The organism is Arthrobacter sp. MDT1-49-2 (assembly GCF_059090185.1).
Map to the genome: position 1 here is coordinate 57011 of NZ_JBNHFK010000005.1, position 54028 is coordinate 111038.

The 54028-nt window shown below is 66.9% G+C and carries 59 protein-coding genes (2 of these 59 cut by a window edge); 26 read left to right on the forward strand and 33 right to left on the reverse strand.

Going from position 1 to position 54028, the window contains the following annotated elements; all coding sequences use genetic code 11:
* Together AC5RTS_RS08365 and AC5RTS_RS08370 are read right to left on the reverse strand one after the other, a co-directional pair.
* Positions 1-1005, reverse strand: partial view of a CU044_5270 family protein gene (locus tag AC5RTS_RS08365; RefSeq protein ID WP_493991607.1) — the 5' portion only. Its footprint begins 30 nt before the window's first position; the window shows 1005 of its 1035 coding nt (coding positions 1-1005); its start codon is at positions 1003-1005; its stop codon lies beyond the left edge, outside the window.
* The gene (locus tag AC5RTS_RS08370; RefSeq protein ID WP_493991608.1) at positions 993-1574 is read right to left on the reverse strand and encodes an RNA polymerase sigma factor; all 582 of its coding nucleotides are present in this window, start codon (positions 1572-1574) and stop codon (positions 993-995) included. Before AC5RTS_RS08370 ends, AC5RTS_RS08365 begins: the two co-directional genes overlap by 13 nt.
* A 118-nt stretch (positions 1575-1692) precedes the next feature.
* Between AC5RTS_RS08370 and AC5RTS_RS08375 the strand changes: the two genes are divergently transcribed.
* Entirely contained in the window at positions 1693-2271 is a 579-nt protein-coding gene (locus AC5RTS_RS08375) for a chloramphenicol phosphotransferase CPT family protein (RefSeq protein WP_493991609.1), read from the forward strand.
* Positions 2268-2738, forward strand: a complete 471-nt coding sequence (locus AC5RTS_RS08380) for a hypothetical protein (RefSeq protein WP_493991610.1) — start codon at positions 2268-2270, stop codon at positions 2736-2738. Before AC5RTS_RS08375 ends, AC5RTS_RS08380 begins: the two co-directional genes overlap by 4 nt.
* On the opposite strand, the gene AC5RTS_RS08385 is transcribed toward AC5RTS_RS08380, so the two are convergent.
* From AC5RTS_RS08385 to AC5RTS_RS08395, 3 genes are all read right to left on the reverse strand, one after another.
* Positions 2731-3201 carry a hypothetical protein gene (locus AC5RTS_RS08385; RefSeq protein WP_493991611.1) on the reverse strand — a complete coding sequence of 157 codons (471 nt, stop codon included), beginning with the start codon at positions 3199-3201 and terminating at the stop codon, positions 2731-2733. The genes AC5RTS_RS08380 and AC5RTS_RS08385 overlap by 8 nt on opposite strands.
* 150 nt (positions 3202-3351) lie before the next feature.
* Positions 3352-3894, reverse strand: coding sequence for a hypothetical protein (locus tag AC5RTS_RS08390; RefSeq protein WP_493991612.1), 543 nt, complete (start codon positions 3892-3894; stop codon positions 3352-3354).
* A 101-nt stretch (positions 3895-3995) separates the two neighbouring features.
* The gene (locus tag AC5RTS_RS08395; protein ID WP_493991613.1) at positions 3996-4391 is read right to left on the reverse strand and encodes a VOC family protein; all 396 of its coding nucleotides are present in this window, start codon (positions 4389-4391) and stop codon (positions 3996-3998) included.
* Positions 4392-4526: 135 nt separating this feature from the next.
* Between AC5RTS_RS08395 and AC5RTS_RS08400 the strand changes: the two genes are divergently transcribed.
* Entirely contained in the window at positions 4527-5345 is an 819-nt protein-coding gene (locus tag AC5RTS_RS08400) for a MerR family transcriptional regulator (protein ID WP_493991614.1), read from the forward strand.
* Between the two features lie 33 nt (positions 5346-5378).
* Here the strand turns inward: AC5RTS_RS08400 and AC5RTS_RS08405 are convergent, their stop codons facing one another.
* From AC5RTS_RS08405 to AC5RTS_RS08420, 4 genes are all read right to left on the reverse strand, one after another.
* Positions 5379-5966 (reverse strand): DUF3060 domain-containing protein, encoded by a 588-nt coding sequence (locus AC5RTS_RS08405; protein WP_493991615.1) that lies wholly within the window; start codon positions 5964-5966, stop codon positions 5379-5381.
* A gap of 151 nt (positions 5967-6117) precedes the next feature.
* Positions 6118-6810 (reverse strand): hypothetical protein, encoded by a 693-nt coding sequence (locus tag AC5RTS_RS08410; protein WP_493991616.1) that lies wholly within the window; start codon positions 6808-6810, stop codon positions 6118-6120.
* A gap of 137 nt (positions 6811-6947) precedes the next feature.
* The gene (locus tag AC5RTS_RS08415) at positions 6948-7244 is read right to left on the reverse strand and encodes a hypothetical protein (RefSeq protein ID WP_493991617.1); all 297 of its coding nucleotides are present in this window, start codon (positions 7242-7244) and stop codon (positions 6948-6950) included.
* A gap of 380 nt (positions 7245-7624) precedes the next feature.
* Positions 7625-8143, reverse strand: coding sequence for a putative immunity protein (locus tag AC5RTS_RS08420; RefSeq protein ID WP_493991618.1), 519 nt, complete (start codon positions 8141-8143; stop codon positions 7625-7627).
* 95 nt (positions 8144-8238) lie between these two features.
* On the opposite strand from AC5RTS_RS08420, the gene AC5RTS_RS08425 reads away from it, so the two are divergent.
* Positions 8239-9579: an APC family permease gene (locus AC5RTS_RS08425; RefSeq protein ID WP_493991619.1), complete on the forward strand. Its 1341-nt coding sequence runs from the start codon at positions 8239-8241 to the stop codon at positions 9577-9579.
* Here AC5RTS_RS08425 and AC5RTS_RS08430 read toward each other — a convergent pair.
* On the reverse strand, positions 9576-10145 hold the full coding sequence (locus AC5RTS_RS08430) for a TetR/AcrR family transcriptional regulator (RefSeq protein ID WP_493991620.1): 570 nt from the start codon (positions 10143-10145) through the stop codon (positions 9576-9578). The genes AC5RTS_RS08425 and AC5RTS_RS08430 overlap by 4 nt on opposite strands.
* Positions 10146-10227: 82 nt before the next feature.
* Between AC5RTS_RS08430 and AC5RTS_RS08435 the strand changes: the two genes are divergently transcribed.
* From AC5RTS_RS08435 to AC5RTS_RS08450, 4 genes are all read left to right on the forward strand, one after another.
* On the forward strand, positions 10228-10974 hold the full coding sequence (locus AC5RTS_RS08435) for an SDR family NAD(P)-dependent oxidoreductase (RefSeq protein WP_493991621.1): 747 nt from the start codon (positions 10228-10230) through the stop codon (positions 10972-10974).
* Positions 10975-11031: 57 nt separating this feature from the next.
* Entirely contained in the window at positions 11032-11778 is a 747-nt protein-coding gene (locus tag AC5RTS_RS08440; RefSeq protein WP_493991622.1) for a TetR/AcrR family transcriptional regulator C-terminal domain-containing protein, read from the forward strand.
* 120 nt (positions 11779-11898) lie between these two features.
* Complete coding sequence (locus AC5RTS_RS08445) at positions 11899-12669, forward strand: ABC transporter ATP-binding protein (RefSeq protein ID WP_493991623.1); 771 nt, start codon at positions 11899-11901, stop codon at positions 12667-12669.
* A 6-nt stretch (positions 12670-12675) separates the two neighbouring features.
* The gene (locus AC5RTS_RS08450; RefSeq protein WP_493991624.1) at positions 12676-15192 is read left to right on the forward strand and encodes an FtsX-like permease family protein; all 2517 of its coding nucleotides are present in this window, start codon (positions 12676-12678) and stop codon (positions 15190-15192) included.
* Positions 15193-15295: 103 nt separating this feature from the next.
* On the opposite strand, the gene AC5RTS_RS08455 is transcribed toward AC5RTS_RS08450, so the two are convergent.
* Both AC5RTS_RS08455 and AC5RTS_RS08460 read right to left on the reverse strand, forming a co-directional pair.
* Positions 15296-15811, reverse strand: a complete 516-nt coding sequence (locus tag AC5RTS_RS08455) for a universal stress protein (RefSeq protein WP_493991625.1) — start codon at positions 15809-15811, stop codon at positions 15296-15298.
* Positions 15812-15859: 48 nt separating this feature from the next.
* The gene (locus AC5RTS_RS08460) at positions 15860-17758 is read right to left on the reverse strand and encodes an AfsR/SARP family transcriptional regulator (RefSeq protein WP_493991626.1); all 1899 of its coding nucleotides are present in this window, start codon (positions 17756-17758) and stop codon (positions 15860-15862) included.
* 99 nt (positions 17759-17857) lie between these two features.
* On the opposite strand from AC5RTS_RS08460, the gene AC5RTS_RS08465 reads away from it, so the two are divergent.
* On the forward strand, positions 17858-18649 hold the full coding sequence (locus AC5RTS_RS08465; protein WP_493991627.1) for an SDR family NAD(P)-dependent oxidoreductase: 792 nt from the start codon (positions 17858-17860) through the stop codon (positions 18647-18649).
* Between the two features lie 42 nt (positions 18650-18691).
* On the opposite strand, the gene AC5RTS_RS08470 is transcribed toward AC5RTS_RS08465, so the two are convergent.
* A complete protein-coding gene (locus tag AC5RTS_RS08470; RefSeq protein ID WP_493991628.1) occupies positions 18692-19204 on the reverse strand; it encodes a PaaI family thioesterase in 513 nt (170 codons plus the stop codon).
* A 164-nt stretch (positions 19205-19368) separates the two neighbouring features.
* Between AC5RTS_RS08470 and AC5RTS_RS08475 the strand changes: the two genes are divergently transcribed.
* Positions 19369-19515 carry a hypothetical protein gene (locus AC5RTS_RS08475; protein ID WP_493991629.1) on the forward strand — a complete coding sequence of 49 codons (147 nt, stop codon included), beginning with the start codon at positions 19369-19371 and terminating at the stop codon, positions 19513-19515.
* A gap of 7 nt (positions 19516-19522) precedes the next feature.
* Here the strand turns inward: AC5RTS_RS08475 and AC5RTS_RS08480 are convergent, their stop codons facing one another.
* Entirely contained in the window at positions 19523-19999 is a 477-nt protein-coding gene (locus tag AC5RTS_RS08480) for a hypothetical protein (protein ID WP_493991630.1), read from the reverse strand.
* Between the two features lie 179 nt (positions 20000-20178).
* Between AC5RTS_RS08480 and AC5RTS_RS08485 the strand changes: the two genes are divergently transcribed.
* From AC5RTS_RS08485 to AC5RTS_RS08500, 4 genes are all read left to right on the forward strand, one after another.
* Positions 20179-20799: a helix-turn-helix domain-containing protein gene (locus tag AC5RTS_RS08485; protein WP_493991631.1), complete on the forward strand. Its 621-nt coding sequence runs from the start codon at positions 20179-20181 to the stop codon at positions 20797-20799.
* The gene (locus AC5RTS_RS08490) at positions 20796-21008 is read left to right on the forward strand and encodes a hypothetical protein (RefSeq protein ID WP_493991632.1); all 213 of its coding nucleotides are present in this window, start codon (positions 20796-20798) and stop codon (positions 21006-21008) included. The genes AC5RTS_RS08485 and AC5RTS_RS08490 overlap by 4 nt, the downstream gene beginning before the upstream one ends.
* A gap of 86 nt (positions 21009-21094) precedes the next feature.
* The gene (locus tag AC5RTS_RS08495; RefSeq protein WP_493991633.1) at positions 21095-21862 is read left to right on the forward strand and encodes an EAL domain-containing protein; all 768 of its coding nucleotides are present in this window, start codon (positions 21095-21097) and stop codon (positions 21860-21862) included.
* Positions 21863-21920: 58 nt separating this feature from the next.
* Positions 21921-22568: a maleylpyruvate isomerase family mycothiol-dependent enzyme gene (locus AC5RTS_RS08500; protein WP_493991634.1), complete on the forward strand. Its 648-nt coding sequence runs from the start codon at positions 21921-21923 to the stop codon at positions 22566-22568.
* 440 nt (positions 22569-23008) lie between these two features.
* Here the strand turns inward: AC5RTS_RS08500 and AC5RTS_RS08505 are convergent, their stop codons facing one another.
* Positions 23009-23980, reverse strand: coding sequence for a helix-turn-helix transcriptional regulator (locus tag AC5RTS_RS08505; RefSeq protein ID WP_493991635.1), 972 nt, complete (start codon positions 23978-23980; stop codon positions 23009-23011).
* A 106-nt stretch (positions 23981-24086) separates the two neighbouring features.
* On the opposite strand from AC5RTS_RS08505, the gene AC5RTS_RS08510 reads away from it, so the two are divergent.
* The 4 genes from AC5RTS_RS08510 (at position 24087) to AC5RTS_RS08525 (ending at position 26342) form a co-directional block, all read left to right on the forward strand.
* The gene (locus AC5RTS_RS08510; protein ID WP_493991636.1) at positions 24087-24554 is read left to right on the forward strand and encodes a VOC family protein; all 468 of its coding nucleotides are present in this window, start codon (positions 24087-24089) and stop codon (positions 24552-24554) included.
* Between the two features lie 61 nt (positions 24555-24615).
* Complete coding sequence (locus AC5RTS_RS08515; RefSeq protein WP_493991637.1) at positions 24616-25452, forward strand: PhzF family phenazine biosynthesis protein; 837 nt, start codon at positions 24616-24618, stop codon at positions 25450-25452.
* 69 nt (positions 25453-25521) lie between these two features.
* Complete coding sequence (locus tag AC5RTS_RS08520; protein WP_493991638.1) at positions 25522-25863, forward strand: PadR family transcriptional regulator; 342 nt, start codon at positions 25522-25524, stop codon at positions 25861-25863.
* A complete protein-coding gene (locus AC5RTS_RS08525; RefSeq protein ID WP_493991639.1) occupies positions 25860-26342 on the forward strand; it encodes a hypothetical protein in 483 nt (160 codons plus the stop codon). Before AC5RTS_RS08520 ends, AC5RTS_RS08525 begins: the two co-directional genes overlap by 4 nt.
* Here AC5RTS_RS08525 and AC5RTS_RS08530 read toward each other — a convergent pair.
* Positions 26335-27135: a hypothetical protein gene (locus AC5RTS_RS08530; RefSeq protein ID WP_493991640.1), complete on the reverse strand. Its 801-nt coding sequence runs from the start codon at positions 27133-27135 to the stop codon at positions 26335-26337. The genes AC5RTS_RS08525 and AC5RTS_RS08530 overlap by 8 nt on opposite strands.
* A 214-nt stretch (positions 27136-27349) precedes the next feature.
* On the reverse strand, positions 27350-28042 hold the full coding sequence (locus tag AC5RTS_RS08535; RefSeq protein WP_493991641.1) for an SDR family NAD(P)-dependent oxidoreductase: 693 nt from the start codon (positions 28040-28042) through the stop codon (positions 27350-27352).
* 101 nt (positions 28043-28143) lie between these two features.
* Here AC5RTS_RS08535 and AC5RTS_RS08540 point away from each other — a divergent pair, with 101 nt between their 5' ends.
* Positions 28144-29007, forward strand: a complete 864-nt coding sequence (locus AC5RTS_RS08540; RefSeq protein ID WP_493991642.1) for a helix-turn-helix transcriptional regulator — start codon at positions 28144-28146, stop codon at positions 29005-29007.
* Between the two features lie 63 nt (positions 29008-29070).
* On the opposite strand, the gene AC5RTS_RS08545 is transcribed toward AC5RTS_RS08540, so the two are convergent.
* The 3 genes from AC5RTS_RS08545 to AC5RTS_RS08555 all read right to left on the reverse strand — a co-directional run bounded on the left by AC5RTS_RS08545 (position 29071) and on the right by AC5RTS_RS08555 (position 30873).
* Positions 29071-29457, reverse strand: coding sequence for a hypothetical protein (locus tag AC5RTS_RS08545; RefSeq protein WP_493991643.1), 387 nt, complete (start codon positions 29455-29457; stop codon positions 29071-29073).
* 133 nt (positions 29458-29590) lie between these two features.
* Positions 29591-29719, reverse strand: coding sequence for a hypothetical protein (locus AC5RTS_RS08550; protein ID WP_493991644.1), 129 nt, complete (start codon positions 29717-29719; stop codon positions 29591-29593).
* Between the two features lie 131 nt (positions 29720-29850).
* Positions 29851-30873: an NADPH:quinone reductase gene (locus AC5RTS_RS08555; RefSeq protein WP_493991645.1), complete on the reverse strand. Its 1023-nt coding sequence runs from the start codon at positions 30871-30873 to the stop codon at positions 29851-29853.
* Positions 30874-30969: 96 nt separating this feature from the next.
* Here AC5RTS_RS08555 and AC5RTS_RS08560 point away from each other — a divergent pair, with 96 nt between their 5' ends.
* From AC5RTS_RS08560 to AC5RTS_RS08570, 3 genes are all read left to right on the forward strand, one after another.
* Entirely contained in the window at positions 30970-32076 is a 1107-nt protein-coding gene (locus AC5RTS_RS08560; protein ID WP_493991646.1) for a helix-turn-helix domain-containing protein, read from the forward strand.
* 151 nt (positions 32077-32227) lie between these two features.
* Positions 32228-33904 carry a flavin-containing monooxygenase gene (locus AC5RTS_RS08565; protein ID WP_493991647.1) on the forward strand — a complete coding sequence of 559 codons (1677 nt, stop codon included), beginning with the start codon at positions 32228-32230 and terminating at the stop codon, positions 33902-33904.
* A gap of 33 nt (positions 33905-33937) precedes the next feature.
* A complete protein-coding gene (locus tag AC5RTS_RS08570) occupies positions 33938-34921 on the forward strand; it encodes an alpha/beta hydrolase (protein WP_493991648.1) in 984 nt (327 codons plus the stop codon).
* Between the two features lie 129 nt (positions 34922-35050).
* Here the strand turns inward: AC5RTS_RS08570 and murJ are convergent, their stop codons facing one another.
* The 12 genes from murJ to AC5RTS_RS08630 form a co-directional block, all read right to left on the reverse strand.
* Complete coding sequence (murJ, locus tag AC5RTS_RS08575) at positions 35051-36754, reverse strand: murein biosynthesis integral membrane protein MurJ (protein ID WP_493991649.1); 1704 nt, start codon at positions 36752-36754, stop codon at positions 35051-35053.
* Between the two features lie 66 nt (positions 36755-36820).
* Positions 36821-38368 (reverse strand): LTA synthase family protein, encoded by a 1548-nt coding sequence (locus AC5RTS_RS08580; RefSeq protein ID WP_493991650.1) that lies wholly within the window; start codon positions 38366-38368, stop codon positions 36821-36823.
* A gap of 157 nt (positions 38369-38525) precedes the next feature.
* Positions 38526-39599, reverse strand: coding sequence for a DNA polymerase IV (locus tag AC5RTS_RS08585; RefSeq protein WP_493991651.1), 1074 nt, complete (start codon positions 39597-39599; stop codon positions 38526-38528).
* A gap of 61 nt (positions 39600-39660) precedes the next feature.
* Entirely contained in the window at positions 39661-39933 is a 273-nt protein-coding gene (gene tatA, locus AC5RTS_RS08590; protein ID WP_493991652.1) for a Sec-independent protein translocase subunit TatA, read from the reverse strand.
* On the reverse strand, positions 39930-40919 hold the full coding sequence (locus tag AC5RTS_RS08595) for an alpha/beta hydrolase (RefSeq protein WP_493991653.1): 990 nt from the start codon (positions 40917-40919) through the stop codon (positions 39930-39932). The genes tatA and AC5RTS_RS08595 overlap by 4 nt, the downstream gene beginning before the upstream one ends.
* Positions 40916-41593, reverse strand: coding sequence for an N-acetylmannosamine-6-phosphate 2-epimerase (locus AC5RTS_RS08600; protein ID WP_493991654.1), 678 nt, complete (start codon positions 41591-41593; stop codon positions 40916-40918). The genes AC5RTS_RS08595 and AC5RTS_RS08600 overlap by 4 nt, the downstream gene beginning before the upstream one ends.
* A complete protein-coding gene (locus AC5RTS_RS08605) occupies positions 41586-42530 on the reverse strand; it encodes an ROK family protein (protein ID WP_493991655.1) in 945 nt (314 codons plus the stop codon). The genes AC5RTS_RS08600 and AC5RTS_RS08605 overlap by 8 nt, the downstream gene beginning before the upstream one ends.
* Positions 42531-42535: 5 nt before the next feature.
* Positions 42536-43468 carry a dihydrodipicolinate synthase family protein gene (locus AC5RTS_RS08610; protein WP_493991656.1) on the reverse strand — a complete coding sequence of 311 codons (933 nt, stop codon included), beginning with the start codon at positions 43466-43468 and terminating at the stop codon, positions 42536-42538.
* Positions 43469-43518: 50 nt separating this feature from the next.
* Positions 43519-44337 carry an ATP-binding cassette domain-containing protein gene (locus AC5RTS_RS08615; RefSeq protein WP_493991657.1) on the reverse strand — a complete coding sequence of 273 codons (819 nt, stop codon included), beginning with the start codon at positions 44335-44337 and terminating at the stop codon, positions 43519-43521.
* Positions 44334-46514 carry a dipeptide/oligopeptide/nickel ABC transporter permease/ATP-binding protein gene (locus tag AC5RTS_RS08620; protein WP_493991658.1) on the reverse strand — a complete coding sequence of 727 codons (2181 nt, stop codon included), beginning with the start codon at positions 46512-46514 and terminating at the stop codon, positions 44334-44336. The genes AC5RTS_RS08615 and AC5RTS_RS08620 overlap by 4 nt, the downstream gene beginning before the upstream one ends.
* A gap of 3 nt (positions 46515-46517) precedes the next feature.
* Positions 46518-47477, reverse strand: a complete 960-nt coding sequence (locus tag AC5RTS_RS08625) for an ABC transporter permease (RefSeq protein WP_493991659.1) — start codon at positions 47475-47477, stop codon at positions 46518-46520.
* A 70-nt stretch (positions 47478-47547) separates the two neighbouring features.
* The gene (locus tag AC5RTS_RS08630; RefSeq protein WP_493991660.1) at positions 47548-49164 is read right to left on the reverse strand and encodes an ABC transporter substrate-binding protein; all 1617 of its coding nucleotides are present in this window, start codon (positions 49162-49164) and stop codon (positions 47548-47550) included.
* A 198-nt stretch (positions 49165-49362) separates the two neighbouring features.
* Here AC5RTS_RS08630 and AC5RTS_RS08635 point away from each other — a divergent pair, with 198 nt between their 5' ends.
* From AC5RTS_RS08635 to AC5RTS_RS08645, 3 genes are all read left to right on the forward strand, one after another.
* A complete protein-coding gene (locus AC5RTS_RS08635) occupies positions 49363-50100 on the forward strand; it encodes a FadR/GntR family transcriptional regulator (protein WP_493991661.1) in 738 nt (245 codons plus the stop codon).
* Positions 50097-50825: a glucosamine-6-phosphate deaminase gene (locus AC5RTS_RS08640; RefSeq protein ID WP_493991662.1), complete on the forward strand. Its 729-nt coding sequence runs from the start codon at positions 50097-50099 to the stop codon at positions 50823-50825. Before AC5RTS_RS08635 ends, AC5RTS_RS08640 begins: the two co-directional genes overlap by 4 nt.
* Before the next feature lie 89 nt (positions 50826-50914).
* Complete coding sequence (locus AC5RTS_RS08645) at positions 50915-51310, forward strand: hypothetical protein (protein ID WP_493991663.1); 396 nt, start codon at positions 50915-50917, stop codon at positions 51308-51310.
* 8 nt (positions 51311-51318) lie between these two features.
* On the opposite strand, the gene AC5RTS_RS08650 is transcribed toward AC5RTS_RS08645, so the two are convergent.
* Positions 51319-53430 carry an FAD-dependent oxidoreductase gene (locus AC5RTS_RS08650; protein ID WP_493991664.1) on the reverse strand — a complete coding sequence of 704 codons (2112 nt, stop codon included), beginning with the start codon at positions 53428-53430 and terminating at the stop codon, positions 51319-51321.
* A 143-nt stretch (positions 53431-53573) separates the two neighbouring features.
* Between AC5RTS_RS08650 and AC5RTS_RS08655 the strand changes: the two genes are divergently transcribed.
* Positions 53574-54028: the 5' portion of a class I SAM-dependent methyltransferase gene (locus AC5RTS_RS08655; RefSeq protein WP_493991665.1), read on the forward strand. It continues 166 nt past the right edge of the window; 455 of the gene's 621 nt are visible here — the first part of the coding sequence; the start codon lies at positions 53574-53576; the stop codon falls past the right edge of the window.

Sequence of the window (54028 nt, forward strand, 5' to 3'; positions counted from 1 at the left end):
CACTGACCGCCACATCTCCACGGTGCCGGCCTCGGCGCCGTCGTAATCCTGCAGCAGGACCACCTGTTCGCCGATGACCAGGCCCGAGTCCGGATCAATAATCAAATCACTGCGGGATATGCCGCCCGGACCCGGGATACCGATGGCAATCCCTATTCTGCCGTCCACGGTGGTCTCTCCGTCGAGCACGTCGACGCCGGGAATTAGTGCGGCGGCCCGGTACAGTGCGGCCCGCAGATCCGCCGGAACAGCGCCGGTGCGCAACGCCTCAACGATCGCCTCGAAAGCCTTGATATCCGGATCCTTGCGGTCCTTCGTTCGCTCGTAGGCCAGGTCCAGCAGTTTCTGCGGGTCACGGGGCAGGCTGCTCGTATCGGCCAACGGCGCGCCGAGAATCGTGTAACCAGTGTTGTAGAAGTCCCCACCCGGGGCGCGGATCACTCCCACCAACTCGGCGTAGCTCTTGGGATCCACGGTCGGCTGGAGGCGATGGGCCTCCTTTACTACCTCCGGCGCCGACTCACTCGGAATCCGGTCTTCCCGGTTCCACACCCATTCATCCGCAGGGTCCGCCGGAATGTAGAGCTGGCTGCCGGTGATCACCTCCCATTGGAGCTGTGAACCGTCGACAACAGTGCCGGCCAGTCCCTGCTCCTTGATTTCAATCTTCAGGTACTGGCCGGGCAAAAGAACGGGATCAGCGGTCCTGATGGATGCTTCAGCCGCAGCGTTGAGTACCTGTGCGGCTTCTGCACTGAGGCGCGCGCGATCCGGCAGGACGACGTCGGCCGTCACCATTACCCCGGCGAGAAAGGCGGCGGCGGCAGCGATCAGTGCAATGCGGCTGCGCACCTTTCCCTGGCCGCGCCTTGGCCGCACGGTTTCTGTCCCGGAGGGCAGGGCCCCTATACCCGCCATTACCTTACGGCGGTGGCGGTCCAGGGTTGCAGGCAACGGATCGGTGGTGTTGCGGCGCATTTCCCGGAGCAGTGTCATCTCGTCCATGCTTCTTCTCCTATGTCTTCAATCCGGGCAGGAGCCAGCTCGGTCCGCAGGGTGCGGCGGGCTCGGTTCAAACGGGAGCGGACGGTACCGACGGGTACGTCCATGGCCGCGGCGATGCCTTCGTAGGTCAGGTCGCCCCAGGCGTAGAGCAGCAGCGTGTCCCGGTCGATCGCAGGCATCGCCTTCAAGGCCAGGGCAATCTGTCCGGTCGCGGCCAGCGCGTCCGTTTCCGCCGCCACCCGGTCGGATTCATCGGCCACGGAATCTCGCAGGGCGGATTTGGCGGCAGCCTTTAGAATCCGGGCTTCGGTCCGGTGATGCCGACGGAGCAGATTGGTGACGATACCGAAGAGCCATGGCCGCGCATCGTCATAGGCCAGGTCATAGCTTTCCAGCCGCTCCCACGCGATCAGGAAGGTATCGGCGATGACATCATCTGCTGCGAACTCTCCGGCCCGCAGGGCGGCATACCGGTAAAGCACCGCGGCATGCCTGTCATATAGTTCCCCAAACAACGCCGGGTTTTCCCGTGCGCGGCGAATGATGTCGCCGTCCGTTTCTGTGCTCACACTATGTATTGCCCGGAAACGGAATAAGGGTTCACGGGTATTTTCCTCTCGAGGGATGAAAGCAGCGTACACATAACCTCTCGCACGTGGGCCTTTGATTCTTGGTTACGCTCAGGGAATGCAGTCCCCACTGAATCCCCAGGTGATCGTGCTGAACGGAGGCTCGAGTTCCGGGAAGTCCTCCATCAGCCGCGCGCTCCAGCAAATGCTTCCCGGCCTCTGGCTGACCTTTGGCGTTGACACGTTTATTGAGGCACTTCCCGGCCGGGGTGACAGTCCGCGGGCGGGAATCACCTACGAGCAGGGCGGCACCATCACCCTGAGCGCTGAGTACCGGGCCATGGAACACAGCTGGTACGCCGGGCTGCGCAGTATGGCCGCGGCGGGGGCACAGCTGATTCTTGATGAGGTGATGCTCTCCGGCGGCGCCGGACAGGAACGTTTACGGGCATTGTTTGCCGGCATGAGCGTGGTCTGGGTGGGAGTGCACTGTGCTCCCGAGGTGGCCGCATCCCGGGAAGCACAGCGGCCTGACCGGACAGAAGGAATGGCAGAGGCACAGGCCCTGAGCGTCCACGAGGGGGTCATCTACGACTTTGAGGTCGACACCACGAACCGCTCGGCTGACGAGTGTGCAAACGACGTCGCAGGCTGGCTCGCGCCCGCGGGGGTAGGGGACGGGAGACAGATGTTGTGAAACGGTTCTATGTCGCGTCGAGCTTCAGCAACGTGGTCAGCGTGCGGTATGTCGCCCAGGGCCTGGAAGCCAACGGCTACATCAACACATACGACTGGACGCAGAATGCATCAGCGCACGATGCGGGTCCGGTTACTCTCGCTGACCTGCGTGCCATCGGACAGCAGGAAAAAGATGCAGTGCTGAGTGCCGACGTCGTCGTCATCCTCCTGCCAGGCGGGAAGAGCGCGCATGTTGAGCTCGGGATGGCGATCGCTCGGGGGAAGCGGACGATCCTGCATTCGCCGGATGACGAGATCGAGGATCTCGAAACCACCAGCTCGTTCTACCACCTGCCCGAGGTGGAGAGATGCTGCGGATCCCTCGACGCCCTTGTCGAGATGATCGTCCGCATGGAAGTGACCGGTGCCGAAGACCGCCCGCGCCGGGCGAGCACAGGTGTTCTCCCGGGTCCAGGTCCTAGCTGACGGGCCCGTAGGGTTCGCACAGGGTCTGGAGTTCAGTGGCGGCCGCGGTCCAGGACTCAGCGTTCAAGTCCCACGATACGTCTGGATTCTCGGCCTTCCGGAGGACATTCTCCGTGGGGGACGAGAACTCCTTCACCAGCGGAGCGATGTCAGCAGGAGCATCTTCGGCAATAGCGAGGACTTCGTTGTGGAGCGGCCGTGCATCGTCGGCACTCATCTCGACGCCGGTTGTACCGTCGCCGATTCTCACCGCCGAGATTACCTCGCTCAGGGGTCCCTGACCGTCCTTACCGAGGAGCTTGAGGCACGACTGCTCTTCAGTATCCTCACCCGCTGCTGCGACGGAGGGTGCGACGGTCGCCGGAGGAGTGGACGGTTTAGCCTCGGCCCCCGTGGCGGCCGCAGCGCAGCCGGTGGTGAGGAGCAGCAGGGCGAGGGCAGGGCTAATAGCAGATATTTTCACGGTTCCCCCGGGACTCTTAGACGGTGGTGACAATGTAGCCAATGATCTCCCGCGCGTCGAGCAGCCGGATGCTCTCCTTTACTGGAGCCGCGCCGGATCGCTTATCCCGGCCCCTGGGGTTGCTCGAGCATCTGGCTGAAAGGCCTAGGGTTACTGCTTGTCTGGGACTTGAAGGAGACGGTGTTCGTAGACGGCGTTGCGTGTTTTGTGGCCCAGGCCAATCTGCAGTGCGGGAGCCAGCGAAACGTGTGCATACAGTTCAATGACCGTCTCACGCACCAGCCAGGCAGCAGAACGATTCGCTTGCGGGGACAGTTGTTCATCGAACGGCTGCCCGTACATGCTGACGAGATGGTTCCTCACACGGTCAAAACCGGCGTCGACGGCGGTGACCAGATCCACCGCATCCTCGTAGGCGAACAGGTTCAAACTGAAAAGGGACCCATCGAGGGCGACCCAGGAAGAGTTCTTCGTCGTGAAGCGGCGGGTCACGAAGGATCCCCGAGTCACTCCTAACGCGGCGTCGTCGTCGTTATGCGTCGCGCGTCCGAGCTCACATCCAAGGTCCTCAAAGTAGCTGGAGAACTGATCGTCCGCCGAGGGCCAGGGCGATTCAGCCACGCTTTGAATAAAAGCAGCGATTTCACGCGGATCCGGATTGAGTGACTCCGTGCGTTCTGTGGGAGCGTTCATGGGTGCACTCTATACAGGCAGGTGAGTTGTCCGGGTAAGCGGTGGTCAACGTTCTGGCGGAGATGGCAAAGCGAACGATAAGCCGGAGAGCCGGTTGGGCTTCAGCCCCAGGAACGCGTGGACAGGACCACCAGATAGCCGTCGGGATCGGCGATGGTGACCCCATGCTCGTCCCAATACGGGTTACGTGCGCTCACCCGTCGTCCGCCGGCCTTCTGAATACGTTCCAAAAGATGGTCCTCAACCGGACCTTCAAGATACAGAACCAGAAGGTCCTCCTCGCTGGGGGCGGGCACAATCTCCCGGTCCAGCACCAGCTCGAGATGCCAATTCCCGCCCGGCCAGCCGATGAACGCCAGCTCTTCCGTGGTGCCGGTGTTACTGGGCTTCCGCCCTTCCAGTGTCATGCCGAACCCTTCCACCCAGAAACGTATGGCGGCATCCATATCCGTGGTGGGCCGGGCAATTCTGATGTGGGCGGCAGCGGGGGAAGTCATATATGAAGGCTACCCAAGCGGCAGAGCGCAGTTCGGCGGGAGCCGGGTGCCCCCCGCCCGGTAATGTCATGCGAAAGGTTGCACCGTCAGGAAGTCCGGGCGTGACGTCCCGCCCCGTTATGGAAGGCCCCGCACATGCAGTCATCGCTTGTCCCGCTTCCGCCGCGCCAGGTTGGGATCGCTGACGCGGCATCCTTCGCCGGCACCGCACCGGAAACGATCCGTCAGTACCAGCGGATTAGCCTGCTGCCAGAGCCCGCACAAGGCAGCGACGACGGCGGATACGGCTACGGCGACATGATCCGGCTGCTGTGGATCCGCAAAATGGTCGACGCCGGGATGGCTGTGGAGGACATTCGTGAAGTCTTTGCCGACCAGGCTGCCGCCGGTGGCGACGACGGCCGCGATGCCGCCGTCGTCGTAAAGCGCATGCGCACCGTGGAGGGCCGGACGGGCCTGCTCTCCGACGTCGTCGCCGGCCGTCTCAAGGAGCTGCCGGAGGGCTGGCTGCGCCAAGCGGATCTGGACAGCCTGCTGGTCATGGAGCGGATCTTCGGGCCGCTGGGTGCGGCTGTTAACGCCGGCCGTTACACCGTCATGGCCGCCCACCCGGGCCTGCGGGAGGAATCCGACCGCGTGGAGGCCGCCGAGGAAGCACTCGATGACACGGTCCCCGTCGACGACTCCCGCGTGGCGCAGGCCGCTGCCGACCGGCACGCCTTTGAAGGGAAGCTGGACGCCGCCATCCTCAGTTCCGGCCAGGCGCAGAGAGACGACGCGCTGTTCGACTCCTGGGATGCCCTGCACCCCGCCGGCGCTGAAAGTGAGGACGACGCCGGCAGCCGGGAAGCGTGCGTGAGCCTCATCGACGCCGTCGGCATGATGCCCTACGACTACTCCCCGGCCCGCCTGCGCTGCCTGGAACTGGCCGGAGAGCTTGCCGCCGCAGCGTGAACTACGAGGGTGGGACTCTGTCTGCGCCCGTGCTTATCGGGCGGAGACCGAGTTCGTTCCCTCGGTTTCGATCACGGGATCACCGGAGGTGTAGGTGATGCTGTTGTTCTCCCCTTCAACGTCGATGTCACCGGTCTGCTCCACGCTGACAGTGTTCGCGGTGCCGTCGACGTCGATGTCGGGCACATTGCGAAGGTTGGCAGAGTTGTTGTTTCCCTCGACGTCGAGGCTTTCCGCGTCCTCTCCGCTGACGGAGTTGTCATTGCCGTGGAGGTCGATGTCTTCACACGGGCCGGTGGTCCGTACAGTGACGCCGTTGGTCTCGACGTCGATGTCCCCGCCATCGGAGCAGGTAATGCTGACGCTGGCGTTCGCTTCCGTAATTCGGTGTTCCTGCCCGCGGCTGAGGGTGATCGCCGCACCGGAGGACGACTGTGCCGCTGACGCGCTTGGATCCGTGGGGGAGGCCGATGCCGTGTTTTCCGGTGTCCCGGCAGCGGTGGAGGATGCGGTTCCGGTTTCCTCGGGTGCCGGTGCCGGGTCCGCGGTGCACCCGGTGATCAGCGTCAGGCCGACGACGGCGGTAAGCACGGGCGCGGCGATGCGGGACTTACGGTACATGCGGGTTCTCCTCAGCTAGGCGGGCTGGTGTGTAATGGCCTGCCCCGGGGGAGCTGTTCGAACGATTCCTCGTGTGGGGCTTTTCCGCTTGCCTGTTCAGTGTGCGGGAACGTGAGCCGGTCAGTCACGGTTCTCCGGTAAAAGGCGACGCTCAGCCCGGAAAACCGTGCGTCGGCGCCAGGGGCCGTGAGCGTTGGGAGCTCCGGGTCCAGTGCGAAAGCAACAGGCCGACGGCGGCAGCCCCACTGGCATAGGTCCAGGGCGGTGCCCACGAACCTTCAGGGGCCGGAATGGCGAAGGCAACAGCAACGGTGGAAATCCCTAGCAGGGCCTCGACCGACCCCTGCGGCAAGCCGACCCGGTAGGCCGGAAATGCCGGCCGGACGAGCGGAATAAGCGGCAGCAGGAACAGCCCCGGAATGAGAATCGGGTAAATCATGTTGAGGGTGAAGGCTGCCAAACCAAGCCCCAGAAGCCCGAGAAACATCAGAACCCGCCCAACCCTGAAAGCGTTTCCTGGTGTCCACCGGCTCACAAGGATGCCCCATGCCGGAAGGCCGAGCAGCCAGCCGCCGGCCCATAGACCCAGGTCCAGCAGCGCCACGGCCACAAGCAGGACGCCGGGCAGGACAAAAACCGCGGTTTGACGCAGCAGTGGAAGCTTTCCCAAGGGGCCGAAGATGCACAAACCGATCAGCAGGTAGGCGGCCGCATAACCGGGCACCATCTGGAACAGCGGCACCTGTGTCAGTCCGAACAGCAGCAGCGTCAGCGCGGTGACCATGACGCACACCGCGGCAACGGCCCAGGGGTGCTGACGCGCCGCGGCCTCCTCTGACTTCATGGCCCGTACTCTATCGGCTTCGATGCCGGTGCCGGTTACGGGGGCGTCCGGCCTCGAACCACCCATGGCTGAGCAGTCCCCATGCTGGTTCACGCGGGTCCACCGTCATCCGTGCCGTCTCGGGTAACGGAGTATGCCTATCGCTGGATGACCGACTTAGGAAAGAAATTCCCGTCGGGCCTGACCTCGTAGACTTCCACGGCTCCTGATCCGCCCTGGGCCTGCAGAGACAAAGAGCGCACTGAAACGTCGAAGGTCCCGTATTCATTGGGTGAGGCCACGTACGTCAGATCGGGGTTGTAATTATCGGCCCTTTGAATAACTTCAATCGCTTGTTCAGGTGTGGAGATATTCACCTCGGGTGCTTCCGCCATGAACCGCGGAGGTGCCGACGACGGATCCGCCGGAGCGGCTGACGGGGCTTGGGTAGGCATCTGCTCCGGTACTCCGGCACTTGCAGCCGGCGACGGCGTGGGTGTTGGAGTCTTCTGGGCCGGGGTTGGTTCAGTCGTCCGGCTGCCGGTTTCTGCTGCCGACGGGGATCCCTGCGCCGTCGGCTCTTCGCCGCTGCATCCGGTTATCAGTGCAGCTGTGGCCAGAAAGCCCAACGCTATTGTTGAAAGTCTTTTCACAAAGCCAGTGCGTAGTGTCTTCATGCTTTCCCCCCCAATGTAATTGGAAAGTAAGCTTACCGATTTGCCTGTTGCCGTCCAACCGGATGCGAGGGGTCGGTTCGGTCACCGCCAACGGACACATAGCGGCACCCGCGTCTCCTTCGTACCCCGATGATTGAGGAGGCGGCCCGGCGTGTGTGTCAGGATTCGTCGTCGTAGAAAACGGACCAGCAGATACTGTTCCTGCGCCGTTGGTCCTCGAGGACAAGGGCGCGCAGGTGGCCGGGAACCTGGCGGCGTTGCCAGTCCCGTTCAGCCCGTGCGGCGCCCCGATCGCCGGGCGCCGCAGCCGCCGCGGCTTTGATGGCATACGCGGCCGCCCCGAGATCGTGTTCGGGAACATGGGCGACGCAGGCGGCCTGGCCCGCTGCGTAGGCCGCGAACCGGGACGCACCCCGCAAGGGACGGGCCGCCGCCATTGCGTGCCCTCCGAGTGCACGGGTGGCCATCATCCTCGCTTCGCCGCGGGTCCAGGCCCGCACCGCTTCGACCACCGCACGTGGCCGGTCATCCCCGGGGTTAGATGTTTCAAACAGCTCCAGGACATTTTCCGCGCACATGGCCGCCCACAAGGCCAGCAGCCGATGGTCATCCTCAGACAGGAGCCCGCCGCGCCGGACGGACACCAGGCGGGGATCGCGGACCGCAGGAAGGATCATAGGACTGTTTCTACTCTCATCCGGCGCGGGCAGGTAGTTGCCCTGAATGCCACCCAAGTATTGCGCAGGGGCGGCAAACGGCATCCAATAGCCCAATGACGGAAGAATCCGGCACAGCCACATCAAAAACGTCCCCCGGTCTGAAGCGGGCCATCGGCGCGCTCCTGTTGTACGGGTTTATCGTCGGCGACACCCTCGGTGCCGGCATTTACACGCTGGTGGGCACCATGGCCGCCGACGTCGGCGGCGCCATCTGGATTCCCCTGCTGATCGCCTTGGTCGTCGCGCTGCTCACTGCCGCGACCTACGCGGAACTGATCACCAAGTATCCGCACGCCGGGGGGGCCGCCCGCTACGCCGACCGCGCCTTCGGCATCCCCTACGTGTCATTCCTGGTCGGCTTCCTGATGATGTCCTCGGGAATCACCACCGCCGCTGCCCTGGCGAACGCCTTCGCGGGCGATTACCTGACAGCACTCTTCCCTGTGCCGGCCGCCCCGGCAGCGGTCGCCTTCATTATCGTGCTGACCCTGATCAACCTGCGCGGCGTCAAGGAGTCCCTCGCCGCGAACCTGATAGCTTCCATCATCGAGGTGTCCGGCCTCGTCATCGTTATTGTCGTCTGCGCCATCGTTTTTGCCTCCGGCAACGGGGAACCGGCACGGCTCCTGGAATTCGCGCCGGACGTGCCGCCCTTCCAGGGTGCGTTGGCCGCATCGATCGTCGCCTTTTTCTCGTTCCTGGGCTTCGAGGCGGCAGCGAACATGGCCGAGGAAGTGCGCAATCCCTCCAAGGCCTACCCGCGGGCACTCTTCGGAGCTATCTGCACCGCCGGGCTCGTTTACCTTCTCATCGCCCTCGGCGCCGTCATCGTGATGGACCCGACCGAGCTGGCAGAGTCCACCGGGCCCCTGCTGGCCGTGGTCGCCGCCAGTGGCGTTGCAGTCCCGCCAGGGTTGTTCAGCATCATCGCCCTGATCGCCATTGCCAACGGGGCACTGCTGTTTATGGTCATGGCCAGCCGTGTCGGCTACGGATTGGCAGAGGCGGAGCTGCTCCCTCGTGCTTTCAGCCGGGTCCTGCCGGGCCGCCGTACGCCGTGGGTCTCCATTGTTGTAGTTGCCGGACTAACGATCGTCCTGACCCTTACCGGAAATGTCGCCTCTCTGGCCGAAACCACCGTGCTGCTCCTGCTGCTGGTCTTCTTGTCCGCCAATGTCAGCGTCCTCGTCCTCAAAAAGGACAAGGTCGACCATGACCACTTCTCCGCCCCCCGATTCATGCCGGTCCTCGCCATCCTCGCGAGCATTGCACTGCTCTCCCAGCAAAGCGCAGCCATCTGGTTGAGTTCCGCTGTCTATGTAGCCATCGGATCCCTGCTGTTCCTCGCCGCGAAGGCCCAGCGCAAGCGCGAGAACCGGACGAAAGCCAACTAATCCGCGGGATGCTCGGGCCGCAGCATCCGTTCGACGGCGGTGACCACCGCTTGCCGCCGCGCCGCGACTTCATCGCCACGAGCGGGATGCTGCGCGAGCCCGGTCAGCCCCTCCGGTGAAAGCTGCCAGGCCTGCGCGATGGCGTAGATAAAGACCAGAACGTCGACGGCGGACAGCGGGCGTGCGGCCGCGGTGGCGACGGCGAGCGTCTTGTTCCGGTAGGCATCGCTCGGTTCTGCGGTGGCTTCCGGCCGCTCGAGCCGGGCCCACATACTCAGGCGGAGAACCTCCGGGAAGCGCTGATGATGGTCAAACACGTCACCGGCCCAGCCGGCCAGGTCCTCGGGGCGCGGCGGAACGTTTTCGGCCATACGGTGCAGCGCGTCCGCAACGGTGGCATCGAACAGTCCGCTCTTGCTGCCGTAGTACGCGTAGATCATCCGGACATTGCTCTGAGCCTCGGTGGCGATCCGCTCGACCCGTCCGCCGGCGAAACCGTGGGCTGCAAACTCCGCGGTGGCTGCAGCGAGTATCCGCTGTCTTGTGGCTTCTGCGTCGCGTGCCATGCGATTCCCCCGGTAGGTGTTGACGGACATGGGCTCGAACCCTAGCGTAGCGGTAAGTATCCATTTACTTATAGGAGCCGCAATGACCCGCATCGCCCTCGTCACCGGAGCCAACCGCGGACTCGGACGCGCCACCGCACTCGCGTTGGCCCGGAATAAGATCAATGTCGTCGCCGCCGCGCGAGGCGGGGCGGACGACGTCGTCAGCGAAATCATCGACACGGGCGGTGAGGCCATCGCGGTCCGGTTGGACGTTGCAGACCTTTCCTCGATCGAGGCGGCCCGCGTCGCGGTGCTAGACGGCATCGGGGAAAAGTGGGATGCCCGCACTCTCGATGTGCTGGTCAACAACGCCGGGGTGGGATTGTTTGCGCCGCTGGGTGCCATTAGCGCAGAAGACTTCGAGACCACCTTCGCGGTAAACGTCCGGGGACCGCTGTTCCTCACCCAGGCCTTCCTGCCCCACCTGTCGGAAGGAGCGAGCATTGTGAACGTGTCGAGTTCGCTCAGCCGGCACGTCAGCCCGGCGACCTCCGTCTATGCCGCCTCGAAGAAGGCCGTCGAAGCGTTGACCCGCAGCCTCGCCCTGGAGCTGGGGCCGCGCGGCATCCGGATCAATTCGATCGCTCCAGGTCCCACCGCGACCGACTTTAACGGCGGAGCCATGCGTGACAGCGCCGACATGCGCACGGCACTCTCCGGGCAGACGGCGCTCGGGCGGGTGGGTGAACCGGAGGACATCGCCGATGCGATTGCCGCCCTGGTATCCCCCGAGTTCCGCTGGGCAACGGGGGAGCGCATTGAGGTTTCCGGCGGTGTGCTGATGTGAATACTGTGAGGTTTATAAACAGTTCCATGTATGTACAGACCACCCTAGACTGGGGGCATGACCGAGAAGACTGACCGGCAGGGAGCCCTGCCCAGGGGTGTGCTGCAGGCGTGGGGGCAGGAACAGACGCAGACCAGGCCCGGACCGAAAGCCATGCTCAGCATCCCGGGCATCGCGGCGTCGGCGATCGCCCTTGCCGACGCCGAAGGAGCCCAGGCCCTGTCGCTGGGGCGGATCGCCGAACGCCTGGGCGTGACGGCCAATGCGCTGTATCGATACGTGGACTCCCGGGAAGACCTCGACGTGATTGTCCACGACCAGGCACTTGGCGCGCCGGCCGGCATTGAGCCGGGGGAGGACTGGGAGGCCGCTGCCGGACTCTGGTGCCGCGCCCTGCGCCGGCGGTACGAACGGCATCCCTGGCTCAGCGACCTCCAGGTCCGCATACCCTTTGCACCCAATGCGCTCGCCTGGCTGGAGAGTCTGTTGGAGCGTCTGGAGCCCAGTGGCATGAGCCGGCGGCAGGCGCTGCAGGCCGCCAGTCTGCTGGACAGCTATGTTCGCGCCCGCGCCGGAGCGGAGCGCGACATCACCCGGGAAGGGGGCGGCGCAGATCCTGGGGCACTGGTGGAGCGGATCGGCGGCGCACGCTTTGCGGCGCGGCTCCCGCGAGTCGCCGACTTGATCTCGGACGGTCTCTACCGCGGGGCCGCAACCAGGGCGGATGAGGACTTCGAGTTCGGTCTGGAGAGCATCCTCACCGGGCTTCGACGTCGCTCGGAGACATCCCCGGCTGTCGGATGAATTGATCCGGGCGCCCCCCGTTCTGCATCGGCCTTTTCTCCTACCTGCGCCCTCTATGCGAGGCATTGCTATCTGTGTAGAGTGCTAACTGTTCATGGCAGGCACTAAGGAGGCCGAACGATGAGCAAGGTAGCAGCCAGTACCCCGCCGCGGGCGGCAATGCCCCCGGTGGTCCTTGAAAGCGTGACCAAGACCTACAGCTCCGGCACAGGAACCGTGACCGCCCTGGCAGAGACGGACCTGGAGCTGCCGCGCGGCTCCTTCACCGCCGTCATGGGTCCGTCCGGCTCCGGGAAAAGCACCCTCCTGCACTGCGCAGCGGGCCTGGACGCCCCGAGCGCCGGGCGGGCCTTCCTGGAAGGTGCGGACCTCAGCGGCCTCTCCGAGGACGCTCGCACCCGCCTGCGGCGGGACCGGGTTGCCTTCGTCTTCCAGGCGTTTAACCTGATGCCCACCTTGACAGCCGCGCAGAATGTTGAGCTGCCGGCCATCCTCGCAGGACGCCGGCCTGATCCGCGTCAGACGGAGGACGCCTTGGCGCTGGTCGGGCTTGCCGCCCGGGCGGACCACCGGCCGGGCGAGCTCTCCGGTGGGCAGCAGCAGCGGGTCGCGATTGCCCGGGCCCTGGCCGCCAATGCAGAGGTCCTCTTTGCGGACGAACCCACCGGAGCCCTGGATTCCCAGACGGCAGCCGGCGTCTTCGAGCTGCTGCGGAATACAGTCCATCGGCAGGGCCGAACCATCCTGATGACCACCCACGACCCGGTTGCGGCGTCCTACGCGGATTCGGTGATCTTCCTCTTCGACGGCCGGATCGTGGAACGCTGGGCGCGCAGCTCGGCCGAGGACATCGCCGCGGTGCTTGGCCGCCTGTCCGCGTATCGGAGCTGAACGGCCATGCTCACCCTGATCCTCTCCGGGCTGCGGCACCGGACCGCCGCTCTGCTCTCCATTGCGGTCGCCGCCTTTCTCGGTTCCGCGCTTATTGTTATGTGCGGGGCGATGCTGGAGACCGGTATCCGGCTTTCGGCACCGCCGGAGCGCATCGCCGCGGCGGATCTGGCCGTGATCGGCGATCCCAGCTATACGCTGCTGAACCGGGACGGCGAAGACACCACCGACCAGCGCCCGTTCCCCGAACGGCACCGGCTTTCCGCCTCAGCACCCCAGGAGGCGGATCCCATCGACGGCGTACGACAACTCGTCCCCATCAGGTTCCACGAGTCCCTGGCCCAGAGTTCCGCCCGGACACTGCCGCTCACCGGACAGAATTGGGCGTCCATCGGCGTCAGCGGGATCGACCCCGTTCCCGCCGAAGGTCCCGGTGCCGGCGAAGTCGTACTCACCACCGCCGCCGCTCGGGCACTGGCCACCGCCGAAGGCGGCGAGCTGCTCCTGACCGTGGAGGGCCGGACCCTCAGCGTCCGGACTGCCGCCGTCGTCGGCGGACCCGACGCACCGGCGACCGTGTTCCTCAGCGACGAAGACTCCGGCAACGGCGAGCCCCTGGATGCCCTGGGTGTGGTGCTGGCCCCGGACGCCAGCTTTCCCGCCGTCCGCGCCGCACTGCAGGAGGAGTTGGGCGAGGTGCAGGTGTTGGCCGGTGATTCCCGCGGCGCAGCAGAAGACCCGGCGGTACCGGCGGCCCGCGTCCCGGCCATCGTGGTGGGAGCGGTCACCGGAGGGATTGTCCTGACGGTGCTGGCCACCGTCATCTCCGGAATCGTCAGCTTGTCCGTCCGTCAGCGCAGCCGCGAGATCAGCCTGCTGCGAGCCACCGGCGCAACCGGGCGCCAGGTCCGCCGGCTCCTGGTCGGCGAAGTCATGGCCGCGGGTTTTCTGGGCAGCCTGCTCGGACTCATCCCCGGCCTGCCGCTGGCCCAGGCGCTGCACCTGGCAATGCAAAACGGCGGCGCCCTCCCCGGGGGACTGCAGCTGAGTTCCGGCCCCGTTCCCCTGGCCGCCGCCGTCGTCGTCACCTCCCTGGTTCTCTGGCTGGCAGCGGTACTGGCCGTCCGGCCGGCCCGCCGTGCCCGGCCGGTCGACGCGCTGCGTGAAGCGGACCTTTCCCCGGCCCGAATCGGTGTGGTGCGGTGGACAGCGGGGGTTCTCTTCGGGCTTGGCGCCGTTGTGCTGGCCGTCATTACCGCCCTGATGCCGCCCGCCCTGCTTTCCGCCACCGCAGGACCAGCCGTGCTTGCCGGGACCATCTCTGCCGCGCTCCTCGCACCGGCATACCTGCGCCTGGGCACGGCCGCACTCCGACCGCTGGCCGACAGCCACCGGCGGGGACTGCTTCAGCTCGCCCGGACGAGCCTCCGCTCCCGCACGGCGGCGCTCTCCACCGTCACCGGCGCTACCGCACTGGTGTTCGGCCTCGGCGCGGGCAACCTCGTGTCTGCCTCGATGCTGACGGCCGCTGCCGCCGACGCCCAGATCCAGACGATCACGGCCGACGCCGTCGTGACCGGCACTGCCGGGTCGGTCGCCGAACGTGCCGGCGGGATCGCGGCCCTGCCCGAGGTGGACGCGGCTACCCCGTTCATGGAATCCGCCGGCTGGATCGAACGCCCGTACGACGGCTCGCACCGTGACCGCCCCTGGCCGGTGCTTGGACTCGAGGGGTCGCAGGCGCCGGAGGTGCTTGGCAACCGGCTCGTGGCCGGAGACTTCGCCGACCTGACGGAATCCGCCATTGCGCTGCCCGCCGGGACAGCGGCCGACCTGGGCGTGGCGATCGGAGACACCGTCGGCTTCCGGTTCGGCGACGGTGAGGGGGCGGACCTGCGGGTAGCCGCGACTTACGAGGACCGGCCGGGCTACGGAAACCTGCTGCTGCCCGCAGAACTTCTCGCTGCCCACACGAGTGCCCGCGCGCCGGGTGCCCTGCTGATCAGTGCCAGCGACGGGACCGGGCCCGAGTCTCTCCTTCCGGCCGTGCAGGGTGCAGTGTCCGGCCAGCCGGCTTTGGCGGTGGGGGACCGCGGTGCACTGGAGGCTTCCCTGCAGGAAGGGCTCAACATCAATGCCCTCATCAACGCCCTGCTGCTGCTGGTGGTCTTGGCCTATGCGATGGTGGCGGTCACCAACACCGTTGCCGTTTCCACTTTGGGCCGCCGCCGGGAGCTGGCCATGCTGCGGCTGAGCGGTGCCACCCGCGGGCAGGTGCGGGCCCTGCTGCTGACCGAGACGGCCATCTGCGCCGCCGTCGGAATCGGTGTTGCGCTTGTGGTGGCATGCGCCGCGATCCTGCCCACCGCCGTCGTCGTCGGCGCCAGTCCGCTCGCCCCGCTGCCGCTGGCGATCCTCGGCGGCCTCGTTGGTGCGGTGCTGCTGACGACACTGCCCATCACGGAGATCGCGGCGCGGCGGGCCATGGGTGGAGGGCTCGGTGCCACGGGCAGCGCCCCGTGAGCAGCCGGCGCCGCGGATGCGGCAGGGTCCGTTTCGATTCGAGTGTTGCTGCCCGCCACGGCACTGGTGTGGGAAATGGCCCCGGCGCTGGTCACGCTGACCTTTAGCCGCGGCCCGCCTGTTTCCACGGCAGATCGCCGTCGTCCAGGACCGGGTGAAGCGGAATCATGACCACCGGACGGTGTTGATGGTGGGAAAGCTGCACGGCCACCGCGCCGGTAAAAAACTCCTCCACCGAACCGCGGAACCCTGCTTCGCGGGTGCCGACGACAATCAGGGCCGCATCCAGCTCGTCTGCCAGTCTGCCGAGCTCCTTGGCGGGACCACCTGCCACGGCCCGGACGGACCAGCTGACCGGCAATGGATCCAGGACTCCGGCGATCTCTGCCCGCAACGCGGGATTAAACTCCTGGGTCTGTTCCGAAGGGAGATCGGGGTTGACGGGCGTGGAAACCACCGATCCGTCGGGTTGCTGCCCAACCTGGACGCTGGAATCGTCAACATGGGCACAGACCAGGTCCGCGCCCAACTGGGCGGCCAGCCCGGCAGCGGCTTCGACCACCGCCGGGGAGGTACCGGGCACTACGCCCACCAGGACCTGAGGCTTGGGGTTGGCCATGATGCTCACTCCTTCGGATGGGTCGGCCGGAGCTGTATGGCCACCGTGTCACACCCCTCCGGATTTGTGCACAGGCTGCTGGAGAAGCCGCTCCGTCAGGGGACGGATCGGTCCCAGATCAATTGCCCCGCTGCCGGCGGCGCGCTCGTGGGCGGCCGGCAGGACGGCACCATGCGCGCGGCGGAGCGCCTCCGGATGCCCGGTTTCGAGAGCAGCGAGGCCGGTGAGGAACCACAGCACTTCCAACAGCAGGTCATGCGGAGGTTCCGGCACGACGTCGAGGGCCGCGCGTGCCTCGACGCGGCGGCCGCTCCTGGCCAGGAGCAGTGGACGCACCCACGGTTCATACGGCCCGAAGTCCCCCTCGGGGAGCTCGGCGCCGTTCCGGACGGCGGCACTGAGCTGTGCCAGTGCGGGCAGGCCGGTCCGGAAGCCGGGCATCTCGGTTCCCGCCAAGGGCGGCGGACCCTGCCGGAAGGTCCAGCGGAACCAGCCGGTAAACACCGTGGCCAGAGCCCGGTCGTGGCGGGCGGCGAGGGCATCGATGAGATCCGCTTCCCGGGCAGCTGCATCAATATCATTGAGGGCACAGAGCGCCTGCATCCGGACCAGTCGGCCCTGGATCTCGAACGTCGGCAACTCGGCTTCCACCGCCACGGCAATGATTTCGGTGCCGATCGCCGCGCGCAGTCCGGCCAGCCCGGCCGTCCCAAAAGTCTGCTGGTAGCGGGCGCTCAGGGCGAAGCACAGCAGGGCCGGATCGTGCAGGCTTCGGGCAATCCGTTCCGCCTCGACCGCTTCCGCCAGCCGGTCCGCAGAGCCGCGGGACTCCATGGCGATGGTGGCCAGCAGCCGCGCCCGCACCCGCGCCGACCCTCCGGGCGGCAGGGCCGCCAGTGTCCGCACGGCCGCCGCAACCACCGCCGCCGAGGACACTGCATCATCCGCGCGGGTCCAGCTTCCGGGCACCTCAAAGCCGCCGATGACCCGCGCGGCGAGCTCCGGATCGCCGGACTGTTCCGCGGCCGCGATGGCGGCCAGCCGCTGCTCTGCCGCGGACCGGACCGAGCCGGAGACCGCCAGCACCGGAAGCAGCCGGGCGACGCCTTCCAGCTGGGCCCGTTCCCCGGTTTCCGAAGCGGCGGCAACGGTCCGCGCCAGAAGCGAGCCGCCGCCGTCGTCGGGTGCGGCCTCCAGGGCCGGATCGTGGCGCAGGATGCGCTGCTCCAAATCGGCCAGCCCGGCCCCGGGGTCCAGCCCCAGGTCCTGTCGCAGGATGCTGCGGGCACGCGAGATCAGGGCGAGGGCGTCCGCCTGCCGCCCCGTGCGGTAAAGCGCCAGCGCGAGCAGCCGCCAGCCTTCCTCCCGCCAGGGATGCTCGCCGATGTGTGCGTCCAGCAGGGTGAGGACCTCCTGCGGGCGGCCGAGTTCCAGCCGGGTATTCGCCAGCTGTTCCACCGTTGCTGCGCGCAGCTCCGCAATCCGAGCCCGTTCGGCCGCAGCCCAGGGGCGGGCATGGAACTCCTCGAACGGACTGCCGTGCCACTCCGCCAGAGCCGCCGCCAGCACCGGCTCGCGAGCGTCCAGGCCCAGGTCTCCGGCGCTTCGGAGGCGCTGTTCTGCCCGCCAGAGGTCGACGTCGTCCGGTGCGAGGCGCAGCGCGTACCCGCCGCCGGTGGTGACCAGAGCAGCCGGGGGAGTGCGGGGCGGGCGGTCCGGTTCGAGGATCCGGCGCAGTTCGCCGATGAAGGTGCGCACGGCACCCACCGCGCCGGGCGGGGCGTCCTCCCACAGCTCGTCCACCAGCCGGTCGGTGGAAACCGTGCGGCCGCGGGCGGCGGCCAGGAGGCCGAGCAGTTCGCGGTGCCGGGCCTTGGACAGGCGCAGCGGGGTGTCCGCGACCTCGGCGCCGATGGGGCCAAGAACGCGGATCCGCAAGTTACTCACCTGCCGATTCTAGCCGGGGACACCCGCGCTGATCGGGCGCTGATCCGGCGGTGGGACGCTCGTTGTATTCCGCACGTACGCCACGAAGGAGCACCACCCATGGACCTGCAGCTCACCGGAAAAACCGCCTTCATCAGCGGCTCCACCGAAGGCATCGGCTACGCCGTCGCCCGGACGCTGGCCCGCGAGGGCGTGAAGGTGACGCTGAACGGTCGGAACGCAGGGCGGCTCGCGACGGCGGTGGAAGCCCTGCAGCGGGAGGTTCCCGGGGCCACGGTGTCGGGCCTGGCGGCAGACTTTGCCGTGCCCGACGACGTCGAGCGGCTTTGCGCCGAACTGGCCGAGACGGACATCCTCATCAACAACGTGGGACTGTTTGAACTGAAGCCGTTTGCGGAGATCAGCGCCGACGAGTGGCGGCGCTATTTCGAGGTCAACACCCTGAGCGGGGTACAGCTTGCCCGCCGGATGATGCCGGGCATGCTGGCGCGCGGATGGGGCCGGGTGGTCTTCATCAGCAGCGAATCCGGCGTGAACGTGCCGGCGGACATGATCCACTACGGTGCGTCCAAGGCCGCTATGCAGGCTGTGGGCAACGGGCTGGCGAAACTGACGAAGGGCTCCGGGGTGACCGTGAACTCGGTACTGGGCGGGCCCACGTATTCCGACGGCGTGGCCCGCACCGTGGAGGCCCTGGCCGCCTCGACCGGGCAGCCGGTGGAGGCCATGAAGCAGGCGATTATCGGGGCGAACTCCACCTCGCTGCTGGAGCGGTTCATTGACCCCGAGGAGATCGCCGCGATGGTGGCCTTCCTGGCCAGCCCGGTCGCCTCCGCAACCAACGGCGCCGCGGTGCGCGTGGACGGGGGAGTGCTGACTACGGTGGTCTAGCTGAGGCAGACGCCGGGGGCGCAGAGGGTCCGGCGCAGCGGATCAGCTCCCCGGCTGTCCGGGACCCACCACCAGGCAGGTGCTGGAGGCGGTAGCGAGAACCCGCCCCGCGGCGTCGCGCAGGTCCGCTTCAACAAACGCCGCGTTGCGCCCGGCCTTGGTCACCCACCCATGGGCGGTGACGGTGCCCGTGTCAGCAGTGGCGGACCGCAGGAAGGACACCTTGAGTTCGAGGCTGGTATAGCCGACGCCGGCAGGCAGCGTCGAGTGCACCGCGCAGCCGCACACCGAGTCCAGGACAGTGGCGAAGAAGCCGCCGTGGACGGAGCCGATCGGGTTGTAATGCGATTCGTCGGGCTCCGCCGTCATCACCACGTCGCCCTCACTCACGGTGACGATCTGCAGGCCGACGTGGCTGCTGATTGGCGGGCCGGGAACTTCTCCGGCGGCCATGGCCTGCAGATGCTCCAGTCCGGTTCGTGAGAATACGCGCCTGACGTCCCGTTCAGCGGGGGAGTACTCCAGGGTTTTTGAACGCATTTCGGCAGCGGGCATCGTCTCTCCTTGAGTGGTGGCCGGCAGGGGTCCCCTGACACTGTAATGCAGGTCACTCATCAGGGTGCACACCGGGGGCGGCGACACCTGGCAGTCCCAGCCGCGGCAGCGGCCAGGGAAGCCTGCGTTTTCACATCGTCCGGCGGCCGCTTAGCGTTGCCTCCGTGCGCCGGATCGCGGACGGTGCCGACGACGTCGTGCTTGGCTGCCAGAAGTTGCGCGACGACGTGCGCGCCCGTGCGGCCGTGCGCGCCGATGACGACGATGCGTGCACCCCGCTCCTCGGCGGCGTGCTCACCTCGGTGCTGTAGTTGCCGGCTAGGTGGCAGGAATGACAGGAACGCCGTCGCCGGGTCCATGCTTGACGAGCGGGCCTGACATTGCGCCGACACGGGTACCTTGCCCGGTCGTGGCGGCCATGACCAGCACACCGAACACGAAGCCTGAATACCGCCACAGCTTAAACAGGCCAGCCTTCGGTTCGGCCTGCGCGCCGGGCCCGACAGCCGATACAAAGACATCGTTGGCCTCGTCGCCACTGGCAGTGAAGGTCACCCGGCGCTCGAATATCTCCGACTCGAAGCGGGCGCGCAGCTCAACGACGAACTCACCGCCGATTTCCACGTCAGGATGGATAACACGCCCGTCCCCTAAGGAGACTTCATCTGCGTGCTTCAGGGTTCCGTCCGGCTGGCGGACGAATACCGTCGCACGGCCTTCCCGAACCTTGCCATCTTTTGCCCATGGGACATCATCACGCGGATAGGATCCCAAGGTCACCTCGTCTGCATTCACAACGCGCGCACCTTTCGAAGTCAGTGGGCATAACGATACGACGGTTGTCGAGGTCCGATTGACACATGTCATAACACCGCAGGCCGTGCAGGCCCGGTCTCATAGGCTCCGAAGCCGGCAGGCGACCTCTGTGCAAAGATATGTTTGCAAATAAACCTTTGCAATGGCATGCTGGCTCCATGACCGCAGAATCAGTGTCCCAAAAGCATCCGGCCCGCGACGGCGACCGCATCCTCGACGGCCCGGTGCTCAAAGCCCTGGCCCACCCGCTCCGGGTGCAGCTGCTGGACATCCTTTCCCAATACGGGCCCCAGACTGCGAGCAGCATGGGCAAACGGCTCGGTGAATCCAGCGGAGCCACCAGCTACCACCTCCGGCAGCTGGCCCGGCACGGTCTGGTCCGCGAAGTCGAGAACCGAGGCTCGGGCCGGGAGCGGTGGTGGGAACGCCCGCGCGGCGCTCTGACCGTCAACACCTCCATGTCCGAACAGGACCCGGCCGTCCGCGAGGCGGCCCGGCAGGTCAACCGGCACTTCGTCCAGGGGCGTGCGGAGGCGCTGGCTGCGTTTACCGCGAGCAACCCGTCCGACCTGCCGGCCGAGTGGGCGGATGCCGCCATGCTGGGCACGCTCAATGCCCAGCTCACCGCTGACCAGCTCCGGGAGTTCACCCGCGAGATGGAAGTGATCCTGCGCGAAAAGCTCGACGCCTACCGGAGTGAGCCCGGAACGCCGGGAGCTCGCGCCGTGCAACTGCACTTCAACGCTTTTCCGCTTATCGATTTCCAGGAGCAGTCATGAGTTCAGCAAGCCTCGGGTACTACCCGCCCGTCACCGTTCAGGCAGGACTCACCTCCCGCGCACTGATCCGTCTCGGCACCGCATTGATTGCTGCCGGCTCCCGGCTGTCCTGCCCCGAGGAGCACGGAGTGGCCCTCTTCAGGGAGCACCTGGAACGCCGGACGGACGCGCAGGCCCGAGCCCACAGCGGCCTGCGCCCGCTGCTGTAACGCCGCGGTGCGTTTAGACGGCGATGCTGCCCCGGGGTGCTCTAGCTGCCGTAATGTACTGATCATTCATTCAGGGGGGACACCACATGGCATGCAACGGCTGCAGCACAGCGTCAAAGCTGGATTTCGATTTCAGCATGGCGTTCCAGCCCATCTACGACGACGCCGCCGGCCGTGTGTGGGGCTACGAGGCTTTGGTGCGGGGAGCGTCCGGCGAAGGCGCCTACGAAGTCCTGTCCAAGGTGTCCCAGGAGCAGAAGTACCGCTTCGACCAGGACTGCCGGGTCAAGGCCATTGAGCTGGCCTCCCGGCTGTTTCCTGCCGGCGAGGAGCTGATGCTCTCCATCAACTTCATGCCGAAGGCGGTCTACGAACCCGCCGCCTGCCTCCGGGCGACCCTGAATACCGCCCGGCGGTATAACTTCCCGATGTCCTCGATCATGTTCGAGTTCACCGAAAACGAAGAGGTGACGGACACCGCGCACCTCACCAACATCATCACCGAATACCGCAAACACGGGTTCACCACAGCTGTGGATGACTTCGGCGCCGGACATGCGGGGCTGGGCCTGTTGGTGGACTTTCAGCCGGACCTGATCAAAATCGATATGAAACTCGTCCGGGGAATCGACACCAGCCCGGCCCGTCAGGCCGTCCTGGCCGGCATCGTCGGTATCGCGCGGGACCTGGACATCACCCTGCTGGCCGAGGGCATCGAAACCGAAGCGGAGTTCCTGCAGCTTCGGAACGCCGGAATCCGCCTGTTCCAGGGCTACTGGTTCGCGAAGCCCGCTTTTGAAGAACTTCCGCAGGTGCGGTTCGGGGCCGTACCGGAGGCCGGCGCAGCCGTCTAGGAACAACTCACCCTCCCCGGCCGGTGGCCTCCCGGCGGGAGCGTGGTTATATGGCCCCATGTCTTCCCGACCAGCGGTGTGGCCTGCCGTTCACACCGAGCGCCGCGCCCTCATTGGCGATCTGGAACGGCTCACCCCGGAACAGTGGGCCCGGCCTTCGCTGTGCCCGGGCTGGGACGTTCACGACGTCGTCGCCCATCTGGTGGATTCCGCCAAGACCACCCGGCTCGGCTTTGTCCGCGGAATGATCGCGGCCCGGTTCGATTTCGATAGGGCCAACGCGTCCGGCATCGCCAGGGAACGCGCCGCGACGCCGGACGCCACTCTGGCTGAATTCCGCCGGGTCAGCGCGCTGAGGAAAACCCCGCCGGCGGCTCCGGCCACGCGCCTGGTGGAAGCCGTTGTGCACGGGGAAGATATCCGGCGTCCGCTGGGACTGGTGCGCTCCTACCCGGTGGAGGCTGTCACCATTGCCCTGCGGTATCAGCTCACCCCCGGTGCCGCCCTGGGCGGCGGGAAGGAACGCGCCGCCGGATTCCGGCTGCATGCGGCGGATTCCGGGCTTGACCACGGGTCCGGGCCGGAGGTCCTCGCCGGGTCCCTGGCCCTGCTGATGGCCGTGTCCGGACGCCCGGTGGGCGCGGAGGAGTTCACCGGGACCGGTGCCGGGGATTTCCTGCACGCGGTGGCCGGGGGAAGGGGCTAGGGAAAAGGTTCCCGCAGCCCGTGGAGCTGTATCCCTGTGCCCCGGCACCTCCGCTACCCGCCGTGTTCTAGGAGTCCTCGGCGTCAGGCGTCATGATGCGGGGGCATCAGTTATGGGGCTCAGAGGCCTCATAGCGGTACGCGTGCCGCAGCTTCTGTATCTGCTTTTGACCGGTGAAGAGGGCCAGCCCGGCTACTGCAACGCACACCATCGCTCCTACGGTATGCAGAGCTGTGGGTTCCCGAAGCAGCAGGATACCGAGGCCCGCAAAAACAGCCGCCGCCAGTCCTGTCTGGAACCGCCACCAGCCGGTTCCCCGCCGGACGGCCGGGTGATTTCCTGCATCCATGTGATTCCTTTTCAGCCGCGTGATGGGACGCCGGTCAGTAAACACCAGCCCGCAGACCAAGACCAGCGTGGGCGCACAGCCCCCTCGTGCGTCAGAGGGGCTCCGGACCGGCACCGGCGGAACCGGCGGCAGCAATCCGCGCAGCGAACCCGGCGAGCGAGTCCCGGAACGGGTCGGGGCCGAGGACGGTAAACGGCGCGTCGAAACGCAATGCCCAGGACAGCAGCCCGGCCTCCGACCAGGAGCCGATGCGCACCCGGCAGGCGGTCTCGGAGACCTGCTCCAGCTCACCGTCCCCCAGCCACGGGGCAATCGCGGCGGGAGGAAGTTCAATGAGCAGCTCGCCGTAGCAGGGCCAGTCCTCACCGCCGGCGGAGCCCTTCAGCCGGGCGGTGAGGAACGCGGCGGCACCCCCGGCGGGGACCGGCCGCGGCTCAAACACCGACCCGGCCGGGATCTTGGGCGCCATCTTATCCAGCCGGAAGATCCGCCACTCCGATCTCTCCAGATCCCAGCAGATCAGGTACCAACGGCTTCGCCGGGCGACGACGGCGTGCGGCTCCACGCGCCGGGGCGGCCCGGACTCGTCCCCGCCGTAGTCGAAGCGGAGGACCCTCCGTTCCCTGACCGCGGTACTGACCGCTTCGAGGACCTGCGGGTCCACCTGCGCGGAGGCGCCGCCGGCATCCGTGAACCGGATCCCCTCTACCCGGTGCCGCAGCCGCGAGGGCATCACCTGCTTCACCGTGGTCAGCGCCCGGGCGGCGGCGTCGTCCACATCCACCCCGCTCGACGGGGCGCCCTGCAGCGCGACGGCGATGGCAACGGCCTGCTCGTCATCAAAGAGCAGCGGCGGCAGATCCGTGCCGGCGGCCAGCCGGTAGCCGCCGTCGGGCCCCTTGACGGCCTCGATGCTGTAGCCCAGTTCCCGGAGCCGGTCCACATCGCGGCGGACCGTCCGCGAGGTGACCTCCAGCCGCTCGGCCAGCACCCGTCCCGGCCAATCCCGGCGGGACTGCAGCAGCGAGAGCAGGGCGAGCATCCTTGACGAGGTTCCAAGCATGAATCGAGTATGCGCGCAGTAGAGGACACTATCTGTCCTCTACCGGGTTCAGTCTGGTCTCAGAGCCGCAAAACAGCGGCCGTTACACGGACAAAGGACAGATCCCATGAGCATCTCCACCACCACCCACCTGAACTTCCGCGGCACGGCGGCCCAGGCGCTGGAGTTCTACCAGTCGGTCTTCGGCGGCAGCATCACGTCCGCCACCTACGGGGACTTCGGCATGCCCAAGGAGGTTCCCGGGGCGGACAAGATTGTGTTCGGCCAGCTTGAAGCCCCGGACGGCTTCCGCCTGATGGCCTATGACATCCCCGGACAGGACGGCACCGATGCCGCCGAGACGGCCGGCAGCACCCGCCGCGACAACGGCACCACCATCACGGACCGGACGTTCTTCCAGTCCCTGCGCGGCCAGAACCTCGAAGAAGTGGAGAAGCTCTGGGGCGCACTGGCCGACGGCGCGCAGGTCATCGAACCGCTCGCCGCCTCGGCGTGGAGTCCGGGGTTCGGGATGCTCACGGACCGTTTCGGCGTGACCTGGGTGGTCGACGTCGAAGCCCCCGGCAGCCGCTGATCCGCCGTCCTCCGCCGTTCCCGGGCGCCGAGGCGCCCGGGAACCTTGTTACAGTGGCGCGATGCGAACGCGTCCCTACAGCGAAGTCGATGTCTTCTCGAAAGAGCCCTATCTGGGTAACCCACTGGCGGTGGTGCACGATGCCGCCGGACTCAGTGCGGAGGAGATGCAGCGCTTCGCCGCCTGGACCAACCTCTCGGAAACCACCTTCCTTCTGCCCCCGAGCAGCCCGGAGGCCGACTACCGGGTGCGGATCTTCACCGGCAGGGAAGAACTTCCGTTTGCCGGGCATCCGACACTGGGCTCAGCCCGGGCCTGGCTGGACGCCGGCGGGCACCCCCGGGTGGAGGGAACAGTGATGCAGGAGTGCGCCGCCGGGCTGATCCCGGTCCGGGTCGAGGAGGACGCGCTGGCGTTCGAGGCGCCACCGCTCACCCGGTACGAGCCAGTGGACGAGCCGCTTGTTGGCAGGTTGGCCGAGGTCCTGGGTATTGCCCGGGAGGAGATCCTGGATACCTCGTGGCTGGTGAACGGTCCGCAGTGGATCGGAGTCCGGCTGGCCTCGGCCCGGGAGGTCCTGGGCCTGCAGCCCGATCCGGGGAAGGCGGGCGATCTGGAAATCGGTGTGGTGGGACCGTACGACGACGCCGGTGAGGCTGACTTCGAGGTGCGCGCCTTCGTGGGCGGAGACCCGGTGTGGGAAGACCCCGTAACGGGCAGCCTCAATGCCGGCCTCGGGCAGTGGCTCACCGACACTGCCGGGGCCACACCGCCCTACACGGCGTGGCAGGGAACCGGCCTCGGCCGCCGGGGCCGGGTCCGGATCACCCGGCGCGACGGGAAAATCTGGGTGGGCGGCGCGGTCACGACCTGCATCGAGGGAACCGTCCGGCTGTAGCCACCGGGTCGCCGGGACTGCTGCCGGTACCAGTTGCATGCATTGCAAGATACCGGTACCGTGCAGTGCATGACACCTACCGCTGAGTCCATTCTGACTCAACTCCGCAAAGGCACCGTGGACTACTGCGTCCTCGCCTGCCTGCGGTCCGGGCCCGCGTACGGGCTGGAAATCGCCGAGCGGCTAGGGGAGGGGGACGTGCTGTTTGCCAGCGGTGGCACCCTTTACCCGTTGCTCTCACGGCTGCGGCAACAGGGATGGGTGACCACCACTCTGGAGCCGTCACCCGTGGGGCCGCCCCGCCGCTACTACCACCTCACCGATGAGGGCCGCACCGCCCTGCAGGTCTTTAGCAGGACCTGGCACCCATTCGCTGCAGACGTCACCACCATGATTAAGGAAAACTCATGACCACCACTGAACCGATGCCGGCACTGCTGGAGGCATACTTCGCCGATCTGGACCGCGCCCTGATCGGAACCGACCCGCGCGAGCACGCTGAGACCGTCCAGGCAATGCGCGAGGATGCCGCCGAGATGCTTAGCCGGGACGGTGTTTCGGAGCAGACCGCTGAGCGCATCATCGCCGGGTTCGGCCCCGTGGAGCAGATTGCTGCCGCGGCCACGCCCGCGCCTGCCGCCCCGTCTGCTCCCGCATCCGCCGCGCCGCGTTCCTGGCACGACATCTGGCTGTTTACCGGATCGATCCTGGGCTTCGTGTTCTACGTATTCCCGTTTATCGCGGTCGGCATGCTTGTGTGGGCGCTCCTGAGGCGGCGGCAGAATACCGGGAACCGGTCACTGCAGAAGGCGGCCCTTTGGGTGTCTGCCGCAGCAGCGGTGTTCTCCGTCGGGATATTCATCATCCGCCTCGGCGGCCTGCTTACCTGATGCCGAAGTCGTAGCCGCCCTGGCTGCGCCCGAACCGCTCCCGCAGGAAGTTGCCCGTGGTGGTCAGGTCCGCCGAAGAGCGGCGGTGCCGGCTGGCATGCAGCGTGTTGGCCTGCCCGGACAGGAGCTCAAGCTGCTCAACGAGTTCCTGGTTGGGGGTCCTGCCAGTGGCCTGTTCGCTGTTGACCATGCTGGCCGGGATGGCCAGGTAGCTCCGCAGGACGCTGGGCAGGTAGTCCCGCACGGTGGCGGAGAGTTCATACTCGAATTCAGGATCGCCCAAGGGCTCGCGCGCTTCGGCTTTGATCACCGAATCCAACGTCCGGCAGGTTTCCAGCACACTGGCATACGCCTGCTCCGGAAGGCGGTTCCGGTTCCGCTTCGCCAGGGAAGCAGACCACGACAGCGCCTGAGACAGCCCCTCTGTTGCCGCCGACTGCGTTGCCGCCGATGCCTCCGTCGCGGCCGGGTCGCCTGGCTGTCCTGCATCCGGGGGAGGGGTCATGCCGAAGGGCCGGAATCCGCGGGCTCTCGGGTGCAGCCACAGGTCCCGAAGGTGATAGGACCGCATGCCGGAGACGGCAATGATCCCAAGGACCACAAAGGTGCCGAAAAGGAACGAGGTGGCACCAGCGGTGACGGCCAGGATGCAGGCGACATAGAGGGCGCCTTCGAGAATCACTTTGACGTTTTTCCTGCGGATGCCGATCATCAGGACCAGCAGCGGCAGGAAAGGAAAGAAGAAGACCGCGACGGCCACCTTGAAGATGTTCTCCAGAGTTAGACGAGACATCATGATCCTCTCGTGAGATGACGGCCATCAGGGCAACCGTCTTCTCCCGCGCGCACGGGTGGCGGCCCTGTGTCCAGCCTCAAATCCAGTCTAGCCGCGAGGCTGGATGCATGGGTGGGTACGGACCGTCTGTTCGCTCCCGGCATCTCCCGCCCGGTTCAATGGTGTGCGCTTACGAAGAGGAGACGGCAGCCGCTGCCGGAAAGCGGTGATCTTAGAAGGGGGCGGTGCCGGACCTGTCGACAAACGTGCCGGTGGGGCCGGAACCGCCGCGGGTAGCCAGCTCCACGATGGCGTCCGTTCCCTCGTGAATTGTCTGGGTGCCCTGCCGTCCGTTGAAATCAGTGGCGGTGTAGCCCGGGTCCGCAGCATTGATCCGGAGCTCAGGGAAGGCCTTGGCGTACTGCACGGTCAGCATGGTGACGGCGGACTTGGAGGAAGTGTACAGCGGCATCACCACGGTGGACTCGACACGCTCCGGGTCGTGCGCAAAGCCGAAGGAGCCCACTCCGCTGGTGACATTCACAACCGTTCCCTCGGTGGACGCGCGCAGGAGCGGCAGGAAAGCATGCATCATGCGGACAATGCCCACCACATTGGTGCCGTACACCGCCTCTGCATCCGCTGCCGTCAGGTCCTCCGCCTGGGCGAAGGGTCCGGGAATGCCAGCGTTGTTGACCAGGACGTCCAAGCCGCCGGCAGCTGCCACGGTCTTGGCGGCGGCCTCCACGGAGGAATCATCGGTGACATCGAGTTGGACGAATATGCCGCCGAGTGCTTCGGCCGCTTCCCGCCCGCGGATTTCATCGCGCGCCCCCATCCAGACGGTATGCCCCGCTTCGAGGAGACGGCGTGCTGTTTCATAACCCAGGCCTTTGTTGGCGCCGGTGATCAGTGTTGTTGTCATGGCCCTAGTCTTGACCCGCTGCGGACCGATGTCGTGGCACGGACCAGCATATGGACTGTCAGTGCCACCCAGAACCGGTGTGCGGCTGGCAGACTCTCTCCATGCAGGATTCTGACTTGGGTGCCCTTCTCCGTTCCTGGCGCGACCGCCTGCAGCCGGCGGACGCGGGCCTGTCCGTCTACGGGTTCCGGCGGGCGCCGGGGCTGAAGCGGGAGGAGCTGGCCCAGCTGGCAGGTGTCAGTGTTGATTACCTGGTGCGCCTCGAGCAGGGCCGCGCCCGCCGGCCCTCCGCCCAGGTGGCGGCGGCACTGGCACGTGCGCTGCAGCTGAGCGACGCCGAACGCTCCCATCTCTTCGAGATTTCCGGGCTGCTTCCGCCCGGCCCCGGAGAAGTTCCGACGCATATCCCGCCCGGCGTGCAGCGGCTGGTGGCGCGGCTCGGCGAAGTGCCGGTGGCCGTATTCACTGCCGCCTGGGACCTGCTCTCCTTCAGTCCGCTGTGGGCGGCCCTTCTCGGGGAGCCCACCCCGGCAGACAAGGGCCGTCCCAATCTCCTGCGCTCGCACTTTGCCGGGAGAACGCTGGGCAGCAGCGGAATCCGGATCATCTGTCCGGAGGGCAGCCTGGAGATTTTTGAAGCCTCCCTGGTGTCGGACCTGCGCCGTGCCCGCGGACGGTACCCACATGACCGCAGGGTGCAGGAACTGATTGCTGAACTGACTGCATCCAGTCAACGGTTCCGTGCACTGTGGGACAGCGGAACCGTCAGCGAGCACCAGTCCGAAAGGAAAGTGGTGCAGAACGCCGTCGTCGGGGATGTGGAGCTGGACTGCGACATTTTCACCGTGCCCGGCACGGACCTGCACATTGTTGCCTACACCGCGGCGGCCGGATCCGAGGCGGCAGGAAAACTCGATTTCCTGCGCGTATCGGCTGTCTCGGCGGCACTTCAGCTGGACGGTTGAGCGGAGGCAAGCCCGCCGGCGTTCCCTCCGGGTTTGGTTCCTGCGGCCGGTGGGACGGCGGGTTTAGGGAGTAGTTGCGCCCTGCCGGCCCCAATAGGCGCGGGCATCCATACCGACGGCGTCATAGCCGGGATGGCCGGTAAAGCGCTCCTGGGCACGGGCAGTGCGCAGCAGCGGCGAGGACGCCGAAGCCTTTCGGTCCCGTCGCTTGCGCACCAGCTCCCGCGGGCCGGACTCATGAACGTAGACACCGGCCAGGGCCCCCGCCTTGCTGATCAGCATGCTCGCGCCGCTGGGCATGGCGGGGCCGTAGTAGAGCAACCACCCCGCCACGGTCAGGATCTCTTCCAGCGTCTCCGACGGCGCCTCCCACGCCCAGTCCGCAGCCGCCTCTTCACCGTAGGAGAGCAGGTCACTGACTATCGATCCCCGTGAAGTACTGATCGTCATCCGTATCCCCTTTGTCATGCCTTGCCTCTTGAGTCCGAGTGCTATGCCACGTGCAGAGCTGCCGGGCAGCAGAAAGCCGGGCCGCCCTGGGGGCTGCCCGGCTTCGCTGTGAAGATTGGTGCGCGAACGGCTGCTACTTCTGCTCGTCGTCCTTGTTGCCATTCATGGCGTCTTTGGCCTTCTCCTTGGCCTGGTCCACCTGCTCCGGGTGATCCTTGGCCGCGTCCTTTGCCTTGTCCGCCATTCCGCCCAGATCTGCCATGGGATTCTGCCTTTCCTCACTAGGGGCCGAGGCGTATGCAGACTGCCCCGGTTGGGTAGCACCCATCCTGCACCCGGGCGCCGCCGAGCGTAACCCCTGTCAGGTATGCCCGCGGAGGGGTGACACCTTGACTAGGCGCTTTCCTCCGCCACGCGGATCAGGATCTTGCCGGTGGTGCCGTTCTCGACGGCGTCGTGCGCCGCCGCAGTATCCTCCAGCGGGAACCAGGTCAGCGGCAGGCCGGCGGCCGCACCCACCGGCAGGGCGCCGTCGCGCAGCGCAGCGGTGATGTCCTCGGCTGCAGCGTGCTGGGCCGGCTCGCCAACGGTGTAGATGAGCACACCCTGCCAGCGGACGTTCTTGGCGAAGCTGGCCACGATGGGAGCGGTGAACTCCTCGCCGTTGTTGTTCGCGTAGTAGGCGATGCTGCCGTGGTTGGCGATCACCTCCACATCGAGGGCCGCGTTCTGCGCGGGGGACACCTCCACAATGGAGTCCACGCCGTCCGGGGCGATTTCGCGGATCCGGTCCGCTTCTGCGTCATCGGGGTAGCGGACAATGTGGTGGGCTCCGGCGGCGGTGGCCAGTTCGGCCTTCGCGTCGCTGCTCACCGAGGCGATCACCGTGGCACCCGCCCAGACAGCCAGCTGAATTGCCGCGTGCCCGACGGCGCCGGCACCGCCCTGGACCAGGACCGTGCGTCCGGCGAGGGCGCCGGGGGAGAGCCGGGCGGGACCGTTTTCATGGACGGTCAGCGCGCGGTGCGCCGTCATCGCGGGTACGCCGAGGCTGGCGGCGACGTCGAACCCGATGCCTTCGGGCAGTTTCACCGCGCGGTCCGCGGGGAGGACGGTGAATTCCTGCGCGGTGCCGGTGGGCCGGCCGTGCGCCGCGAGGTAGATCCACACCCGGTCACCGGGCTGCAGCTCCATGACCCCGTCGCCGACGGCGTCCACGGTGCCGGCGCCGTCCTGGTTCGGCACCACCTCGGGGAAGGGCGGTTCCCCTGCGGCGCGGGCCTTCCAATCGGTGGGATTCACGCCGGAGATGGCGACGCGGACCCGCACTTCACCCGGACCGGGCGCGGCGACGTCGCGCTCCGCGAGTGACAGGACGGACGAGGGACCGGTGGCGGAGTACACGATTGATTTCATGGGCGGTACAAGTGGAGCGGCCGGCAATCTATTCCCCCGGACATAAATCGTTTTCACCCGTCGCGGAAAGTCTCATGACCCGTTAGCCTGACAGCTATGTTGACCGGCCCGGGCAGCCCGCGCGGGGAGACCCGGGCACGCCGAAGTGCCAGGGTTCCCTTCCGCAGTCATGTCTGGGATGCCTTTGACGACCTCATGGAACGGGAAGCTGATCTGCCAGCGGTCCTGGAACGCGTGGCCCTCATACTGGGGCGGGGCGTCGGGCTGTGCACACCGGACGGGATGAGGCTCACGGCCGGCCCGGACGGCGTGGTTCGGAGGGAAGAGGGACCCGTTCCTGCCGGTGCCCGTCAGCTCCCGGACGGTCTGCGGGTGTGGCTGGAGGGGGAACCTTGCGGGCAGGAAGACCTGCTCCTGCGGCGGCTGGGGGTAACCGTCAAGGCAGCACTACGCCAGCCGGTCCGGGTGGCCCTTCCGGCAGCGGAGGTGGTCTTTGACCCAAGCCGCCGCCCTGACATCCGGCTCAATGCGGCCAGGGAACTCGGAATATCCGAGGATGGACTGCTGACCGTCATCGGTATCCGGGGGCCTGCCGAGGGAGTGAAGGACCTGGCCGCCCGGATTGGAGGAACCGCCTCGGTGTTGTGCGCCTACGATGACGGGAAAGCGCTGATTCTTGCCGCTGCCGGCGCAGCGGAGATGTTGCCGGGTCTGGCCGTACCCATAGGCGTCCGGGCGGCGTTCTCACGCGATGTCCATGTCCTGGACCTGCCGGCAGCTCACACGCAGGCACTTCTGGGACTGCGCTATGCCCTGCCGGCAACCCATGACAGTGCCCCGTATTCGACGAGCGAGGCAGTGCTTGTGGAGACCGAGATGCTGGGTGGGTATGCCTTACTGCCGAGGTGCCTGACCCGGGAGCAGATTGACTCGGTTGAAGACGTCCACGTCCTGGACAAGTTGTGGGAGGCCCACGGGCCGGACATGCTGAGGATCCTGGAGGCGGTCGCTGCCACGGATTCCGTCCGGCAGGCGGCCCGTTCGGTCTACCTGCACCACAACTCGGTCGCCTATCGGGTTGAACGCGCCGAGCAGGCCCTGGGCTTCACCATCACCGAACCTTACGGGCGGACCCGGCTCTTCATCGCTTTGTGTCTGCGCCGCGTCCGCGACTCCGCTGACCTGGAGACCTTCAGCACCTAAGGCCGGCGGACTCCTCAAACCGCCAGATGGCGTGCCCCGGAGCGTTTGTTGAGCCACTTGGCCGAAGACGTGCGCCCCGGGTTCGATAGAGACTGATGGGCACCAGAAAGCCTGGGCCGGCAATGACGCCGGAAAAGGACGGAGTGTCCCGATGACTGAATCGGACGGGCAGGCAACCGATTATGACGCCGTGATTGTCGGCGCAGGGTTCGCAGGCATGTACATGTTGAAACGGCTTCGGGATGACCTGGGGCTGAGGGTACGGGTCTTTGAACGGGGCGAAGGAGTTGGCGGAACCTGGTACTGGAACCGGTATCCGGGAGCACGGTGCGACGTTGAATCGCTGTTCTACTCCTATTCCTTCTCGCCGGAGCTGCAGCAGGAATGGCAGTGGACCGAGCGTTACCCCACCCAGCCGGAGATTCTGCGGTACGCAAACCACGTGGCGGACCGCTTCGGGCTTCGCCCCGACATCGCTTTCTCCACCTCCATCGACACCGCAGAATATGACGAAGCCCGGGATCGCTGGACGGTGCACACGGATGACGGGCTCGTCACCACCGCGCAGTACCTGATTACCGCCGTCGGCTGCCTCTCCGCCTCCCGCGTGCCGGACTTTGAGGGCATGGAAACTTTTCGCGGGCCCACCTACCACACCGGCCGGTGGCCCCATGAGGAGGTTGACTTCACCGGCCGCCGGGTGGCGGTGATCGGCACCGGATCCTCGGGGATCCAGTCCATTCCGGTCATTGCCGCCCAGGCGGCCCATGTCACGGTATTCCAGCGGACACCGAACTTCTCGGTGCCGGCGGTGAACGGACCGTTGAGCGCTGCGGAGATCGAGCAGACCAAGGAAAACTATGCCCAGCTGCGGCAGGCGGCACGGATCTCTCCTACCGGAACGAACCCCCCGGCCCCCATCGGCAGCGCGCTTGAGCTGCCGGAGGACGTTCGCACCCGGGAAATGAACGAGCGCTGGGAATACGGGGGTGCGGGATTCCTGTCCGCATTCGTCGATACGGGGGTGAATGCCGAAGCCAACGAGGTAGTGGCGGAGTTTGTGCGTGAACGGATCCGCGAGATTGTTGAGCGCCCGGAGATCGCCGACCTCCTGGTGCCGCGGGACCATCCGATCGGGACGAAGCGGATCTGTGTGGACACCGACTACTACGCGACCTATAACCGCGACAACGTCACCCTCGTGAGTGTCCGCGAGACGCCGATTGAGCGGATCACCGAGCGTGGCGTGGTGGTGGCAGGGGAACTCTACGAAGTGGACGACATTGTCTACGCCACCGGTTTCGACGCGATGACAGGCCCGCTGAACGCCATCGACATCCGAGGGTTGGACGGGGTGGCCCTGCGGGAGAAATGGGTAGCCGGGCCCCGCACCTATCTGGGCATCGCCAGCGCGGGGTTCCCCAACCTCTTTATGATCACTGCCCCGGGCAGCCCGTCGGTGCTGAGCAACATGATGGTCTCGATCGAACAGCACGTGGACTGGATTACCGACCACATCGCGTACGCCCGGGAACACGGCGTCACCAGGACCGACGCGGATCCGACGGCGGAGGAGAACTGGGGGGACCACGTCAACGAGGTGGCCAATATGACCCTTCATCCCCGCGCAGCGTCCTGGTACATGGGTGCCAACATCCCCGGTAAGCCCCGGGTCTTTATGCCCTACATCGGCGGGGTCGGCGCCTACCGGCAGCTGTGTGACCAGGTTGCGGCGGATGGTTACCGGGGCTTCAGCCTCACAACATCCAAGGACGTACATTCCTCCCGGCAGGCAGCTTCCCAGGCCCCGGTGCCTGCCGAATCCTGATCATTTGCACCTCCCTACAGAACGAAGGACACCATGACCCTGAAACCCGCTTCAATCAGTTCCCGGCACCTCATCGATCCCGAAATTGTCGAGCTGCTCGACGTTTTTCCGGTCCTTAACCTCTCGGCCGAGACGCTTCCGAGCGTCCGCGAGATGATGGGCGCCCCCGTGGAGGGCGCCCCGGACCCCGCTGAGCTCTTCCCCGAGGTGACGACAACGGAGCACTTCGTCCCAGGCGCCGAAGGCGACCCCGATGTCCGGGTCCTCTACTACGAACCCAGGAACAAAACGACGACGCCGTCCGCGGCCATGGTGTGGATCCACGGCGGCGGGTATGTCCTAGGATCGGCCGACGCCGATGAGATTCTCTGCCGCCGGATTGTCACCGAGACCGGCGCTTCCATAGCCTCGGTGGACTACCGGCTGGCGCCCGAGACCAAGGCGCCCGGGTTGGTGGAGGACTGCTACGCAGCACTCCGATGGCTCCACGGCAACGCCGACGAGCTGGGCATCGACACGGCACGCATCGCCGTGGGCGGTGCCAGCGCCGGCGGCGGACTCGCAGCCTGTCTGGCGATCCTGGCCCGGGACCGCGGAGAATTTCCCATCGCCTACCAGCTGCTCATCTACCCGATGCTGGATGACCGCACGGCCAGCACCCGGGACCCGCACCCCTACGCCGGCGAGTTTCTCTGGACCCCGGGGGACAACCGGTTCGGTTGGGCTTCGATCCTTGGCCACGAGCCGGGAATCGAAGGCGTATCGCCCTATACAGCCGCTGCCCGGGTCGAGAGCGTGGAGGGGCTGCCGGCAACGTTTATCAGCGTCGGCGCCCTCGATCTGTTCCTGGAAGAGGACATCGACTATGCCCGCCGGCTGATCTCGGCCGGTGTGCCCACCGAACTGCACGTTTATCCCGGCGCCTACCACGCCTATGACATGAACGCGCAGGCCCAGGTCACCGGCTCCTACTTCCGGGACTTCCTGGGCGGACTCAGCCGGTCATTCAAGGGGTAGCTGCGCCAGCTTGAACTGCGGCGGTCCGGCTTCGGCCGGGCCGCCGTTGTGCGGCACCCCGCCGTCCGCCTGCAGCTGGCCTGCCAGCCCGCGTGGCCGGCCGGCCAGCTGCGTGCGTTGTGCGGCTGGTTAGCGGCTGAAGCGCTCGCGGACCAGCCCCGCCAGCTGCCGGAGCTCGCTGACCCGCAGCAGCCGCAGCATGCCCAGGTAGACGGCCAGCATCAGCACGCCGCCCAGCGCCAGCACCACCACGGAGTTGAACTTGGACTGCCAGAAATAGCCGGAGACATCGTTGGCGCCGAACATCTGGCACAGGGCGGCGCCGGCAGCGGCTGCCGTCAGTCCGGCGAGGGCAAGCCGGACGTGAACGTCGAAAACATGTCCGGCCCCGTAGGGTCCGATGGCGCGGGTGAGGAAGAGGTGGCTGACGACGACAGCAATCACGTTGCCTACGGAGTAGGCGGCCGCGAGGGTCGGCACGATGTAGCGCGGGTCCAGCATGCCTGCCGTCAGGGCAAGGGCCACCCCCACAGCGGACAGGATCAGCTGGATCTTCAGCGGTGTCCGGACGTCTTCGGCGGCATAAAAGACCCGGGTGAGGAAGAAGTTGATGCTCAGGAACGGCGCACCCACGGCGAGGATGGCAATGATGGTGCCGTTGAGGGTGGCTACCTCGGGGGATTCGCTGAAGAGCATGCCGAGCGGGGCGGCCAGCGCCAGCAGGGCGGCTGCGCCGAAGACCGTGGCGACGCCGGTGAACCGCAGGCCGCGGGAGAGCACCGCCCGCACCGCGGCCAGATCCCCGTTCGCGGACGCGGCGGAGAGCTGGTTGAACATGATGGTGGCCAGGGACAGGGCTATGACCGCGTGCGGAAGCTGGTACATCAGGACGCCGGTGTCCAGGTTGCTGGAGCCGGCAATCTGAACCGGGGGATCCTGTGCCAGCAGGCCTTTCCGCGCGTCGGAGGCGATGGTGGCGATGCGCAGGTTCACGAAGTACAGGCCGTTGCCCACCAGCATCGTGATGATGGTGACGGAGGCCAGCCTGCCGGTCCGGCCGAGCCCGGTCCCGCGCAGCCCGAATCTTGGTTTCAGGCCCAGCTTCAGCCGTTTGAGCGGAACGAGCAGGACCAGGGCCTGCACAGCCACGCCGAGGGTCATCCCGCCTGCCACCAGGAGGGTCTGCGGGGAAGTCCAGGTCTCGGGCGTGTGCTCCTGCGCCCGTTCACCGCCCATCACCACCAGGAACACCGTCAGAAACACGATGGAGACAACGTTGTTCACCACGGGTGCCCACATGTAGGGACCGAACGAGCAGTTGGCATTCAGGATCTGTCCCACCACCGCATACATCCCGTAGAAGAAGATCTGCGGCAGGCACCAGTAGGCAAACAGGGTGGCCAGTTGCAGGCGTTCATTGGTGAAACCGGTGGTCAGATCAACGATGAGCGGCGCGGCGAGCGTCGCCAGGACGGTGAGGACCAGCAGCACGGTGGCAGCGAGGGTCAGCAGCCTGCTGACGTAGTCCGCTCCGCGGTCCGGCTGCCGGCTGGCCCTGATGATCTGGGGAACCAGGACGGCGTTGAAGACACCGCCGGCAACCATCAGGTAAATGAAGTTGGGCAGGCTGTTCGCGGAGTTGAACGGATCCGAAACCCCGCCCGCCGTGCCGATGGCAGCGGCGAGCAGCGCCGTCCGGATAAGGCCGAGGATCCGGGAAGTTACCGTGCCGGCAGCCATCACGGCACCGGCATGGACAGTAGACCCTGTTTCCACGGCACCGTCGACGGCGGCGGGGGCCGTGTCCGGCTGCGGGGCGGGGGCTGCGCTCATATCGGTTATCGTTTCACGCCGTCGAACGGTAGCCTCCCGGCGCGGTGAGGGCAGGAAGGGGGAACGCTAGCGGACGGGGTCCTCGCCGGCCCAGGCAACTTCGTAGAAGCGCGGGGACAATGAATCCAGCAGCAGCGAATACGCCTCCGGTTCCAGGGCCTGCGCCGAGTCTTCCGGTGCGGACGGGGCAAAGGCGGAAACGCCCAGTCCGGCGGAATTGTCCTTCAGGCTCAGCCCGGCGGCTTCGAGCAGCGTCGGGTACATGTTCAGCTGGTCGACGCCGGAGCGCGGCGTGCCGGTTCCGCCCGGAATCCAGATCCGGTTGTAGATGGTGCGGTTGGGGTGGTGATCGAGCTGTTCATGGAAGGCGTCACCGGCGCTCATGTGCTTGAGGTGATCGCCCATGATTACCACGGCGGTGTCCTCGAGGTACCCCTGGGCCTCCATGTACTCCACAAAGCCGGCTACCTGCGTGAGCGAGCAGGCGAACACGGAGGTGACGGCGCTTTCCGTGTCCACGTCGCAGTAGTCGTACACGTGCACCGGCTCGTGGGTGTCCAGGGTCAGCACGGAGAGGTTGAAGGGCTGTCCGGTGCTTTCCGCCTGGGCGTGCAGCTCGTCCACCTGCTCCTTGGCGTGGGCCATCAGCCGCTCGTCGCTCAGGCCCCAGTCCTTGCGGAAGTTCTCTTCGGGTTCACCGGAAGCGCGCCACTCGTCGAGCCCCAGCACCTCGGAGTAGCCGTGGCTGGACAGGAACGTTTCCTTCGCGGCGAACGAGGAGTTGGCGCCGCCCAGGAAGACGCTGGTGTAGCCGTTCTCCTTCAGGACATCGCCCAGGCAGGTGGTGCCGCCCAGGTAGGTGTCAACGTCTTCGCCGAGTTCGTTGGTGGCGCTGCCGCCGCCGAGGCCCGAACCCTTCAGCGGAATGCCGCACTGCGTGGAGACAATGCCGGCCATGGTCCAGCCCCCGCCGTTGTACTGCTGCAGGTTTTCCACGCTCTGCCAGCCCTCTTCGGCCGGGGTGGCTTCCTTGAGGGGAACGAAGGCGTCCTTCTCGAAGAGCTGGTCATCGGCGAGGGTGGCCTCGCCGGATTCGAGGTAGATGGTCACCAGGTTGCGTTTGTTTTCCGCGCCGGTGACGTTGGGCTTCGCGTAGTAGTCCTGGATGTCGTAGGGGGAGTTGGCGGCCTTGATGTAGTCGCCGACCCCCACCGTGGTGGCGAAAGCCGTGGTGCCGCCGACGACCACCGCGCCCACCAGGACCGTGGAGATGCTGCGCATGACCCACCGGGAGCGGGGGGATGTCAGGTGCTGGCCCCGCGCGCGGTGCTTGCGGCGCCGGGTGTGCTGCCAGTAGGCGACCGCCAGGGTGATGAGCACGGGCAGGACGCCTATCCCCAGAATGCCCATCCAGACAATGGAACCGCCTCCGCCGTCGGTTTCCACCGAGACGAGGTTGAGGAGCATCTGCCCCACTGTGATCTCGCCCCAGAACATCCGGATGCCGATGGCAGCGATGAGGAGGGTGAGGCCCAGCCAGATAAGGATGTAGACAAGCAGATGTCCCACCACAACGCCGCCCCGTCGGGCGACGTGAAGATTCCGGCCGGACATGGCTACACCTTTCGTTCTGGATACGCCTTTTCCAGGGCACCCTTGACATTCACCCGTTCTCGGGTCATAGAAGACTAATACCGTTAGGGTACCCGTTCAACATGATGGTTCGTTTAGTAACCAGTTGCACACCCGTCCATTGCGTTTCACCAGCGTCTCACCAGCCGCCGCGGGTGGGCGTATGCCCCTTCCGCGCCTCCTCCGGCATGGCCATCTCGGCCCGCAGGCCCAGCAGCCGGATCGGGCGGCCGGGCTCGATGGCACGGGCGAGGTCGAGCGCCCGGTTCAGGACTTCGCTCCCGTCACTGGTTTCGGGGATTTTCCTCGCGTGCGTCTTGGTGGTGAACGGTGCGTAGCGGACCTTCAGGGTCAGGCCGATCACCGGCCGGCCTTCGGCGTCAACGTCTGTCAGTACATTGGCGGCCAGTTCGCGTACGGCCTCCTCCACCTGTGCCGCCTCGGTCAGGTCCTGCTGGAAGGTGGTTTCGCGGCTGTGCCCGCGGGCTACCCACGGGGTGTCGTCAACGGTGCCGGCACCGTCCCCGCGGCCCAGCTCCGCGTACCAGGGGCCCATCCTCGGGCCGAACGCCGGCACCAGTGACTGCGGATCGGCGGCGGCCAGCTCGGCGACCGTGCCGATGCCCAGTTTTGCCAGCCGGGCGGAGATTTTCGCGCCGATGCCCCAGAGCTCCTTCGTGGGGCGTCCGCCCATGACCTCCAGCCAGTTTTCCGCGGTGAGGCGGAAGACGCCGGCCGGTTTGCCAAGATCGGTGGCGTTCTTCGCCCGCACCAGGGTGTCCCCAATGCCGACACTGCAGTGCAGCTGCGTCTGTTCCAGGACTGCTGCCTGAAGATTCCGGGCGTAGGCCTCCGGATCCGCGGTGGTTACCCCCACAAAGGCTTCATCCCACCCCAGGACCTGCACTACGGCGCCGGGCTGGGCGCGCAGGGTGGCCATCACGACGTCGGACGCCGCCAGATATGTCTCGGCATCCACCGGCAGGATGACGGCGTCGGGCACCTTCCGGGCCGCAAGCCGCAGCGGCATGCCTGATCGCACCCCGAATTCCCGCGCCTCGTAGGAAGCGGTGGAGACGACGGCGCGTTCAGCGGGATCGCCCCGCCCGCCGACGATGACCGGCCGGCCGGCCAGTTCGGGGCGCCGGAGCACCTCGACCGCCGCGATGAACTGGTCGAGGTCAACGTGCAGCACCCACGGGATTGAACTCACCCGCCCAGTGTGCCCCAAACCGGTGCACCGGGCACAGGGTGATTGGAAGGTCGGTCCGGCGCTATTTCGGGTGCGCAGGGCTTTCCGTGTGCACAGGGCTTTCCGTGTGCACAGGGCTTTTCATGTGAGCAGTGCCCTCCGGTCCGGCAGCGGCCGCGAGGGGGTCGGCCGGGGTGCCGGGAACGCTGTCCTCCTCCCGGAGCTGCTTCACCTCGGACTTGAAGATGCGCAGGGACTGGCCCAGGCTGCGGGCCAGCCCGGGGAGTTTGGGTGCACCGAACAGGATGATTGCCAGAACGACAACCACCACAATCTGCCAGCCTTCGAGCCTCATATCAGGGAACCTTCCGTGGGGATGGGTGTGGAGAAAACAGTGGGTCCCGGCGAAGCGGCGGACAGGCCGTGCAGTGCGCGCAGCAGGGCGCGGTTCCGGTCCCGCAGGCTCTGGCTTCCAACGGCGGACTCCGGGCAGTTCAGTTCGAAGCCGTGATAGGCGCCGGGGTACACGTGCAGCTCAGTGGGTACCCCGGACTGCATCAGCCGGGAGGCAAAGGCGATGTCCTCATCGCGGAACAGGTCCAGCTCGCCCGTCTGGATCAGGGTGGGCGGCAGGCCGGCCAGATCCGCGGCCAGTGCAGGGACGGCATACGGGGAATCCGCCGCAGCCGCGCCCAGATAACAGTTCCACGCGAATTCGCTGTGGGTCCGGTTCCAGGTGGGGATATCGCTGAATTCCCGGGCAGAGGCGGAGGTATGCGAGGCATCCAGCATCGGGTACATCAGGTAGGCGAACGCCAGGCCAGGCCCGCTGTCGTCGCGGTTGCGCAAGGCCAGCGCCGCGGCCAGGCCGCCGCCGGCGCTGGACCCGGCCACGGCCACCCGCACCGGATCCACGGACAGCGCTCCTGTCGAGGCAAAGAGCCATGCCAGCCCTGCGGCCGCGTCCTCAAGCGCCGCGGGGAAGGGATGTTCGGGAGCCAGCCGGTACTCCACGGCCACCACCACGGCGGCGGTCCGTGCGCAGAGATCGGCGCAGTACGGGGTGTCCAGTGCCACGCTGCCGGCAATCATCCCGCCGCCGTGCAACCAGTAAATGGCCGGATGCGGTCCCTGCCCCGGCGGGGTAAACACCCTCAACGTCAGTCCGGCCGCGTTCCAGTCGCGGACCGAGACGCCGGCCGGAAGGGCGGCATCTGCCGGAGCAGCCGCGTTTTCACGGAAGGCGGTTAGCTCCGCCAGCGACGTGGGCGGAGGATGCATCAGGGAATACTCCAACCTCGAAAGCAGCTCCGGGTCCACCCGGGCCAGGAAAGGCTTCATGAGGTCAGCGCGTCCGCGAACCAGCCGGTGATGGTGGCCGGGTGGGTAATGGCGGTGCCAACGACGACGGCGAACGCACCAGCGTCCAGTGCGGCACGGCCCTGCGCCGGGGTGTGGATCCGGCCTTCCGCAATGACGGGACGGCCGCCCAGGTCCAGCATGGCCAGCTCCTGCAGCAGCTTCAGATCGGGTCCGTCGGTTTTCGGCCGTTCGCCGGTGTACCCGGCGAGGGTGGTGCCGATGATGTCCGCACCGGCCTCCGCCGCAGCAACGGCGTCGGCAGCGGACCCGCAGTCGGCCATCACCAGTGCCGGGGACTGCCGGTGCACCCCTGCGACGGTTTCGGCCAGTGACAGCCCATCCGGGCGGGGCCGCCGGGTGCCGTCCAGGGCCACGATGTGCGCCCCGGCGTTCGCGCAGGCCAGGGCGTGATGCAGCGTAGGGGTGATGAATACGCCGTCGTGCCCGTCCTTCCAGAGCCCGATCACCGGCACCTCCACGGCCGAACGCACCGCCTGGATGTCGCCGATGCCCTGCACCCGCACCGCTGCCGCGCCGCCGATGACGGCGGACTGCGCCACCTGTGCGGTGGTACGCGGATCGCGCATCGGCTCGCCGGGATAGGCCTGGCAGGAAACGATCAGGCAGGAACGCAGGGCGTCGAGATTAAACATGGGATCCTTCGATAGAAAATGCCCGCCGGGCTGCGCCGCGGATGGCGGCGGTTTCGCCCAGCTGTGCGGGAACAATGGGCAGTCCGGCCAGCGGGCGCAGCAGTTCGCGGCGGGCCGTATCCTCCATGGCGTCCCACCAGAGCGGACCGGCGAACGCCAGACCGCCGCCCAGCACCACGACGGCGGGATCCAGGATGTTGGCCAGCCCGCCGATTGCCGACCCGGCGGCGGCGGCGCCGCGGCGGATGGCTTCGGACGCGGCCGGGTCGCCGTCGGCCGCCAGCCGGTACACCTCACGGGTGTCGAGTGCGCCGGTGCCGCCGAGCCGGGTGTAGAGCGCAAAGATTCCCGGCCCGGATGCCACGGCTTCCACATGCCCGGCGCCGCCGCAACTGCAGTCCAGCGGTTCGCCGGCATCGTAGGCGAACGGGGAGGCGAAGTGCCCCACATGCCCGGCGGTGAAGGTGGCCCCTTCGACGGGCCGGCCGTCCAGAACATAGCTGCCGCCCACGCCCGTGCCCATCCCGATGAACAGGACGCTGGGCACACCGGCGCCGGCACCAAGCCAGCTTTCGCCAAGCGCGTGGGCATGGACGTCGTTGAGCGCCGCCGCGGGCAGCCCGGTGCGGGCGGTGAGTTCGGCGGTAAGTTCGGTGCCCGCCCAGCCGAGGATCGCGTCCGTGGCAGAGGTGACCATCCCGCGGCCGGAATCGATGACCCCGGCCGCGCCGATGCCCAAGGCCTCCACGGCCAGGCCGCGCCGGCCGGCCTCGTCCAGCAGGGAGCGGGTGAGCCGGGCGGCGGTTTCCAGTACCTCGTCGGCACCGGCCTGTGACGGCGTGGGCACGGCGAAGGAGAACACCACGGTCCCCTCGGCGTCGACAATCCCGCCCGCGGTCTTGGTGCCGCCCAAATCAAGCCCGATCACGTGGCGCATGGAGATCAGAGCAGCCCGTTACGTTCGAGGATCACGCGGATGGCCGCGGTTTCGGCCTCGTTGAGCGCCGTCATGGGCGCGGACATCACATTGGTGTCAATGACGCCAAGCAGCATCAGGGCGGTCTTGAAGGCACCCAGGCCGCCGGCGCCGGGGGAGACCCGGCCGGGAGTGGGGGTGTAGACAATGGTGAACAGGTCCGCCAGCCGGTCCTGGAGGCGGGCAGCCTCGGCGTAGTCGCCGGCCTGCGCCGCGGCGTACAGGGCTGCGTAGCCAGCCGGGTCCACGTTGCCCAGGCCCGGAACCACGCCGTGCGCGCCGCCCAGCAGGGCGCCGTCGACCACTACCTCGTGACCGGTGAAGACCGCAAAGTCAGGGATCCCGCGGGTGGCCAGCAGCAGCTGGCGGAAGGACACGTCGTCGCCGGAGGAATCCTTCACACCGGCCAGGACACCGTCCTGCGCCAGGGCCACCAGCAGGGGCAGCGGCAGCTTGAAGTGGGTGCGGACCGGCACGTCGTAGGCGAACAGCGGCACGTCGAAGGCGGCGTGCAGGGCACGGAAGTGGGTTTCAGTCTCGGCCATGTCGGAGATGGCGTAGAACTGCGAGGTAGCGACAATCGCGTCCGCGCCCAGGCCGATCAGCCGCCGGCCCTCCTCGATCACGCGGGGTGTGGTCTGCTCGCTGGCACCGGCGATCAGGGGCACCGCGCCGGCGTTGACCCCGGCGATGGTGCGCATCACGGTGTCGCGCTCGCTGTTGGTCAGGTACGGGACCTCGCCGGAGGAACCCAGCACGAACAGGCCGGTGACGCCGCCGTCGAGCAGGTACTTGGTCAGCTTCTCCAGCGAGGCGGTGTCAATGGCGCCGTCAGCGGTGCGGGGCGTGACAACCGGCGGGATAACGCCGTGGAAGCGGGGCTGTGGTGCGTGTGACAAAAACTTCTCCAGTGCTTGGTGGTGCGGGTAAACGGGCAAAAACTACGGGATTACATGTGGAGCAGGCTGGGCGCGGCGCCGAGCAGGGACTTGGTGTAGTCATTGGCCGGCGCATCGAAAACTTGGCGGGCGGGACCTTCCTCGACGATCCGGCCGAAATACATCACGCAGATCCGGTCCGAGACGTAGCGGACGGTCTGGATGTCATGCGAAATGAAGACCATGCCCAGGTTCAGGTCCTTTTTCAGGTCCGAGAGCAGGTTCAGCACCTGTGCCCGCACCGAAACGTCCAGGGCCGACGTCGGCTCGTCGGCCACGATCACCGACGGGTCCAGGCACAGCGCCCGGGCAATGGCCACGCGCTGGCGCTGGCCGCCGGAGACTTGATGCGGGGTGACCTCGGCGGCGGACTGGGGCAGGCCCACAAGGGCCAGCAGTTCCTTCACCTTGGCGTCCCGGGTCTGCTGGTTGCCGATGCCGTGCACCTGCAGCGGATCGGTGAGGATGTCGTGGATGGTCATCCGCGGGTTCAGGGCGGTGGCCGGGTCCTGGAACACCACCCCGACGTCGCGGCCGAAGGTTTTCTTCGACGACGACGCCCGGGTGCTTACCTTCTTGCCGTGGAACAGGACAGAGCCCGACGTCGGCTCCTGCAGTCCCACAAGAACGGAGGCGAGGGTGGATTTGCCGCAGCCGGACTCGCCCACAATGCCTACGGTTTCGCCGCGGCGGACGGTGAAGTCCACGCCGTCCACCGCCTTGACGATGTTCGGGCGGAAGAGTGAACCGGTGCGGGCCCGGTGGTGGACCTTTACCTCCTTCAGTTCCAGGACGGGTGCGGTGTCTGCGTGCTGCGCGGTGCTGCTCATGAGTCCTGCCTTGCTGTCGTGCCGGATTCCACCAGGGCCGCCGGGGGATGCGGGGCGTCGCCGGTTTCGTGACTGGCCCAGAAGTGGTCCGTGGTGCCTACGCGGACAAACTGCAATACCTGGTTCGGATCGGCGTCCGGCCGCAGTGAACGTTCGGCAAACCTGTCCCCGGCGGCGAAGTCCTTCGGGGAGGGGACGGTGCCCTGGATCTGGTGCAGCCGGTCCGCGCCGGCTTCGATGGAGAGCACCGCGCCCAGCAGTCCGCGGGTGTATTCGTGCCGCGGATCGCCGAGCAGCTCGGGGACGTCCGCGGATTCAACCACCTGTCCGGCGTACATCACGGTGACTTTGTGGGCCAGGGACGCGACGAGGGCCAGATCGTGGCTGACAAAGACCATGGCGAAGCCCAGCTGCTCGCGCAGTTCGTTGAGCAGGTCCACTACCTGCTTCTGCACGGTGACGTCCAGGGCGGTGGTCGGTTCGTCCGCCACCACGATCTTGGGCGAGCGGGACAGGGCCATGGCAATCAGCACGCGCTGGCGCTGGCCGCCGGAGAGCTCGTGCGGATAGCTCTTGAGCGTGCGATCGGGATCCAGCTTCACCATTTCCAGCAGTTCCCGCGGGCTCTTCCGGCCGCCGCGGCGGGTCAGCTGGAGCATCTGGTCCTTGATCAGCATGGACGGGTTCAGCGAGCTGAGCGCGTCCTGGTAGACCATGGCGATCTGCTCTCCGCGCAGGCCCTTGTACAGCCGGTCGCGCTCCTTGGGGCTGTTGGTGAGCAGCTCCTTGCCGCGGTACCTGATGGAACCGGTGAGCCGGGCGGTGGCCGGCAGCAGGCCCATGATGGCCAGCGAGGTGATGGATTTGCCGCAGCCGGATTCACCCACCAGGCCCATGGTTTCGCCTTCGCGGACGGTGAAGCTGACCCGGTCCACAATGGCGGTGTCGCCGTAGCGTTCCGGGAAGTGGATGGAGAGGTCCCGCACCTCCAGGATCACCGGGGCGTCGGCGCTGACCGGGGGCAGCCGGTCCGAGCGGCGGGCCTCCGCGGCGGCCAGGTGCTCGAGTTCCGCTGCCAGGGCCTCCAGTGACCCTGCCTTGGTGACGCGGGAGCCGGCGTCCGAGCGCAGGGAGCCGGGCACTGCAGTGCCGGACGCGGCGGTGCCGGCGGCTAGGTCGGTGTCCGTTCCGGCATCTGCGGATGCGGTGAGCGGGGAGTCGGCCAGCGAGGTGCCGGCCGGGTCCAGCACGGACGGCTGGGCGGGGGTTGCGACGGCGTCGGCGGCCCGCTTCTTTTTGCGCCGGGTGCCCGGGTTGACCATGGCATCGGTGAGGCCTTCGGCCAGGATGTTCAGCGCCAGGACGGTGAGCAGGATGGTGATGCCGCCGAACGTCGTCGGCCACCAGGCTCCGCTGAAGACCACGTTGCGGCCGTCCGCCATCACGTTGCCCCAGGATGCGGCGGGCTGCTGCACGCCGGCGCCGAGGAAGGACAGCGAGGCTTCCAGAATGATTGCGTCCGCCACCATGACGGTGGCGAAGACCAGCACCGGGGCCGCGCAGTTGCGGGCAATGTGCTTGAGGAGGATGTAGGTGCGGCCTGCGCCGATGACGCGTTCGGCGCGCACGTAGTCCTCCCCGTACTGGGCCAGCACGTTGGCGCGGACCACGCGGGCCAGCTGCGGGGTGTAGACAATGGCGATGGCCAGGATCAGCACAGGCACTGTGGAACCGAACAGGTTCAGCGAGTGCTCACGGAGCGCAAACAGCAGGGCGGCGGCCAGCGCGATGCCGGGGAAGGCCATCATGATGTCCAGGATCCGCATCACGGTTTCGCTCACGGCCTTGCGGGAGGTGGCGGCGATGGCGCCCAGGATGGAACCCAGCACCAGGGCCAGCGCGACCGCGCCCAGGCCGATGGAGATGGAGACCCGCGCTCCGTAGAGCATCCGGGAAAAGACGTCGTAGCTGGAGCCGTCGGTGCCGAAGAGGTGGTCGCCGTTGGGGGCGAGGACGGGGGCACTGGATTCGTTTTCGCCGTAGGGGGCGAGGAGCGGCCCGAAGATTGCCACCAGCACAATGAAGGCCAGGAACCCGAGGGCGAGCTTGGAGCTGATGCTCAGCGCGGTAAAGCGGGCCCCGGTGCTGCTGAGCCGTTCGGTAAGTCCGTTGCGCATGGGTTACACCGTCCGGATTCGAGGATTGATGAGCAGGTACAGCAGGTCAACCACAATGTTGACCAGCACAAAGGCGACGGCGATGGTGAGCACGGCGCCCTGGACGAGGTTGGTGTCCGACGTCGTCAGGCCCACCACAATGAGATCGCCCATGCCGTTGAGGCTGAAGATTTTTTCGATGACGACGGCGCCGCCCAGCAGGTAGCCCACCCGCAGGCCCAGCACGGTGACCGGGGTGACCAGCGCGTTGCGCAGGACGTTGCGGGCCACCACGGTGCGGTAGGGCACGCCGTTGCCGATGGCCGTGCGGACGTAGTCCCGGTCCAGTTCCTCCACCATGGAGGTCCGCACCACGCGGATGAGCGAGGCGGAGACGGGGATGCCCAGCGCCAGGGCCGGCAGGGCCATGGAGTAGAGCCAGCCGACAAAGCCGTACTGGTCCGCCCAGGCCAGGCCGCCGGTGGGGAAGATGGAGCCTTCGGGCAGGGCCAACCACTGGATCAGCAGGATGGCCAGCCAGAAGGAAGGGGTGGCGATGGCCGCAATGGAGAAGATGCGGATGGCCTGGTCCGGCCAGCGGTCCCGGTACAGGGCCGCGGCCACGCCGAGGGTCAGGGCGAGGACGACGGCGAGCAGGATGCCCAGGAAGGTTAGCTGCAGCGTCACCGGGAAGGCGGTGGCGATCTTGGCGGCCACGGATTCTTCGGGCGGGTTGGTGGTGCCGAAGTCCAGCCGGATCACCCCGGCGAGGTAGCGGAAGAACTGGATCACGAGGGAATCGTTGAGCCCGCGTTCCTCCCGCCAGGCCTCCTTGGCTTCTTCACTGGCGTTTTCGCCGAGGACGGCGGTGGCGCGGTCAGCCGGTACTACCGAGAGGACGATGAAGACCATGATGGTCACGCCCAGCAGCATGATCGGCAGGGCAGCCAGCCGGCGGCCCAGCAGGCGGAAAAACATTGTCACTGCATAACTCCAATACAGGGGGAGGCCGGCGGGACGCCCGGGGGGAGGCGTCCCGCCATGTGCGGTGGTGCTACTTGCGTCCTACCCCGATGAAGGACACGCCGGTGGTGGGTAGCGGCTGGAAGCCGTCCAGCGCGTTGCTGTCCCATGCGGTGGGCAGCTTGCGGTGGAACAGCGGGTACAGCGGGGCTTCCTCGGCCACGATGTTGACCACTTCGGCGTGGATCTTCTTCGCCTCGTCCTCGCTGACCTGCACGGCTTGGTCCAGCTTTTGCTGCACGGCGGCGTATTCAGGGGTGGTGTTCCAGCCGGCGCGGCCTTCCATCCAGGTGGCGCCGCGGTAGAACCAGCTGAGCAGGATGTCGCCGTCGTTGCCGAAGACCGAGGGATCGCCGGGGGCGCAGAGGACGTCGAAGTTCTTGCCGCCCACCTTTTCCGGTGCGTAGACGGCGGCGGACTGCAGGATCTCCAGGGTGGTGGTGACCCCGATGGCGTCCCAGTACTCCTTGATCAGCGGCACCACGCGGGTGACCCAGCCGGTGTCGGTGGAGGTGAGGGTGATGCTCATGTTCTCCATGCCGGCCTCGGCGAGCAGTGACTTGGCCTTGGCGGCGTCGAACCCGTAGGAGGTGGAGGCCTCGGAATAGGAAGGGTGGCCCTCCTGGAAGTAGGACGACGCGGCGGTCGCATTGCCCAGCAGGGCCTTGGAGATCACTGCATCGGTGTCGATGGCGTAGTGCAGGGCCTGCCGCACGCGCTTGTCGGCGAATTTGTCGGACACACAGTTGAACATCAGGAACAGCAGGCCGAAGGACTGCACCGATTCCACGTCCACCTTGGCGGCCAGCTGGTCCACGTCCAGGTAGGGGACGTCCTCGATGGCTTGGGTGCGGGACGGAACGGCGGCCACGCGGGCGGCCGGGTCGGCCAGCAGCAGCCAGGTCATGTCGGCGACGCGGGCCGGGTACTTGCCGTTGTAGCCGTCGAACTTCTTGAAGACAATGCGGTCTTCCTTGACCGCTGACACCAGGCTGTAGGGGCCCGAGCCGACGGGTTTCAGATCGAATCCGGCGGGATCGGCCTTCACCACGGCTTCGGGCACCACCTTGATGACGGAGATACGCGAGCTGAAGCCCGGGAAGGGGTACTTGAGCTTGAACTGGACGGTGGACTCATCCTTGGCGGACACCGAGTCGATGAAGGGGATGAAGCCGGCGAACAGGGACTTGTTGGCCGGGTCCATCACGCGCTGGAAGGAGAACACCACGTCGGCGGCGGTGACCGGATCGCCGTTGTGGAACGTGGCCCCGTCGCGGAGCTGCACCTCGTAGGTGGTGTCATCCACCTTGACCGGCTCGGCCTTGGCCAGGGCGAGGTAGGACTCGCGGGTGGCCGGGTGCAGCTCGGTGAGGCCTTCGAAGATGTGCAGGTTGGCTGCCTGCGGGGTGGCTCCGGTGGAGAGCATCGGATCGAAGCCGGTGGACAGCTGGTAGGAGATGCCAGCCTCGATGGAACCGGTGCCTTCCGCTGCGGCGCCGGTGCCGGCAGGAGCCGGGTTGCCGCCGGGGCTGCAGGCGGCAATGGAACCGGCAAAGGCTGCGGCGGCACCCATGACGCCTGCAAGCTTGAGGAAATTGCGGCGGCTCGAGTCTTTCAGCAGCCCGCCGGGTTCAAAAGAGTTGCTCATCTATTGCCTCACCATCCGAAGTCACTTATCGGACGTAGGATGTCCGAAGTTGTCTCGTGAACTGTAAGGTTCATCACAACACCGCGTCAAGCCTTGTTGATAAGGAGCGACTGGAAGTCCTTTGCAACAGGTAGGACATCCTATAACCTCAATACCATTCCGATTCCGCACCATCCCATCCCTGCCAGGAGGACCTCAATGAGTCTGCCCGACGCGTCACTGCCGCCGGCGCGGTTCAGTGCCCAAAACCGTTCGCGTGCCCTGCAGGCGGAGATCATGGAGCTCATCCTCGACCGGGACCTGAAGGCCGGGGATGCGCTGCCCACCGAGGCGGAACTGGCGGGCGTGCTGGGTATCGGGCGGAACACGCTGCGTGAGGCACTCAAGGTGCTCCAGGCCCTGGGCGTGGTGGAAATCCGCCACGGATTCGGCATGTTTGTGGCACCGGCGAACTTTGACGCACTGGCGGACGGCCTCACCTTTCGGGGCCGGCTGTCCCTGCGGCACGAAGGCAAGGAAGCCCTGCAGTTGGTGGACGTGCGCCAGGCACTGGAAGCCGGGCTCGTGGGGGAGGCGATGGATCTCTTTACCCCGGAACACCTCGCGGACATTGAAGCCACCGTCCGCGAAATGGAAACCCGGGCCGAGCGCGGGGAAATCTTCACCGAGGTGGACGAGACCTTCCACTACCAGCTGTTTGAACCGCTGGGCAACGAACTGCTGTCCAACCTGATGTCCGTGTTCTGGAAGGTGTACGGCAAGATCCACGCCGAGCTGGGCGTGGACCCCCTGATCAATCTGGTGGAGACCGCGGCCGTCCACCGCAACATTTTCGAGGCGGTCAAGGACGGCGACAAGGAACTGGCCTCCGAGCGGCTGCGGCGCCACTTCGACGGCATCCGGGCCGAACTCGCCAAACTTCCCGAGGCCCCGTGAGCGCCGGAACCATGAACCTCATCCGCTGCTCGGGGGACTCCGCGCTGGGACGGGCGGGCGCCGACGTCGTGCTGGAGGCGCTCGCCCGGCCCGCTCCCGTGATCGGCGTGGCCACCGGATCCTCGCCGTCGCCGGTGTATGCCGCCCTGGCCGCCAGTGAAGCCGATTTCGGCAAGGCCAGCTGGTTTGCCCTCGATGAATACGTGGGCCTGCCCCCGGGGCATCCGGAAAGCTATGCCGAGGTGCTGCGCCGGGAAATCATTGAACCCCTGGACCTGGACCCGGTGCGGGTCCACCTTCCGGACCCGCACCGGCCGAACCTGCAGGACGCCGCCCGCCATTACGAACAACTGATTGCCGGTGCCGGCGGGATAGACCTGCAGATCCTGGGAATCGGACGCAACGGGCACCTGGCTTTCAACGAGCCCGGAGCCGCGCTGGACTCGCGCACCCGGGTGGAAACCCTGACCGAGGACACGCGGCGCGCCAACCAGCGATTCTTCGCTTCCCTGGACGAGGTGCCGACACACTGCCTCACACAGGGGCTCGGAACTATTCGCGAGGCCAGGCAGCTGTTGCTGATAGCGCGGGGGCAGGACAAAGCCGATGCCCTTGCCCGCGCCCTGACCGGCCCGGTGACGCCGGACTGTCCGGCCTCAGTGCTGCAGCTGCACGGAAACGTCACGGTGCTGGTGGACGACGGCGCGGCCTCCCTGCTCAGCTAAGCCCGGCCGGATTCCGCGGAAGGTACTAAAAACGCAAGGCCTGCCGTCGTATTCTTGCCGTATTAGCCGCGCCGGCCATTGGAGGCTGGATGTTCACTCTTCGTACACTCGGCGGCATCGCACTTCTGCTGGCGGGTTCGAGCTGGCTTTGGCTAACCCCGTGGTTCGCCGGCCGGGGCGTGGACACCACCGGATTCCTCTGGAGCGCGGCGCTGGTGCTGTGCCTGCTGTCCGTCCTTGGTTTCGCTGTTGCCACCTGGGCATTATTTGCCCGCTGGGGCTGGTGGGAATACGTGACGCTCGGTTCCGCCGGGCTGGGTTTGGTGGTGCTGCTGCCCTACTGGTTCGCCGCCGTGGGCGGCGGCGAACCAGTAGGCACCGTGGGGTGGAACGTCTTCATCCACATCCTGATGGTGGGGATCATTGCCTTGCTGCTGCTGGTACCGGCGTTGCAGCGGTGGGTCCATCAGGTGGTGATGGGCTGACGAACGGCCTACAGTTCGGTGGTCACCTTCCAGGAGGAGTGGATGGCGCCGTGGATGTAGTTGACCGCACCGGCATCGCCGACGACGTCGCAGGTGATGTCCGCGGCCCGCAGCTCGTCCGCGAGGGGAGCCGCCGACGTCGTGCCGTCTGCGTAGACCACCATGTCCGCAGGAGCGGTGAAGCTCTCCTCGCCCACGGTCCACTCCACGCTCTTGGGGGTGATGCGCGTGATGGAGGCGTTGCGGTGGATCTTCACGCCGTGCTTTTCGGCGTCCTTCACCGCGGTCCAGCGCCGGGGCATGGCCAGCGGCAGGCCGAGCTGCTGCTTTTCGTGCAGCAGCGTCACGCGGCGGCCGCGCTCGGCCAGGAATTCGGCGAGTTCCAGGCCCACCAGTGAACCGCCGATGACCACCACGTCCTTGCCCATGGGCAGCCAGAACTTGGTGAACTGACGGACGAACTCGGGGCTCTTGGTGACGCCGGAGAGCCGGCCGAGCTTGCCGAGCGTGCTCAGCACCGCACCGGCTTCCTCAGCAGTGGCCGTTCCGAGCATCATGGCGCGCAGCGTGTCACCGGTCTGCACAACAGGCAGGTCGCCGCCCGGGAAATCCGGCTTCGGGCGGACGGCGCCCGTGGCGATGATGACGTGGTCCGGGTGCAGCGCCCGAATGGATTCCACCGTGGCCTTGGTGTTCAGCTTGACCGCGATGTTCAGGCGCTTGATTTCGGACTTGAACCAGCGCAGCAGCCGCTCATTGTCGGGGGTGGTCATGGTGGAGAACCACATGGTGCCGCCGAGGCGGTCCGACTTGTCCACCACGGTGACGCGGTGGCCGCGTTCGGTCAGCACCCGGGCGCTCTCGAGGCCGGCCGGACCGGCGCCGACGACCACCACGTGCTTGGAAGCGGAGGCCGGTTTCAGCGGCAGCAGGGCTTCGTTGCCGAGGGCGGGGTTGACGGCGCAGAACGGGGTGTCGTCGAAGAAGTTCTCGGCAACGCAGAGGTAGCAGTTGATGCAGGGGCGCACCTGGTCGAACTTGCCGTCGCGGAGCTTGTTCGGCAGCTCCGGATCGGCCAGCAGCTGGCGGCCCATGGCGGCGAAGTCGATCTGCCCGGCGGCCAGTGCCTTTTCGGACACCTCCGGCAGCATGCGGCCGACGGCGATGACGGGAACGCTGACGTGCTTCTTGATCTCGGCCGCGTTCTCCAGGTAGGCGCCGACCTTGTTCGGCAGCGGGCCGTCGGTGAAGTTGTCGAACGGGTTCCGGCCCCAGCCGGTGACGTGAATGGCGTCCGCGCCGGCCTGCTCGAACAGCTTGGACGCTTCGACTGCTTCGTCGAGCGTCAGGCCGCCGTCCTGCCCGTATTCCTCGCCGGCCACGCGGACCAGGACGGCCAGGCGGTCGCCCACGCGCTGCTTGACCGCGCTGATGACCTCGCAGGCCAGCCGGGCCCGGTTCTCCAGCGGGCCGCCGTATTCATCCGTGCGCTTGTTGTCGCGCTGGTTCAGGAACACGCCCAGGATGTAGCCGTGCGCCACGTGGATTTCGACGGCGTCGCAGCCGGCCTTGGCAATGCGCTCGGCGGCGTCTGCCCAGGTCTTGACCAGCCAGGCGATGTCCTCGTGCGTCATCTCTTTGTAGGATGTCTGCTTGCCGGCCGTCGCGGCGCCCATCTTGCCGAGCTCTTCGCGGGTGCTGTCGGCCAGGGCGGACATGTCGTAGCTGTAGTCCGGCTGGTTGGGGGCGAGCACCGGGCGGTCGTTGGCCGTGTCCACGCGGGCCACCTTGCCGTGGTGCGTGGACTGGATGCACAGCTTGCTGCCGGCGGCGTGGACGGCATCGGCCAGCGCCTTGAGTCCGGGAATGTACTTGTCATCCGAGAGGCCGGGTTCCTTCATGGAGGCCGCGCCGTGCGGGAAGGCGATGGCGCAGGCGCCGGTGATGATCAGTCCGGCGCCTCCGGCGGCGCGGGACACGTAGTGATCGATCTCAGGCTGCTCGATCTCACCGTGCTCCGAGACATTCATGTCCATGGCAGGGAGAACGATGCGGTTGTGCGTTTCCATGGGGCCGATACGGCCCGGATTCATCAGGTGGGGGAAGGTTTTAGTACTCACAGTGGTACTTTACCGCCGTTGTTTACACCGTATACAAATTGTCTTGCCGCAGGTGCTGCGCCCGTCGAAATCATGAGGGTTCCCTTCCGGTGTGCGCGGCATCGGCGGCGTTTTCCCCGCCCGCGGATGAGTACGCTGGAAGGATGCGCAAGGAAACCCTCTGGGAAGCAAAAAAGAAGCAGAATCCGGGACACTCCGCCTGGTACATCCAGCGGTTCGAGCAGATGCGCGAGCAGGGTACGGATCTGCACGGTGAGGCACGGATGATCGATGCCATGGTGCCGCGCGGCGCACGGATCCTCGACGCCGGCGCCGGTCCCGGCCGGGTGGGCGGCGAACTGGCCCGTCGCGGGCACGCCGTCGTCGGCGTGGATGTGGACCCCGAACTGATCGATGCGGCGCGGAAGGACCATCCCCAGGCCAGCTGGCTCGTCGGGGACCTCGCCGAGCTGGACCTCCCCGCCGAGGGCATCCGTGAGCCGTTTGACCTGATTGTCTGTGCCGGCAACGTGATGACGTTCCTGGCCCCCGGCACCGCGGGCGAGGTGCTGGCCCGGATGCGCGCGCACCTCGCGCCGGAGGGGCGGGTGGTGATCGG

Bases quoted from the DNA above. Each gene is read 5' to 3' on its own strand.
- AC5RTS_RS08375 (WP_493991609.1), top strand. From the start codon at position 1,693: ATGCAGTCCCCACTGAATCCCCAGGTGATCGTGCTGAACGGAGGCTCG.
- AC5RTS_RS08390 (WP_493991612.1), bottom strand. From the start codon at position 3,894: ATGAACGCTCCCACAGAACGCACGGAGTCACTCAATCCGGATCCGCGT.
- AC5RTS_RS08395 (WP_493991613.1), bottom strand. From the start codon at position 4,391: ATGACTTCCCCCGCTGCCGCCCACATCAGAATTGCCCGGCCCACCACG.
- AC5RTS_RS08400 (WP_493991614.1), top strand. From the start codon at position 4,527: ATGCAGTCATCGCTTGTCCCGCTTCCGCCGCGCCAGGTTGGGATCGCT.
- AC5RTS_RS08405 (WP_493991615.1), bottom strand. From the start codon at position 5,966: ATGTACCGTAAGTCCCGCATCGCCGCGCCCGTGCTTACCGCCGTCGTC.
- AC5RTS_RS08410 (WP_493991616.1), bottom strand. From the start codon at position 6,810: ATGAAGTCAGAGGAGGCCGCGGCGCGTCAGCACCCCTGGGCCGTTGCC.
- AC5RTS_RS08415 (WP_493991617.1), bottom strand. From the start codon at position 7,244: ATGCCTACCCAAGCCCCGTCAGCCGCTCCGGCGGATCCGTCGTCGGCA.
- AC5RTS_RS08420 (WP_493991618.1), bottom strand. From the start codon at position 8,143: ATGATCCTTCCTGCGGTCCGCGATCCCCGCCTGGTGTCCGTCCGGCGC.
- AC5RTS_RS08425 (WP_493991619.1), top strand. From the start codon at position 8,239: ATGACGGAAGAATCCGGCACAGCCACATCAAAAACGTCCCCCGGTCTG.
- AC5RTS_RS08430 (WP_493991620.1), bottom strand. From the start codon at position 10,145: ATGGCACGCGACGCAGAAGCCACAAGACAGCGGATACTCGCTGCAGCC.
- AC5RTS_RS08435 (WP_493991621.1), top strand. From the start codon at position 10,228: ATGACCCGCATCGCCCTCGTCACCGGAGCCAACCGCGGACTCGGACGC.
- AC5RTS_RS08440 (WP_493991622.1), top strand. From the start codon at position 11,032: ATGACCGAGAAGACTGACCGGCAGGGAGCCCTGCCCAGGGGTGTGCTG.
- AC5RTS_RS08445 (WP_493991623.1), top strand. From the start codon at position 11,899: ATGAGCAAGGTAGCAGCCAGTACCCCGCCGCGGGCGGCAATGCCCCCG.
- AC5RTS_RS08450 (WP_493991624.1), top strand. From the start codon at position 12,676: ATGCTCACCCTGATCCTCTCCGGGCTGCGGCACCGGACCGCCGCTCTG.
- AC5RTS_RS08455 (WP_493991625.1), bottom strand. From the start codon at position 15,811: ATGGCCAACCCCAAGCCTCAGGTCCTGGTGGGCGTAGTGCCCGGTACC.
- AC5RTS_RS08465 (WP_493991627.1), top strand. From the start codon at position 17,858: ATGGACCTGCAGCTCACCGGAAAAACCGCCTTCATCAGCGGCTCCACC.
- AC5RTS_RS08470 (WP_493991628.1), bottom strand. From the start codon at position 19,204: ATGCCCGCTGCCGAAATGCGTTCAAAAACCCTGGAGTACTCCCCCGCT.
- AC5RTS_RS08485 (WP_493991631.1), top strand. From the start codon at position 20,179: ATGACCGCAGAATCAGTGTCCCAAAAGCATCCGGCCCGCGACGGCGAC.
- AC5RTS_RS08490 (WP_493991632.1), top strand. From the start codon at position 20,796: ATGAGTTCAGCAAGCCTCGGGTACTACCCGCCCGTCACCGTTCAGGCA.
- AC5RTS_RS08495 (WP_493991633.1), top strand. From the start codon at position 21,095: ATGGCATGCAACGGCTGCAGCACAGCGTCAAAGCTGGATTTCGATTTC.
- AC5RTS_RS08500 (WP_493991634.1), top strand. From the start codon at position 21,921: ATGTCTTCCCGACCAGCGGTGTGGCCTGCCGTTCACACCGAGCGCCGC.
- AC5RTS_RS08505 (WP_493991635.1), bottom strand. From the start codon at position 23,980: ATGCTTGGAACCTCGTCAAGGATGCTCGCCCTGCTCTCGCTGCTGCAG.
- AC5RTS_RS08510 (WP_493991636.1), top strand. From the start codon at position 24,087: ATGAGCATCTCCACCACCACCCACCTGAACTTCCGCGGCACGGCGGCC.
- AC5RTS_RS08515 (WP_493991637.1), top strand. From the start codon at position 24,616: ATGCGAACGCGTCCCTACAGCGAAGTCGATGTCTTCTCGAAAGAGCCC.
- AC5RTS_RS08520 (WP_493991638.1), top strand. From the start codon at position 25,522: ATGACACCTACCGCTGAGTCCATTCTGACTCAACTCCGCAAAGGCACC.
- AC5RTS_RS08525 (WP_493991639.1), top strand. From the start codon at position 25,860: ATGACCACCACTGAACCGATGCCGGCACTGCTGGAGGCATACTTCGCC.
- AC5RTS_RS08530 (WP_493991640.1), bottom strand. From the start codon at position 27,135: ATGTCTCGTCTAACTCTGGAGAACATCTTCAAGGTGGCCGTCGCGGTC.
- AC5RTS_RS08535 (WP_493991641.1), bottom strand. From the start codon at position 28,042: ATGACAACAACACTGATCACCGGCGCCAACAAAGGCCTGGGTTATGAA.
- AC5RTS_RS08540 (WP_493991642.1), top strand. From the start codon at position 28,144: ATGCAGGATTCTGACTTGGGTGCCCTTCTCCGTTCCTGGCGCGACCGC.
- AC5RTS_RS08545 (WP_493991643.1), bottom strand. From the start codon at position 29,457: ATGACGATCAGTACTTCACGGGGATCGATAGTCAGTGACCTGCTCTCC.
- AC5RTS_RS08550 (WP_493991644.1), bottom strand. From the start codon at position 29,719: ATGGCAGATCTGGGCGGAATGGCGGACAAGGCAAAGGACGCGGCCAAG.
- AC5RTS_RS08555 (WP_493991645.1), bottom strand. From the start codon at position 30,873: ATGAAATCAATCGTGTACTCCGCCACCGGTCCCTCGTCCGTCCTGTCA.
- AC5RTS_RS08560 (WP_493991646.1), top strand. From the start codon at position 30,970: ATGTTGACCGGCCCGGGCAGCCCGCGCGGGGAGACCCGGGCACGCCGA.
- AC5RTS_RS08565 (WP_493991647.1), top strand. From the start codon at position 32,228: ATGACTGAATCGGACGGGCAGGCAACCGATTATGACGCCGTGATTGTC.
- AC5RTS_RS08570 (WP_493991648.1), top strand. From the start codon at position 33,938: ATGACCCTGAAACCCGCTTCAATCAGTTCCCGGCACCTCATCGATCCC.
- murJ (WP_493991649.1), bottom strand. From the start codon at position 36,754: ATGAGCGCAGCCCCCGCCCCGCAGCCGGACACGGCCCCCGCCGCCGTC.
- AC5RTS_RS08580 (WP_493991650.1), bottom strand. From the start codon at position 38,368: ATGTCCGGCCGGAATCTTCACGTCGCCCGACGGGGCGGCGTTGTGGTG.
- tatA (WP_493991652.1), bottom strand. From the start codon at position 39,933: ATGAGGCTCGAAGGCTGGCAGATTGTGGTGGTTGTCGTTCTGGCAATC.
- AC5RTS_RS08595 (WP_493991653.1), bottom strand. From the start codon at position 40,919: ATGAAGCCTTTCCTGGCCCGGGTGGACCCGGAGCTGCTTTCGAGGTTG.
- AC5RTS_RS08600 (WP_493991654.1), bottom strand. From the start codon at position 41,593: ATGTTTAATCTCGACGCCCTGCGTTCCTGCCTGATCGTTTCCTGCCAG.
- AC5RTS_RS08605 (WP_493991655.1), bottom strand. From the start codon at position 42,530: ATGCGCCACGTGATCGGGCTTGATTTGGGCGGCACCAAGACCGCGGGC.
- AC5RTS_RS08615 (WP_493991657.1), bottom strand. From the start codon at position 44,337: ATGAGCAGCACCGCGCAGCACGCAGACACCGCACCCGTCCTGGAACTG.
- AC5RTS_RS08620 (WP_493991658.1), bottom strand. From the start codon at position 46,514: ATGCGCAACGGACTTACCGAACGGCTCAGCAGCACCGGGGCCCGCTTT.
- AC5RTS_RS08630 (WP_493991660.1), bottom strand. From the start codon at position 49,164: ATGAGCAACTCTTTTGAACCCGGCGGGCTGCTGAAAGACTCGAGCCGC.
- AC5RTS_RS08635 (WP_493991661.1), top strand. From the start codon at position 49,363: ATGAGTCTGCCCGACGCGTCACTGCCGCCGGCGCGGTTCAGTGCCCAA.
- AC5RTS_RS08645 (WP_493991663.1), top strand. From the start codon at position 50,915: ATGTTCACTCTTCGTACACTCGGCGGCATCGCACTTCTGCTGGCGGGT.